The organism is Rhizobium sp. RHZ01, from assembly GCF_014851595.1.
Classification (GTDB): domain Bacteria; phylum Pseudomonadota; class Alphaproteobacteria; order Rhizobiales; family Rhizobiaceae; genus Rhizobium; species Rhizobium altiplani.
Genome location: NZ_JACUZZ010000003.1, coordinates 1 through 57,671 on the forward strand (window position 1 = coordinate 1; position 57,671 = coordinate 57,671).

General features: G+C 57.9%; 46 protein-coding genes, 4 pseudogenes and 1 riboswitch (1 of these 51 running past the window's edge). Of the genes and pseudogenes, 19 read left to right on the forward strand and 31 right to left on the reverse strand.

The genetic code is table 11. The features are described 5' to 3' along the window. From IB248_RS04670 to IB248_RS04720, 11 genes and pseudogenes are all read right to left on the reverse strand, one after another. Nucleotides 1–1,126: HlyD family secretion protein (locus IB248_RS04670; protein WP_192240399.1), on the reverse strand; the 1,126-nt coding region annotated here is incomplete at its 3' end. Nucleotides 1,127–1,311: 185 nt separating this feature from the next. Then, nucleotides 1,312–2,976: a SulP family inorganic anion transporter gene (locus IB248_RS04675; protein ID WP_348648517.1), complete on the reverse strand. Its 1,665-nt coding sequence runs from the start codon at nucleotides 2,974–2,976 to the stop codon at nucleotides 1,312–1,314. A gap of 309 nt (nucleotides 2,977–3,285) precedes the next feature. Beyond that, entirely contained in the window at nucleotides 3,286–3,480 is a 195-nt protein-coding gene (locus IB248_RS04680; RefSeq protein ID WP_192240400.1) for a hypothetical protein, read from the reverse strand. 280 nt (nucleotides 3,481–3,760) lie between these two features. Next, nucleotides 3,761–4,057: a hypothetical protein gene (locus IB248_RS04685; protein ID WP_192240401.1), complete on the reverse strand. Its 297-nt coding sequence runs from the start codon at nucleotides 4,055–4,057 to the stop codon at nucleotides 3,761–3,763. 38 nt (nucleotides 4,058–4,095) lie between these two features. Further along, a complete protein-coding gene (locus IB248_RS04690) occupies nucleotides 4,096–4,308 on the reverse strand; it encodes a hypothetical protein (RefSeq protein ID WP_192240402.1) in 213 nt (70 codons plus the stop codon). Further along, on the reverse strand, nucleotides 4,305–4,580 hold the full coding sequence (locus IB248_RS04695) for a hypothetical protein (protein WP_192240403.1): 276 nt from the start codon (nucleotides 4,578–4,580) through the stop codon (nucleotides 4,305–4,307). Before IB248_RS04695 ends, IB248_RS04690 begins: the two co-directional genes overlap by 4 nt. A gap of 214 nt (nucleotides 4,581–4,794) precedes the next feature. After that, the gene (locus IB248_RS04700) at nucleotides 4,795–5,127 is read right to left on the reverse strand and encodes a hypothetical protein (protein WP_192240404.1); all 333 of its coding nucleotides are present in this window, start codon (nucleotides 5,125–5,127) and stop codon (nucleotides 4,795–4,797) included. A 79-nt stretch (nucleotides 5,128–5,206) separates the two neighbouring features. Then, on the reverse strand, nucleotides 5,207–5,557 hold the full coding sequence (locus tag IB248_RS04705; protein ID WP_192240405.1) for a Rap1a/Tai family immunity protein: 351 nt from the start codon (nucleotides 5,555–5,557) through the stop codon (nucleotides 5,207–5,209). Nucleotides 5,558–5,917: 360 nt separating this feature from the next. Continuing rightward, nucleotides 5,918–6,124: pseudogene (locus tag IB248_RS04710) on the reverse strand (cold-shock protein); the annotation flags it as partial. 63 nt (nucleotides 6,125–6,187) lie between these two features. Beyond that, complete coding sequence (locus IB248_RS04715) at nucleotides 6,188–9,451, reverse strand: cellobiose phosphorylase (RefSeq protein ID WP_192240406.1); 3,264 nt, start codon at nucleotides 9,449–9,451, stop codon at nucleotides 6,188–6,190. Nucleotides 9,452–9,724: 273 nt separating this feature from the next. Continuing rightward, nucleotides 9,725–10,087, reverse strand: a complete 363-nt coding sequence (locus tag IB248_RS04720) for a helix-turn-helix transcriptional regulator (RefSeq protein ID WP_246779208.1) — start codon at nucleotides 10,085–10,087, stop codon at nucleotides 9,725–9,727. 783 nt (nucleotides 10,088–10,870) lie between these two features. Between IB248_RS04720 and IB248_RS04725 the strand changes: the two genes are divergently transcribed. Continuing rightward, nucleotides 10,871–11,179, forward strand: coding sequence for a DUF736 domain-containing protein (locus IB248_RS04725; RefSeq protein WP_018860148.1), 309 nt, complete (start codon nucleotides 10,871–10,873; stop codon nucleotides 11,177–11,179). 251 nt (nucleotides 11,180–11,430) lie between these two features. Continuing rightward, nucleotides 11,431–11,670 carry a hypothetical protein gene (locus IB248_RS04730; protein ID WP_192240544.1) on the forward strand — a complete coding sequence of 80 codons (240 nt, stop codon included), beginning with the start codon at nucleotides 11,431–11,433 and terminating at the stop codon, nucleotides 11,668–11,670. Between the two features lie 78 nt (nucleotides 11,671–11,748). Here IB248_RS04730 and IB248_RS04735 read toward each other — a convergent pair whose 3' ends face one another. From IB248_RS04735 to traC, 4 genes are all read right to left on the reverse strand, one after another. Further along, the gene (locus tag IB248_RS04735; RefSeq protein WP_025662679.1) at nucleotides 11,749–12,012 is read right to left on the reverse strand and encodes a WGR domain-containing protein; all 264 of its coding nucleotides are present in this window, start codon (nucleotides 12,010–12,012) and stop codon (nucleotides 11,749–11,751) included. 116 nt (nucleotides 12,013–12,128) lie between these two features. Beyond that, nucleotides 12,129–14,054 carry a Ti-type conjugative transfer system protein TraG gene (gene traG, locus IB248_RS04740; RefSeq protein WP_192240407.1) on the reverse strand — a complete coding sequence of 642 codons (1,926 nt, stop codon included), beginning with the start codon at nucleotides 14,052–14,054 and terminating at the stop codon, nucleotides 12,129–12,131. Continuing rightward, nucleotides 14,041–14,256, reverse strand: coding sequence for a type IV conjugative transfer system coupling protein TraD (locus IB248_RS04745; RefSeq protein WP_018860152.1), 216 nt, complete (start codon nucleotides 14,254–14,256; stop codon nucleotides 14,041–14,043). Before IB248_RS04745 ends, traG begins: the two co-directional genes overlap by 14 nt. Nucleotides 14,257–14,260: 4 nt before the next feature. Next, nucleotides 14,261–14,551, reverse strand: a complete 291-nt coding sequence (traC, locus tag IB248_RS04750; protein ID WP_192240408.1) for a conjugal transfer protein TraC — start codon at nucleotides 14,549–14,551, stop codon at nucleotides 14,261–14,263. Nucleotides 14,552–14,803: 252 nt separating this feature from the next. Between traC and traA the strand changes: the two genes are divergently transcribed. The 4 genes from traA to IB248_RS04770 are packed head-to-tail and all read left to right on the forward strand — an operon-like array spanning nucleotide 14,804 to nucleotide 20,452. Continuing rightward, the gene (gene traA / locus IB248_RS04755; protein WP_192240409.1) at nucleotides 14,804–18,106 is read left to right on the forward strand and encodes a Ti-type conjugative transfer relaxase TraA; all 3,303 of its coding nucleotides are present in this window, start codon (nucleotides 14,804–14,806) and stop codon (nucleotides 18,104–18,106) included. Next, nucleotides 18,103–18,666, forward strand: a complete 564-nt coding sequence (gene traF, locus IB248_RS04760) for a conjugative transfer signal peptidase TraF (protein ID WP_192240410.1) — start codon at nucleotides 18,103–18,105, stop codon at nucleotides 18,664–18,666. The genes traA and traF overlap by 4 nt, the downstream gene beginning before the upstream one ends. Then, complete coding sequence (locus IB248_RS04765) at nucleotides 18,656–19,822, forward strand: conjugal transfer protein TraB (RefSeq protein WP_192240411.1); 1,167 nt, start codon at nucleotides 18,656–18,658, stop codon at nucleotides 19,820–19,822. The genes traF and IB248_RS04765 overlap by 11 nt, the downstream gene beginning before the upstream one ends. 15 nt (nucleotides 19,823–19,837) lie before the next feature. Then, nucleotides 19,838–20,452: a TraH family protein gene (locus tag IB248_RS04770; RefSeq protein ID WP_192240412.1), complete on the forward strand. Its 615-nt coding sequence runs from the start codon at nucleotides 19,838–19,840 to the stop codon at nucleotides 20,450–20,452. A 497-nt stretch (nucleotides 20,453–20,949) separates the two neighbouring features. Here the strand turns inward: IB248_RS04770 and IB248_RS04775 are convergent, their stop codons facing one another. Further along, the gene (locus tag IB248_RS04775; protein WP_192240527.1) at nucleotides 20,950–22,254 is read right to left on the reverse strand and encodes an MFS transporter; all 1,305 of its coding nucleotides are present in this window, start codon (nucleotides 22,252–22,254) and stop codon (nucleotides 20,950–20,952) included. A gap of 745 nt (nucleotides 22,255–22,999) precedes the next feature. Here IB248_RS04775 and IB248_RS04780 point away from each other — a divergent pair. Continuing rightward, the gene (locus tag IB248_RS04780; RefSeq protein ID WP_192240413.1) at nucleotides 23,000–24,778 is read left to right on the forward strand and encodes an adenylate/guanylate cyclase domain-containing protein; all 1,779 of its coding nucleotides are present in this window, start codon (nucleotides 23,000–23,002) and stop codon (nucleotides 24,776–24,778) included. A 30-nt stretch (nucleotides 24,779–24,808) separates the two neighbouring features. On the opposite strand, the gene IB248_RS04785 is transcribed toward IB248_RS04780, so the two are convergent. The 3 genes and pseudogenes from IB248_RS04785 to IB248_RS04795 all read right to left on the reverse strand — a co-directional run bounded on the left by IB248_RS04785 (nucleotide 24,809) and on the right by IB248_RS04795 (nucleotide 30,227). Continuing rightward, a complete protein-coding gene (locus IB248_RS04785) occupies nucleotides 24,809–28,069 on the reverse strand; it encodes an error-prone DNA polymerase (protein WP_192240414.1) in 3,261 nt (1,086 codons plus the stop codon). Further along, nucleotides 28,066–29,577: a DNA polymerase Y family protein gene (locus IB248_RS04790; RefSeq protein ID WP_192240415.1), complete on the reverse strand. Its 1,512-nt coding sequence runs from the start codon at nucleotides 29,575–29,577 to the stop codon at nucleotides 28,066–28,068. The genes IB248_RS04785 and IB248_RS04790 overlap by 4 nt, the downstream gene beginning before the upstream one ends. Then, nucleotides 29,498–30,227: pseudogene (locus IB248_RS04795) on the reverse strand (ImuA family protein). Before IB248_RS04795 ends, IB248_RS04790 begins: the two are co-directional and overlap by 80 nt. Nucleotides 30,228–30,688: 461 nt before the next feature. On the opposite strand from IB248_RS04795, the gene dinB reads away from it, so the two are divergent. The 5 genes from dinB to IB248_RS04820 all read left to right on the forward strand — a co-directional run bounded on the left by dinB (nucleotide 30,689) and on the right by IB248_RS04820 (nucleotide 36,922). Continuing rightward, nucleotides 30,689–31,789 (forward strand): DNA polymerase IV, encoded by a 1,101-nt coding sequence (gene dinB, locus IB248_RS04800; RefSeq protein ID WP_192240416.1) that lies wholly within the window; start codon nucleotides 30,689–30,691, stop codon nucleotides 31,787–31,789. A 1,065-nt stretch (nucleotides 31,790–32,854) separates the two neighbouring features. After that, complete coding sequence (locus IB248_RS04805; protein ID WP_192240417.1) at nucleotides 32,855–33,628, forward strand: SOS response-associated peptidase; 774 nt, start codon at nucleotides 32,855–32,857, stop codon at nucleotides 33,626–33,628. Nucleotides 33,629–33,869: 241 nt separating this feature from the next. Further along, a complete protein-coding gene (locus tag IB248_RS04810; protein ID WP_192240418.1) occupies nucleotides 33,870–34,838 on the forward strand; it encodes a helix-turn-helix domain-containing protein in 969 nt (322 codons plus the stop codon). Nucleotides 34,839–34,975: 137 nt separating this feature from the next. Then, nucleotides 34,976–36,493 carry an aldehyde dehydrogenase gene (gene adh, locus IB248_RS04815; RefSeq protein WP_192240419.1) on the forward strand — a complete coding sequence of 506 codons (1,518 nt, stop codon included), beginning with the start codon at nucleotides 34,976–34,978 and terminating at the stop codon, nucleotides 36,491–36,493. Nucleotides 36,494–36,556: 63 nt separating this feature from the next. Then, nucleotides 36,557–36,922 (forward strand): DUF779 domain-containing protein, encoded by a 366-nt coding sequence (locus IB248_RS04820; RefSeq protein ID WP_169680866.1) that lies wholly within the window; start codon nucleotides 36,557–36,559, stop codon nucleotides 36,920–36,922. A 399-nt stretch (nucleotides 36,923–37,321) separates the two neighbouring features. Here the strand turns inward: IB248_RS04820 and IB248_RS04825 are convergent, their stop codons facing one another. From IB248_RS04825 to IB248_RS04835, 3 genes are read right to left on the reverse strand one after another with little or no spacing between them, the layout of a single operon-like run. Further along, on the reverse strand, nucleotides 37,322–40,018 hold the full coding sequence (locus IB248_RS04825) for an adenylate/guanylate cyclase domain-containing protein (protein WP_192240420.1): 2,697 nt from the start codon (nucleotides 40,016–40,018) through the stop codon (nucleotides 37,322–37,324). An 18-nt stretch (nucleotides 40,019–40,036) separates the two neighbouring features. After that, entirely contained in the window at nucleotides 40,037–41,764 is a 1,728-nt protein-coding gene (locus tag IB248_RS04830; protein ID WP_037089536.1) for a peptide ABC transporter substrate-binding protein, read from the reverse strand. Between the two features lie 17 nt (nucleotides 41,765–41,781). Further along, nucleotides 41,782–43,548, reverse strand: a complete 1,767-nt coding sequence (locus IB248_RS04835; protein WP_192240421.1) for a peptide ABC transporter substrate-binding protein — start codon at nucleotides 43,546–43,548, stop codon at nucleotides 41,782–41,784. 458 nt (nucleotides 43,549–44,006) lie between these two features. Here IB248_RS04835 and IB248_RS04840 point away from each other — a divergent pair, with 458 nt between their 5' ends. From IB248_RS04840 to IB248_RS04850, 3 genes are all read left to right on the forward strand, one after another. Then, entirely contained in the window at nucleotides 44,007–44,339 is a 333-nt protein-coding gene (locus IB248_RS04840; RefSeq protein WP_192240422.1) for a hypothetical protein, read from the forward strand. A 209-nt stretch (nucleotides 44,340–44,548) separates the two neighbouring features. Beyond that, nucleotides 44,549–44,609: riboswitch (Fluoride riboswitch) on the forward strand. 30 nt (nucleotides 44,610–44,639) lie between these two features. Further along, nucleotides 44,640–45,014 (forward strand): fluoride efflux transporter CrcB, encoded by a 375-nt coding sequence (gene crcB, locus IB248_RS04845; RefSeq protein ID WP_192240423.1) that lies wholly within the window; start codon nucleotides 44,640–44,642, stop codon nucleotides 45,012–45,014. 349 nt (nucleotides 45,015–45,363) lie between these two features. Next, nucleotides 45,364–46,035: a DUF938 domain-containing protein gene (locus IB248_RS04850; protein ID WP_192240424.1), complete on the forward strand. Its 672-nt coding sequence runs from the start codon at nucleotides 45,364–45,366 to the stop codon at nucleotides 46,033–46,035. Between the two features lie 404 nt (nucleotides 46,036–46,439). Here IB248_RS04850 and trbI read toward each other — a convergent pair whose 3' ends face one another. The 9 genes and pseudogenes from trbI to trbB form a co-directional block, all read right to left on the reverse strand. Next, nucleotides 46,440–47,741 carry an IncP-type conjugal transfer protein TrbI gene (trbI, locus tag IB248_RS04855; RefSeq protein WP_192240425.1) on the reverse strand — a complete coding sequence of 434 codons (1,302 nt, stop codon included), beginning with the start codon at nucleotides 47,739–47,741 and terminating at the stop codon, nucleotides 46,440–46,442. An 11-nt stretch (nucleotides 47,742–47,752) separates the two neighbouring features. Beyond that, nucleotides 47,753–48,196, reverse strand: a complete 444-nt coding sequence (trbH, locus tag IB248_RS04860) for a conjugal transfer protein TrbH (RefSeq protein ID WP_192240426.1) — start codon at nucleotides 48,194–48,196, stop codon at nucleotides 47,753–47,755. Between the two features lie 3 nt (nucleotides 48,197–48,199). Further along, a complete protein-coding gene (gene trbG / locus IB248_RS04865; RefSeq protein ID WP_192240427.1) occupies nucleotides 48,200–49,012 on the reverse strand; it encodes a P-type conjugative transfer protein TrbG in 813 nt (270 codons plus the stop codon). Between the two features lie 18 nt (nucleotides 49,013–49,030). After that, complete coding sequence (locus IB248_RS04870) at nucleotides 49,031–49,693, reverse strand: conjugal transfer protein TrbF (RefSeq protein ID WP_112824142.1); 663 nt, start codon at nucleotides 49,691–49,693, stop codon at nucleotides 49,031–49,033. Nucleotides 49,694–49,712: 19 nt separating this feature from the next. After that, a pseudogene (locus IB248_RS04875) lies at nucleotides 49,713–50,426 on the reverse strand (type IV secretion system protein); the annotation flags it as partial. Nucleotide 50,427: 1 nt separating this feature from the next. Continuing rightward, a pseudogene (locus tag IB248_RS04880) lies at nucleotides 50,428–51,831 on the reverse strand (conjugal transfer protein TrbE); the annotation flags it as partial. Between the two features lie 11 nt (nucleotides 51,832–51,842). Continuing rightward, the gene (locus IB248_RS04885; RefSeq protein WP_025659142.1) at nucleotides 51,843–52,142 is read right to left on the reverse strand and encodes a conjugal transfer protein TrbD; all 300 of its coding nucleotides are present in this window, start codon (nucleotides 52,140–52,142) and stop codon (nucleotides 51,843–51,845) included. Further along, nucleotides 52,135–52,503: a TrbC/VirB2 family protein gene (locus IB248_RS04890; RefSeq protein WP_156932682.1), complete on the reverse strand. Its 369-nt coding sequence runs from the start codon at nucleotides 52,501–52,503 to the stop codon at nucleotides 52,135–52,137. The genes IB248_RS04885 and IB248_RS04890 overlap by 8 nt, the downstream gene beginning before the upstream one ends. Nucleotides 52,504–52,507: 4 nt before the next feature. Beyond that, nucleotides 52,508–53,491, reverse strand: coding sequence for a P-type conjugative transfer ATPase TrbB (gene trbB / locus IB248_RS04895; RefSeq protein WP_192240428.1), 984 nt, complete (start codon nucleotides 53,489–53,491; stop codon nucleotides 52,508–52,510). A gap of 376 nt (nucleotides 53,492–53,867) precedes the next feature. Here trbB and IB248_RS04900 point away from each other — a divergent pair, with 376 nt between their 5' ends. The 4 genes in view from IB248_RS04900 to IB248_RS04915 are tightly spaced (at most 29 nt apart) and all read left to right on the forward strand, a layout consistent with a single transcriptional unit that may run on beyond the window. Then, nucleotides 53,868–54,914 carry an ABC transporter substrate-binding protein gene (locus tag IB248_RS04900; protein WP_169680837.1) on the forward strand — a complete coding sequence of 349 codons (1,047 nt, stop codon included), beginning with the start codon at nucleotides 53,868–53,870 and terminating at the stop codon, nucleotides 54,912–54,914. 29 nt (nucleotides 54,915–54,943) lie between these two features. After that, nucleotides 54,944–55,822, forward strand: coding sequence for an ABC transporter permease (locus IB248_RS04905; RefSeq protein WP_246779216.1), 879 nt, complete (start codon nucleotides 54,944–54,946; stop codon nucleotides 55,820–55,822). Beyond that, on the forward strand, nucleotides 55,819–56,622 hold the full coding sequence (locus tag IB248_RS04910; protein WP_169680835.1) for an ABC transporter permease: 804 nt from the start codon (nucleotides 55,819–55,821) through the stop codon (nucleotides 56,620–56,622). Before IB248_RS04905 ends, IB248_RS04910 begins: the two co-directional genes overlap by 4 nt. After that, on the forward strand, nucleotides 56,619–57,671 hold the 5' portion of the coding sequence (locus IB248_RS04915) for an ABC transporter ATP-binding protein (protein WP_169680834.1). The gene runs 27 nt beyond the window's last position; 1,053 of the gene's 1,080 nt are visible here — the first part of the coding sequence; the start codon lies at nucleotides 56,619–56,621; the stop codon falls past the right edge of the window. The genes IB248_RS04910 and IB248_RS04915 overlap by 4 nt, the downstream gene beginning before the upstream one ends.

Here is a 57,671-nt window from a genome sequence, read left to right on the forward strand (position 1 = left end):
CAACGACGACTTCCGATCCGCTGCGCCGCTCGCCGTAGTAGCGTCGCACCTGCCGACCATAAAATGCATGCCAGCGGTAATGGATCTCGACTTCTTCCCCGATATGGGCAGAATGTCCGGAAGATTGCAGTCCTTCGTCCAGGACCAGTTTTACCGGAAAACTCTGGGGCGTTCGGATCCAGCCGCTTTCCGTTGAAATCTTCGGCAGACCGGTGCTGGGATCGATCGAGCCTTGGGCGACGCCCAAGCCGACACTCTCGACCTTGGCCGGGAACAGCTTTCCGGGCAATACATCGAACAACACTTCGGCCCGATCGCCGGGGGTCACGTTCTCCAGGCTGTTTTCCTTGTACGCGGCGGTGATCCACACCGTATCGACGTCGATGAATGTCAGCGCTCCCTGGCCGACCGCCACCATGCCGCCCGCGGTCAGTTGAAGATTGGTCACGACACCTTTGCCCGGCGCTTCGATCGTGGTCCGACTGAGATCGAGTCTAGCCTTTTCCAATGCCGCAAGCGCCCCTCGCAGTTGGGGATTGTCGGCGCCCACCGGCCCCAGTTCCTGCTCGGCACGCTTTAGCTCGGCTTCGGCGGCGTCTACGGCTGCCTCTGCCTGATCGTAGCCCGACTGTGCCTGGTCGTATCTGGATTTGGGATAGACTCCCTGCTCAACCAGCAGCTTTGCCCGATTGGCCTGTTCGAGACTGAGGTCGCGAGAGGCCCGCGCCTCCACGAGCTTGGCCTGGGCAGTGTTGACGGCCTCCGTTGACGCACCGATGGACTGGCCTACGCTATCGAGCTGCGCCTCGGCCTCTGATACCGCAATCTGGTATTGATGGGGGTCGATGCGAAACAGCATTTGCTTGGGGGACACGCGCATGTTGTCGATCACGCCGACTTCAACGACCCGCCCGGCAACTTCCGGTGCGATGCTGATGACAAATGCCTGCACGGTGGCCTGCGACGACATTGGTGTTCGCCGCTCCATGAAGACGCCGAGCGTAAAGAGAAAAGCCGCCAGCAGCAGCACACTCAGCGCCACCCTTCGCAAAGGATTGCCGGGCTCCTTTTTTGGCTCAGGAACCTCGACCCCTTTGTTGGGCTCAAGGGCCGATTCCGCTGTCATTTGTTCCCTCCTTGTGCGCCAGGGGGCTCAGTCAGACTGGAATAATTGTCGGCTATTCTAATCCGTCGCACGACAACAAGCTATGGCTGTGGGCGGCGCAGGCAGGGGCGGCCTAAGTAGCCTCATCGAAACGGCGGCTAACCAGTTGAGCAGTGAGGACGACCGCCATAGGTTCCATACTTAGACTAGCTGCGGTCGACGCTGCCGCCTAAGTAGCGCTGCAGAGCGGCAGGCATGTTGAAGAAAAGCCGCTCGCGGCCGAGTTTGTCGGCGAGACCGGAGGCCCGAACGTAGTCGAGCACATCGGGATTCAATCCTGCCAGCCACACCGTGATGCCCTGTGCGGCAAGGCGCCGTTCGCTCTCAATCATCATCTGCATGGCGGAATACTCGATGTCAAAGACACCGCTCATGTCGAGCGCAAGCACATGCGGCTTATGCTTGGCGACCTGCGACTGGATCTGATCCGCAACCTGTTGAACGTTAGCGAAAAAGAGCCGGCCCTCCGGACGGAGGATCAGCAGGCCCTCGAACGTTTCATCGTCGGGATGGTCAGGTGACAGCGGCCGGAGCACATCAGTGCCCCGCTTGCGGCCAACAACGGAGACCTTCGGCTTGGCCGACTGACTGGCCAGGCCGACTAGCGAAAGGGCGATCGCGACCACGATGCCTTGAAGCGTGCCGAAGACAAGCACGCCCAGGAACGCCGCCAGCGCCCAGCGGAACTCCATCCGCCGAACCCTACGGATGGATGCAAATTCGGCGGGGGCGATTAGTCCGGCCGAGTAAATAATCACGATCGCGGCGAGCACGGCTTGCGGCAGCAAGCCCAACAGCGGGGCAAGAAACAGCATGGTGGCCGCCGCCGCCGCGGCGGTGACCAGAGAGGCCTTTTGCGATTGTCCACCAACGGCGCGAACCACCGCCGTCTGGGACGTGCCACCGCCCGCGGGCATGGAGCCAAAGAAAGCTCCGGCCAGATTGGCGGCTCCCGTTGCCAGAAGTTCCCGGTTGGGCTTGATGGACGGCTCTGTAGGGACCGCGAAGGCCCGTCCGGCGGCAATCGTTTCGGTAAAGCTCATTAGCGCGATGCCGAGCGCCCCGGGCAGAAGTTGCTCGATCAAGCCGGGACTAGGAAGAGTGATTGATGGGAGCGACCGCGGGATGAACCCCACAGTTGCAACGCCCAGGGCATTCAGGCCGGCGAGCCAGGAAACCAAGATGCCTGCGCCGACAATCACCAGCGGGGCCGGTGAATGGGGCCAGAGCCGCTCCATCGTCCACAATGCGATCAACGCCGCGGCTGCAATTGTCAGTGTGAGCAGCGACGTTGCCGGTACATGTTGCAGCACGCTGACGATATCGCGGAAAAAGCCTGCCTTAGCAATATGCACGCCGAGCAGTTTCGGCACCTGGTCCAGCACGATCACTAACCCTATGCCCGCTTTGAAGCCGGTCAACACAGGCGACGAAATGAAGTTAGCCACGAACCCCAGGCGAAGGACCGAGGCAGCGATCAGAAGGGCGCCGGTGAGTCCGGTGAGCGTTGCGACGGCGGTGATCAGCTTGCCGGGATCACCATCGGGAACGACGGTCCCAAGCTCGGTTCCAGCCAGGATTGCCAGCGTGGTCGTCGAGCTGACGCTCAGCACGCGTGACGTTCCGAGCAACGCATAGACGATCATCGGAACGAAAGCCGTATAGAGGCCGACGCTCACCGGCAGTCCGGCAACCGTGGCATAAGCCATCGCCTTGGGCAGGACAACCGCCGCTGCTGTAAGTCCGGCTACCACGTCGAGCCGAAGGCCCGCTGTCAATGAGGTACTGCCATGCGTTGTTTCGGGGGTCACTGGAATCTGCTCCGAGCAGGCAACTACCTCCTATCTATAGCATTTTACGCAGCAAGTTGACGATCCCAAAATCTCGTCGTTGCTTTTGGCGGCGCGGTAGTGGAGTAGAATCGCAAATTCAATATTCCCTGATCCATGCCCTACGCATTTCATCAGAAATTGCGACAGCGCCCAGGGCGCCGCTTTTGGCGTCTCATTGATGCTAAACAGCTCATGGTTTCCACCACACACATTTGGCTCTGCTTTGCGCTCCGAAATTTCAGGAAGGCAGCATGACGCCTGGCGAGGTCATGCGTCAGTGGGATTGGATCATTCTTTACTCTTTGAGAGGCCATCGAACACGTCACTATTCAGCCGTATCGCGAGCTCCTCGGCTTCGTTCTGTAACAGCTTGATCGACGTCGCACCAACATCCGCCGGGTAGCCGGTGTTGCGATCAATCACGGCAAACGTATCGTCTGGTCTGCGAGACACAAAAAATCGATCTTTGTAGGCGCTTGGCAAAGGGCACTCCATACCGAAAATCCTCGTACATTTAGGCACTCTGGCTAAATCTTGTTCTTGAGGTCCCGGACCGCTGATTGAAGGTCTTGGTGCTGCCGGGAACGCACAAAAACGCTCTTATGCAGGCGTTGGCTCCGCTTAAGCCACCGCGATGACCAGGCTCTTGTTCAGTCGAGTAGCACCCGTCAATGCCCGACGTGAGTTCTCGAACCCGCTCTTGCTCACTGAGAAGTTGATTTTGACGTCATGACTTCGCATTCCGCCACGGTTCACGCATGCTTTAGTAGCAAACGCCGCTCTTTGAGCAGCTCCAGAAATTGCCGTCAGAGTCGTAGCCCCGGGTGCGGCCCGTGTCGGCGTCGTAAGTTTGACGCCAGGTTGAGCCGGTGCCGAGGTTGGAACCTCTCATTGTCATGTCGCCATTGTCGTCGCGGTGGATACTGTAACGGTTGCCGCTTTGCCAGTCATAGCAGGTGGAGTCACCGTTGCCGTAGTCGGTGCACCCGGCATGGGCGAGGGAGGCCGCACCGAGGGCGAGGCCGAGCGAAATGGTTACCAGCTTTGTTCTGCGGTACATTAGAACTCTCTCTTGCAAGGTGATTACTTGGCTCCCTCTCAGGAGCCTTTTTGCTTGTGGGTAGCTCTTGCTTGATCGATTGCCGCCAAAGCGTCGGCAAGCGGCACTTTGCGGTCCGTTAATATACTTGCGGCCGCCCGGGGTTGGTTGGCCGAGCCAACAAACGCACCGTCGAAGTATACGTGAATGGTGTTGATGGTACGTCCGCTTCTGGCGAACTTGACCGGCACGATTTCGATTTTGTAGTTCATTGCAGGTTCTCCCGGGCGGCGGGGAACCAATCTCGCGACAGAACGAAGGCTTGATCCATGAAGGCGCAAAAGCTTTTCATGTCGGTGTGGTCGGGGGCGTGGCGATTCCAGAGTGCCGTCGCCGCTATCAGTGCTATCATTAGGGCATCGGCGGTGCCACGTTCGTTATACTCGCACATCTGATAGATCATCCTGATCACCGCAACCACGCCGCCGCGTGCATCATCGGCAGCAACGGAGAACTCCATTTCAAGGTCGGGTCTTTCGGTCATGACTGGAGCCACATTGTTTGAACGCGCCCCGAGGCGAAGCATGAGAGGAGCCAACCGGGGGCCTGGGGCCGCGGCGGAATGTGCGTGTGGGTGTTAGCCGTCCAGATATGGCAGCCGGTCACGCTGCTGCCTGACGCGTTGGGGCAATCCCGCTTCTCTTTGGCCACAGCGCGGACGGCGATCACGAGGATACCACGTTGAAGAGCGGCGGTTCTCATGCGTCCACCTCAAAGCCCAATTCTCTGGCAATACGGTCAAGGTAGTCCAGATAGCCAGGGAACAGCGGTTGCCATTCCTTCTCTGACCACACGATGCACTCGGCCGTCATGTCCAGCCGGTCGGCAAACAATGCGGTTGCAAAACCATCGTGCCGAGGCAAGCGAGTGGACATGCCGGTGGCAAGCAATTGTTCTACGGCTTTTGTGCCGCCCATGCTTTCACACATTTCGGCAAACCGGGTTGGATGACGCAGCCCCGCCGCTTTGTGTTCCTTGATGAACCGTAGCATGCGCTGGTGAAACTGAAGTTGGAGTCTCGTGTACGTCATCAATTCACTGCCGTGTCGCGGTTCGAGCAAAAGGCCGAGCTAATTGCGTTGGTAGCAATGGCAATGGAAATTGCGGTTTTCATGCTGCATCTCCCGAGCAAAACGCGTTGGCTACGGCAAATACCACGAGGGCGGCAGCGGCGTTGTGGCGGGTTTCTGGGTTCTTGCGTAGTGACTTCACCACGACATCCATGAGTTGGCCGCCCGTGACTTCATAACGGAGGCATTGACCCGCCCCTGTAATGTTCCCGGTTACTTCAAGGCCATCAATGACACCCTCAATGTAGCCGATGCAGAAGGCCTTCAGGGTGGATGCCTTGGAGGAGCAGTCCGCCAAGAGAGCGTTGCCGTTCTGATATGAACAGACACCGGCAAAGCAGGTGGACGCGGATAAAAGCGCGGCAGCAACCGCGAATGACAGCCTTATCATCTGTGGTGTTCCATACGAGCAGCCATCATCAAGACATGCAATGAAACCGGCAACCCGGTTTCGGCGTTCACGCTTTTCGTCTTGGCAAATAGGCGGTGTTTTGTTTCGTCGCTTGCGCTATCAAGCCAATTGTTTGTGGCAAACTGCCAAGGTCCTGAGTGGAGAGGGGCGCATGTCCTCACGGTCCCGCGAAAGCGAATGGGTCCGGCGCCAAGATTGGGGGGCTGTTAGCCGGGCGAGGGCGTGGCAAGGCGCCCCCACACGATGGCGCTCCGGAATCCTCCTGCGCACATCGCGACGCTGCTCATCGGCACTTATATCGGCATTTGGTCCACCCGGGTGAACGCGCTGACGCAGATCGATATTAATCGCCTTCGGCCCTTTTCCGGTCCGATCCGGCTCAGTGTCGAATGAGACTTTCTGCCCGTCACGCAGTGACTGAATACCGGAGGCCTGTAGCGCTGAGATGTGCACGAAAACATCCTTGGCCCCACCATCTGGAGTGATGAACCCAAAACCCTTGTCGCCGTTGAAGAATTCTACCCTACCCGTTGCCGTGCGCGTCAGAGGCGCAAGGCTTGTTCCTGGGGGCGGCCAGGCTACTGTCGTCCGTGTTCAAAAGTTTGATATTCAGCCGGGTTCGACGTCCCAACCGAATACCGCCGTTGCGTTAACCGCATCTGGCAGCAACGGGATGTGGACCCGCTTGCCGAACTCGCGCCTGACACCCAGGATTTTCTCAACGAGGATCCGAGTGTAAATGCCCGCGCCGCTTGAATATATTCGCCACCCTCCATCCACGGAAATATGACCGGTCCGGAGCTCCTCCCATTCAGCGGAAGCGAGGTAGCGGTCGGTGAAGGCGGGGTCACTACTGCTGAAATAAGTGTTTCGCTGGCGCAGCGACGCCTGTGGCAGGCGGTCGGCAAGCGAAATTGGATTGGCGAGTGCAAGGCCGTTCCACACGCCTTCGGCGTCCCCATTCAATGCCAGCGCTTCGCAATAACGAAGATGCGCATGCATATACATCAGCCCGATCTCGCGACCAAAGAATGCAGATGATTCCGCACGGCGAAAGAGCTTCTCGGTTCCCCCCGAGTATCGCACAGGCTTTTCTATGAGCCGGGCACCGTCGGGAAACAGCAATTTCTCCTTAATCACCGTCAAATGGCGTTCGCTCTGCTCGGGGGTAAACAGACCACCGAGGATCGACTGCGTCATCGAGATCAATGAGTAATGGAGACCTGTGCGCCGATCTTCTGGATGGAGCAGCAACTCGATGTCCCCACCTGGATCGAAGATACCGTAGCCAGCGACTACATTATCGCGGATCAAATGATCGTTGAAATCCTGGCGCATCGCAGCGGCCGTTCTCCGCAGGTCGGCCGCTCCCGCTGAACGTCCAACTCCGTCAAGGATGACTGCATACCGCGCCACCTGCTCGTACAATAGTGCGACCGTCCAGCTACTTACCATCCAGTCACGAAGGTGCGGATCGGCGGGCTGAAGGGAATCGTTCCAGTCCCCTTCGCCATAGCGAATTAAGTTCGTTCCAAGGATGAAGCGTTCTTGTACAGTCTGGAGCAGTTTTTCAACATGGCTGAAGATTGCTGCCTCTTCCTGGGTTTGCTCCAAGGTGTCGTCGGATCGCCAGGGCACGGCGACGTCCAGGATCGCAACGTCGCCTGTCGCCTCGATGAAATCGCAAAGAGCCTTTAGAGGCCAAACCACGATATCGCCATGGCTTTCCCCCGCGCGGATATTCGAATACGGCGGGAGCATGAACCATTGAGGCCAGTCGCCACGGTCCCGGAACTGCTCACTAAACAAAATCCGGAGGATCTCTCGAACCTCGTCGTCATGTTCAAAGGCTAAAAGCAGCTCTACTGGGCCTTGGCAAACATCGCGGGTTCCCCAGGCCGCGCCCGTAAATTGCTCAAGCCCATGCGGGACACTTGCATGAACGATTGCGTCATGGGCGAGCCAGGGAAGGAACGTCGCTTGGGCCAAAAGATCAGGCCCGTCTCCCTGTATCACAATATTCCGCGTCACGTGGTTCCAGAACGCAGAGGCGGGGGTAAGCATATCCGAAAGGTCGACACCGGCCTCGTAGCGCTCGGCGAGATCTTCGCCCTGTTCCTGACTAACGATTGATCCGGTCACTGCGAAACGGAAGACGTCTGTCTCCCGAACCACAAGGACCACAAATGGCCCTCCACGCGCAATGCGGTCGGTATACAGGAGTTCGTCCCCGCCAATATTCTCAAGAACGTCGGGCATCGACGTGACTAGATAGTAGGCGGCGTCTGGGTACTTTTGTGCCCATAGGCCATTAACGTCGGGGCGGAACGTCACGCGCTTACGTTTGAAGTTAATATCGATAAAACCTTCACTCTCAAATTCGCGATCGCCTAGTGTGAGATTTCCGACGACAAGAAAACGGCAGGGAGTGCCCTCGGTCGTTATTTCCCACTGCATTGCCGGTTCCTTTCCGGACACGGCTGCTGTGATGGTAACGGTGCGCCCTGATAGTTGATAGAGCCACCTGCAATAACTCAGTCCCATCTCGAAGGCAGACGGAACACCCAAGAGTTGCCAGCCATCACCTTTGTCAACGAGGATCCTTAGGCCATTTGCTATCGTCAGATTGTAGGGGTCGCGCGAAACCGAGAAGAGTTTGTGAAATGAGGTGTTTCCGATTGTTAGCTGTGCGGCAAAGATTCCTTGCATCCAACAGGTCGCGGCAAGAGTGCTATCATCCGGAAGCATATTCTGGCCACTCCGCATGATCTCGCCGTGGCGTCTGATGGAGATAAGCTCCTTGCCTCGTAGAACAACATGGCGGTTGTGCCGACCATCCTGCACGAAGAAGGAGAGAAGCTGCCCATCAATTCGCTCCTCAAGGTGTCGCTCAGGGTAGAGCGCCTCCACCATCTCATTGTCGAGTGCTAGCGATGCCGTTTCTGACACGTCCTGGAGCAAACTGCGCGAGACACCTGCTACAGCGACCTTGGTGTCCAAGGAACTGGCTCCCAAATGCTCAATGCCGTCCAGTTTTGCGAGGTCCTTTTCGCTTGAAGGTTCGGGGTGATCAGGAATGAACAGACCGAAGAATGTTGTTTCTGAGTTTGCTCCTGGTCCTATGGAAAGCAGCGTAGATTGGATGCTTGGACACGCTAATTCATGCTGTCGACGGAACGCGGGGAGGTTGTTGCCGAAATCCGGGACCATTGCGGTGTGGCAAGGTTGCCTTGGAAATACAAGTTGGATCGCGTCGGTCGCGTAAGCCGCAGCTCCGGTGATACAACCATGAGCAAGCCAGGGATTGCGGTCGCCCGGCTGTTTGAGGTTTTGGCGGTTCATTACCACGGGACCGAACACTGGATGATCGACAATCGTGTGGTCGATGTACTGGGAGGCGTAGGCTTCGCTTCCCATCAAGAAGCCATGGTCTCCAATCCCGATGTCCTGTAGAAGGACCAGGTCCGCCTCGACAGGGCTCCGAGAGAGATTTTCCAGCGTTACCCGCCAGAACCATTTCGCCTCGGTTGGGTGCAGCTCAAGCTGAACAGAATGTCGGATCTCGCTCGATTGCCCCTTCCAGAAGAAGGTATCTCCTTGGCCGAAGGAAACCTTTGCTCGCGACCCTACGATCTCGAATACTCCTCCGTTCGGACCACCGATCCTTAGATAGAGCCTGCCAATCCCTCCGTAGACCGGCGATCCCAACATCTGATTGACCATGATCGCCCCAAACTCATCATGATATTCGATCGCAAACAGCGTTCCATTCGGCAGGAATGAGATGGTGAGACCACTTTCGTTGCACAGGCTTAAGAGACCCAGTCGCTCGCGACGAGGGATCTGAAACCTACGGTGTATTGCAGAAGTCATGGCCAATAACCTCCTATTTCCACCCATTTAGAATCGAGTATTAAGAGGTTGTGCGCCGAGCCCATCATACGGCTAGCGAGAATCGGTTACTCCTGAACAAGTCCCTGCGTTGGGCTCTGCTCTTGATGTTGAGGGCAGCATGATGGCACGCTCGTTCCACTCCGGCAAGGTCACCGGGAGGCCGCTGATACCTCGAATTGCGTTTGTTGGCGGCAGTGCGAGAACGCAGCTGCGCCCGCGGTCGAGTCGATCTCCGGCACTACGCGGGGCCTACTATAGCAGCTCTAACACGGGGCTCACCATGCGTGCCCGCCGAAATTCTGATGGGCTCTTGCCAAGCCAACGGCGGCACGCATGGCTGAATGAGCTTGGTTGATGAAAGCCCAGCAACCACGCGATCTGCGAGGCTTGAAGATTTTCCTCAAGGTAGCGCAACGCTAGCTCGCGCCGGTGCTGGTCAAGGATCTCTCCGAAACTCAATCCCTCGGTCGCCAACCGCCTAGCAAAAGTTCGCTCACTAAGACCAAGCCGCTTTGCAACGGTCCTTGTTGTCGCTTCGGCATGGGGTGAAAGAGGGGCTATTGTGTTCTCCACGACGGTTCGAAACGGGCTGACATTGGTCGAGCGGACCGTCATGGCCTCATCTAACGATGTGTGGCGAATGGAGCACTCAGAGGCACCCGGCTTGGTTGCGCGTTGACCAAGAGGGCTTCAGCCAATCATTTATCAAGAACACTATCAGCTGCGGCCGATAGCCAGGCCGCGATCAACACTCGAGCGGCGCAGTAGAACCGACGCAAGCGAGAACTCAGTCCGGTTCCATAATGCATGTTATGCCACTTTCTGCTAAGTAGCTGAAATAAAAAGATAATATTACCTGACGCGAAGCGCAATCGAAGCGGAACCAAAATCGACCGACCGCTCGACAAAGCGGCGGCGCTTCCGAGTGCGCTGCTTATTCAGCGGTCTTGGGAAATGTCTCAGCACTATCTAACTGCTGGATCTGGCACGGTTGCTAGCCGTCCTTGCCGTGTTCTTTCATCTGCGACTTTTCCGGTGCACCGGTACGGCCGAACTGAGCGCGTTGGGTGATGTTTCGGCGATAAGTCGGCATTGGAACAGACCGTTTATTCGAGGCCGTCAGACCCAAGTTCCCTTCATGGATTGTTGGCGCTCCGTCTGCGACCGCGATGAGAGGTGTCTAACCTTAGTACGGCTTCGCCTCGGTCGATCCCCCCAACGGCAGTCGCGTGTTCTTACTCCTTCCCGTTTCGCCGTCATTCCTCGCCTACTAACAAACATGCGACTGCCGCCCTCCGTTTCATTTCGGCCAAATAGGTGCGGTCCGATCGTCCACGGACTCGTGACTGTCATCGAGGCCGCGATGGGCGCGGCCGGAAACAACGAAAGGAACTTAGAATGGCAACCATCGGCACCTTCACCTCCACCGAGAACGGATTTACGGGTTCGATCCGCACTCTCGCCCTCAATCTCAAGGCTCGCATCTCCCGGGTCGAGACCCCCTCCGAAAAGGGCCCTCACTTCCGCATCTATGCTGGAAATGTCGAGTTGGGCGCTGCTTGGCAAAAGACCTCCGAGCAGGGCCGCGATTACCTCTCCGTCAAACTTGACGACCCGAGCTTTGCTGCCCCGATTTACGCGACACTCGCCGAAGTCGAAGGCGGAGGAAGCCTCCAGCTTATCTGGTCCCGCCCGAACCGGGACTAGCGAGTGACCCGGCTCCGCCACAAGGCGGAGCCGGTTTCCAGCCTTTGCTGCGAACAGAGGGAGTATAGCTGCCCAATAAAGCTTGATCGGTTGTCAGCTCCCCGACAATGCGCGGTTTTCCCGATTGTGCGGAGCCTGTTGAAATAGGCTTCCCACTCGCCGGCGTCATCGGAATTGATGCGATCCCCTGCCCCATCTATCGTGTCACTGGCAGCGGTTGTCGTCCTTCACGAACTTCAGGAGACGAAACGATGGCCAATCTTATCGAACAGCAGATCGAAGAACTGCGCGCCGAACTCCGCAATGCAGGTTGGGCTGCTGGGCGTCGTCAAATCGTAGCCGAGCTCGAGATTGCCAGAGCAGAGCTTGCCGTCGCCATGGCCGAACAGTTAGATATCGTGCAAGTCGAGCCACCACCCTTAGGGCGCTCACTTTCGTCTCGAGCGCGACCCGGTGCACCTTTGCTGCGGATCTCGTTTCATCGCGATTAGGGATAATGCCTCCCGCGCGTCGTGCTTAAAGCTGGCAGTCAGAATTCTGACGCGAGGTCCTTTGCTCTTCAGTCGTCTTCAGGATGAGCGACGCCCACTGGCGACCGTGGCGTACCCTCTCTTTCGCTTAAGCCGGATCAGATCCAGAAAGAGCACCACCGCATCGTGCTCTCGCTCGAAATGGTGGGTCATTGTCTGTCCTTTGGCGCCTATACGTCCCCATCGACGGGTGAGGCAAACGTCACCAAACAGAGTCGCGTCAATCGACATGGCATAAAAGCGAGCCATGTTGCGGGTCGGATCGGTGCGCTCGATGTAGAGTTTGTAGGGTTGCGAGATCATGCACACAGAATCGCGCTTTGGAGATTCCGGGTCCAACGACAGTTTTGAATCGGTTCCGGCTCACCGATTCATTTCAGTGATGTCGCAATGCGACGCGGGCTAGTTCGAGCTCACATTCAGGGTCCGCCCGACGCGACTGAAAAGCGGCTCGTCCGAACGCATTGCCGCATGTCCTCACGTCGGAACCAGATGGCGCGGCCGCAGCGAAGCGGTGGCTTGCCGGTGGTAAAGATGATCTGCTCGTCGGCTCGCATGCAAAGAACTTCGTGCGGCTGAATCAGTGGCCGCGGCGCCAGTTGCTTCGACCGCGTGCGCGATGATCCGCGCGACTGGGAGGTCAAGCTGACTTGATCGATCTCTACCGTGGTCATGCCGCAGCGATGTGAGATGTAATCTGCCGTTTCAGGATCATTAATCGCCGCAAAGGAAAGCCAACTTGCGCTTTCAAACCACTTGCTTGATGCATCACGGCCACCGTAGGTTTCACGCATCTGACCAATCGATTGGTAGATCATCATCAGGGTGATGCCGTACTTGCGACCAGCGTCTCGCGCCGTCTCCAGAATTCGCATGTACCCAAGGCGTGCCACTTCATCAAGAAGGAAAAGCGCGCGCGTATTCATCCTGCCATCCCGATTGTAGATGGCGTTCAGGAACGTGCCGATGATGACGCGCGCCAGCCCGGAATGCATTTCGAGCGTCTTGAGATTGATGTTGATGAAAACGTCCGTGTCGCCGTCGGCAATCGCATCTGTCATAAAGCTCGATCCGGATACCAGCGCAGCGTAGTTTGGGTAGGAAAGCCAATGCGTCTCTTTGATTGCATTCGCATAGACACCGCTGAAGGTTTCCGGTGTCATGTTCACGAAAGAGGCCACGTTCTCCTTCACGAAATCGGATTTGGAGTTGTCGTGAATCTCCTTCAATCGCTGGCGCAGTTTCGGCTCCGGTTCCGCTAAGTTGCTGCGTACCTGGCGAAGGGTCTGTTCTTCGCTCTTCGTATGGCCGGACAGGCAGACATCGGCAATAATTGCGGTGAGGAGCTGAAGTGCCGAAGCACGAAAGAAGTCATCGCGCACTCCCTGTGCTCGCCCATTTTCGCTCATGATCCAAGATGCGACCGAGGCTACGTCTTCCTCTTTGGTGCCACCGAAACGTCCGATCCAGTCGAGGACATTGATCCCGATGTCTGGGTGCTTTGGATCGAGGACAAGAATGTCCCTGCCAGCCTTTCGACGATGTTCGATCACGATAGGCGCAACCTCGTTCGATGAATCAAGCACGACAAGCGCTCCGCCCCATTTGAGCGCGGTTGGAATGGTGATTGAAGTCGTCTTAAAACCACCGGACCCTGCAAAGGCGATGCCGTGGGAAGATCCGAACGATCCATCGAAGCAGAGCAGCGGCGACTTGCCGCCAACGCCCCAGGTCTCAGGATCGTCAACGCGAAATGGATGTGAAGCAACGTCGTCACGATCGACGCGGTAACACTCTCCAATCACGATGCCCCCGCTATTCGGGAAAAGCTGTGCCGCCTCCTGCATCGTCATCCAGTCGGCCTCCCCATGGAGGGCGCGTTTGCCCATAACACGCCTTGGCTCGGCGCGCGGGAATGCCGCATTTCCGAGAAGCGCAACCCGCAGCGCAAAACATCCAGTCATCAGTGCAGTCACCGCCCCAGCTACCGTCCCTGTCTCAAGATCGGCAACCATGCTGCTGCCCCTGGGCAATTGGTTTGCAAAAACAGAAAGCAGGATTACCTCGCGGGCAAATGCCATCAGGAATGTGGCGGCGGCTCCGGCAACGACGCCCCAGGCAGCAGAACGAATGTTGACCGAGCCGCCTGCGGCGAAGAGGACGATCACCCCGGCGCCTCCGCTTGCGACGAAGGGCGCGGCAATGCCTAGATGCTTGAGCGCGGCCTTGGCCGCATCGGTGTTGCCGAACGTTGCCAGCCATTGCTCGATGCCAGTGGTGCCAACGGTAACACCAATCATCAACATGATCGGTATGAAAAGGAGCACCACCCTATTTGCTGTCATGGCGGAATGCCTCGTTGCCGATGGCCATCAGTCGCGCTCGCTCGCCATCGTCGATCCCGAGACGGCGATTGAGATCGATCAGAGCGCCGAGAAGAAGTGCGCGCTTCTCGTAGCGAAGGCCCGCCTTGACAATCAGGCCCCCGAGTTCGATCTTGTCGCGTGTATCCTTCTTCCGCGCTTGCGAGTTTCTTGCGCGCTGCATCCGATCAATCCTCGCCAGTGCTGTCTTGATCTGCTCCAGGTCGGTTCGACGCGCTTTGCGGGGTTCTGCTTGCCCCGCTTTTGTCCTTTTCTGTCGACGCGGGTCTCGTCCCGCAAAATCGTTTGACGAGACCTTCGAATGCCGTCTGAAGGTCAGATTCCTCGATTTCCATGTCGCCTAGCCCAGCCTTGAGAGCGACGCGACCGATGCGCTCGGCCTCCCGCGTTTCGGCTTGCTTCAACTGCTCCTGGAGACGGACGATTTCTTCGCGAATTCTTGCAGACGGTTTCTTCATTCCCGATCGGCCCTTTCATGCGGTTTCGACTTCCTCAAGCAGGAAGGTCCCGCAGATTGGCGAGACGATCTACTGACAGAAATGCGAGTTGGCGCAGCCAACACCTTTGAGCATGATCCCGACCGTTCCGAAGGAGCGGATCCGAAGGGCGCAATTATACGTCGCTGACGCGACGCTCTGCGCTTGGCCTTTTCGGGCCGCCGCTCCTGACGAGCTTATTGAATTCGATTGCTCGAAGGAGCTGGTTTCACAGTGACCGTCCCGCATTTTTCAGTCACGATCGTTGCCCGCGGGTCCGGCCGCAGCGCAGTGCTGTCGGCTGCCTACCGCCATTGCACCAAGATGGAATATGAGCGGGAAGCCCGGACGATCGACTACAGCCGGAAGCAGGGTCTGCTTCATGAGGAGTTTGTCATTCCAGTCGACGCGCCGGGGTGGTTACGCGAAATCATTGCCGACCGCTCGGTTTCATCTGCGTCGGAAGCCTTCTGGAACAAGGTCGAGGATTTCGAGAAGCGCTCTGACGCACAGCTTGCCAAGGACGTGACGATCGCCTTGCCGATCGAACTCTCGGCTAAGCAGAATATCGAGCTTGTCCGCGATTTTGTGGAAAGGCATGTCATCTCCAAGGGCATGGTGGCCGATTGGGTCTTCCACGATGCGCCTGGCAATCCGCATGTCCATTTGATGACCACATTGCGGCCGCTGACGGAAGACGGTTTCGGTGCCAAGAAAGTGCCCGTGCTCGGAGCGGACGGCAATCCGCTCCGCAACGACAGCGGCAAGATCGTCTATGAGCTTTGGGCTGGAAGACTGGATGATTTCAATGTCTTTCGCGACGGCTGGTTTGCCTGCCAGAATCGGCATCTGGCAGTTGCCGGTCTCGACATCCGCATCGATGGCCGTTCCTTCGAAAAGCAGGGTATCGAGCTGACCCCGACTATCCATCTCGGTGTCGGCGCCAAGGCAATCGAACGGAAGGCGGAAGGCTCGGGCGAACAGGTCTCGCTCGAGCGGCTGGAATTGCAAGATGAGCGCCGGGCCGAGAATGCGCGACGAATTCAGCGCAATCCGGGGATCGTACTTGACCTGATTGCGCGGGAAAAGAGCGTCTTCGATGAGCGCGATGTCGCCAAGTTCCTGCATCGCTATATCGACGACGCAATCCTTTTCCAAAGCCTTCTTGCTCGCATCCTGCAGAGCCCCGCGACCCTGCGTCTCGATCGGGAGAGGATCGACTTCGCCACAGGTCAATGTACCCCGGACAAGTACACAACCCGCGAGTTGATCCGGCTGGAAGCCGAAATGGTCAATCGAGCAATCTGGTTGTCGAAGCGATCGTCGCACAAGGTTCAAAAGACAGTGCTCGGCGCGACCTTTGCGCGCAATGATCGCCTGTCCGATGAACAGACGAGCGCAATCGAACATGTCGCCGGTGGCGAAGGTATCGCGGCAGTGATCGGTCGGGCCGGTGCTGGCAAGACCACAATGATGAGGGCCGCTCGACAGGCATGGGAAACAGCCGGATATCGCGTCGTTGGCGGTGCCCTTGCCGGCAAGGCAGCGGAAGGTCTCGAGAAGGAAGCAGGCATCATCTCCCGCACTCTTTCGTCGTGGGGGCTCCGTTGGAGCCAAGGCCGCGATCAGCTCGACGACAAGACGATTTTCGTTCTCGATGAGGCGGGCATGGTCTCGTCGCGGCAGATGGCGCTGTTCGTTGAAACAGTCACCAAAGCCGGCGCAAAACTCGTTCTCGTCGGCGATCCGGAACAGTTGCAGCCGATCGAGGCGGGCGCGGCCTTCCGAGCGATTGCCAATCGTATCGGCTATGCCGAACTCGACACGATATATCGCCAGCGCAAACAATGGATGCGTGACGCCTCGCGCGATCTTGCGCATGGCAACATCGGCAAGGCGGTCGAAGCCTATCGGTCGAATGGAAGGATGATCAGCGCCGAGCTGAAGATTGAAGCGGTCTCAAACCTCATTGCGGATTGGAGCCGCGACTATGATCCAGCCAGGTCTTCCCTGATCCTTGCTCATTTGCGTCGTGATGTCCGGACGCTGAACGAGCTAGCGCGTGCCAAGCTCATTGAACGGGGCGTCATCGATGGTGGGTCTACCTTCAAGACAGCCGATGGAGATCGCAACTTCGCGGCCGGCGACCAGATCGTTTTCCTCAAGAACGAGGGATCACTTGGTGTCAAGAACGGCATGCTTGCCAAGGTCGTTGAAGCGGGGCCCGGCCGCATCGTTGCCGTCATCGGCGAAGGCGAGCGTCGCCGCCAGGTCGCGGTCGAGCAGCGCTTCTACAACAACGTCGACTACGGCTATGCCACTACGGTGCACAAAGCCCAGGGCGCTACTGTCGATCGAGTCAAGTTGCTGGCATCTCTTTCCCTCGACCGTCACCTCACCTATGTCGCCATGACCCGGCACCGCGAGGATCTCAGCGTCTATTATGGCCGCCGGTCCTTCACAAAGGCTGGAGGCCTCATCGAATTGCTTTCTCGCACGAACGTCAAGGAAACGACGCTCGACTATGCGCAAGGCAGCCCCTACCGACAGGCGCTCCGCTTTGCTGACGCACGCGGTCTTCATGCCGTCAATGTCGCCCGAACGCTTGTTCGTGACCGGCTCGCTTGGACAGTCAGGCAGAAGCACAACCTCATCACGCTCGCGTCGCGCCTGGCCGCTGTCGGATCCCGACTCGGCCTGGTCGGGCCGGCGATGAAATACCACGCAATCAAGGAGGCAGAGCCCATGGTTTCCGGGATCACCACTTTTTCGAGGTCGATCGGGCAGGTCGTCGAGGACAGGCTCGCGGCCGACCCGGGTTTAAAAAAGCTATGGGAAGATGTCTTCGTTCGGTTCCACCTCGTCTATGCCCAACCTGAGGCCGCATTCAAGGCCATCGATGTCGCTGCGATACTGGCTGACCGGACGAGGGCGTCAGCGACACTGCTCAAGATCGCCGAAGAGCCGAGTAGCTTCGGTGCCCTCAAAGGCAAGACGGGTTTGTTCGCCAGCAAATCCGACGAGCAAGATCGGGACACGGCGGTCGTCAATGTCACTGCGCTGGCGCGCAGTCTGGGCCGCTATCTTGAAATTCGCGCCAATGCAAAACGAGAGTATGAGACAGAGGAGTGCGCCGCCCGCCAGAAGAGCGCGATCAATATTCCCGCTCTTTCTCCGAACGCCAGATCGGCGCTCGAGCAGGTTCGCGATTCGATCGACCGCAGTGACTTGCACGCAGTCCTCGAGCACGGGCTCGCCGACGAGAGGGTGAGGCTGGAGCTTGAGGGGTTTGCAAAGGCTGTTGCGGAGCGCTTCGGGGAACGGACTTTCCTAGGGGTTTCGGCAAGGGACTCGAGCGGGCAAACCTATCGATCCCTCACGACCGGGATGAACTCTCTGCAGAAGGCAGAAATGAAGACGGCCTGGAATTTTCTGCGCGCGGCTCAGCAATTGTCCGCCCAAGAGCGATCGACATCCTCTCTGAAGCACTCCGAGGCCTTGCGGCAAACGATCAGGAAGGGGCTTTCACTGAAATGACCTTTTTGCACGATCAGCGCCGGCAAACATCGCGAATTTGGCGTCGCGTGAGTCTGCCTGTCGCACTTATTGCAGCTCTCTTCGCTCTCATCGTGACCGGAGGCGCGCTTGGGTATCGGATCAATCTAACGCCGAGCGAACCTCTCGGGATCTGGCGAATTCAAATGCCGGAAGGACCCTACAAGATTGGCGATCTGGTCTTTGTCTGTCCGCCGCCGACGCCCACCATGCGAGAAGCGTTTGACCGCGGTTACCTTCGATCGGGGATCTGTCCCGGTGGCTATGCGCCGCTCATCAAAACCATCGTTGCGATGTCATCACAAAGGATCGAAATTGACCGCTTGGTTAGGATCGACGGCCTTGCATTGCCGCATTCCGCACCGGCCCAGCTGGACGGCAAAGGTCGGAGCTTGAGGCGATTCAGCGGAGGAACGGTACCGACGGGCTACGTGTTTCTTCACTCTGGTTTCATAGGGTCCTTCGACTCTCGCTACTTTGGTCCAGTGCCTGCCTCCGGGGTGCTCGGCCTGGCAAAGGCGGTCCTCACCTATGCGCCGTGAACTGGTCCGCAACAGTGTCCTGTTGGGCGCGGCACTAGCGGCTGGCTGGATCGGTTGGTGCGGAAATCCCCTCGCCCTTCCTGTGTCTGCCGCCTTTCCGTTTATCTGGTCCGTGGCGCGCAACCGGCCAAGTGCCGCCATGGCATCGGCGACCTATTTTCTTGCGGCATCTCGAGGTTTGCCGCATGGCGCAGTCGCCTTCTATGGTTCAAATCTCTTGTCCGGTCTGTTGCTCTGGTTGATAGCGTCGGCGGCCTTCGTCAGCGTCCACGCCGTCCTGTGGACCGAGAGATCGGGATGGCGTCTTGCAATCCGTTATCTCTTGGTCATGTTTTTGATGGCAGTGCCGCCCTTTGGAATTTTGGGCTGGGCTCACCCGATCACCGCCGCCGGAGTTCTGTTTCCCGGCCGGGGGTGGGTCGGTCTTGGCACAATGGCAGCCGGCCTCTTGATCATGACGACCAGGCTTCGGCCGGCTGCAGCCATAGCCATTATTGGCTTGTGGCTCTGGTCCGCCGCACAGTGGACGACGCAGCACCTACCCTCTTCGTGGTATGGTGTCGAGCTTACACTTGGAGCGTCGCTCGGCCGAACCAGCAATCTCGAACGGCAGCGTGGCCTTGTTGCAACGGCGCGGGCGGCAAGGCGCGGCAAAGGCGCCGTGGTTGTGTTGCCAGAGAGTGCGATCGGCTTCTGGACACCAACGGTCGAACGGCTATGGCTGCGTGAATTGCGAGCAAGCGGGTTGACGGTCGTCGCAGGCGCATCCGTGGTCGACGAGATCGGTTACGACAATGTGCTCTTGGAACTTTCGGAGTTCGGGGCGCGAATTATCTACCGCGAGCGTATGCCGGTCCCCGGTTCGATGTGGCAGCCCTGGCAGTCACTGATTGATGGCGGCGGCGGCGCACGTGCGTATTTCTTCTCCAATCCCGTCGCCGAAATCGCAGGCAAACGGGTTGCGCCGGTGATTTGCTACGAGCAACTCATCGTCTGGCCGGTCGTTCAGTCCATGCTTTACGACCCTGATATCATCGTCGCCGTTGGGAACGGCTGGTGGACAGGCAGCACGTCTATCGTGCCCATCCAGCGTGCCAGTGTCGAGGCTTGGTCGCGTCTCTTCCACAAGCCGCTTGTCTTCTCTGTCAACACGTAGTTCCGGGAGCCCTTCATGCTTGATCCTGCCCTCATAACAAAATGTGCCGATCCCTCCTTGAAGCCGGCGATCGTCGAGCAGTTCGTCAAAGCCGCAGGCTCTTCCGATCCCCTTGCTGTCACCGTGAGAGCGGGAGGGCGATTGGTCCTCGTGCCGAAGGCTGGAACACCCGAGCAAGCAATGGAAATCGTCAAGCAGAATGTCGGACATTCAGTCGTGCGCGTCGGCCTCACGCAGTTTCCTGCAGGTGTTGGCGTAAAAGACATTTCGGAAGTGACGTCAGGTCTTGTCGATCCGTGCGTGAACCTGCGCCTGGGAACGAGAATGTTCGCAAAGATTCTTCGCATTGTCAGCAAATGGTACGGAAACCCCGAAAGCGCTGAAGTTTTCCCGCAAGTGTTCGAGGATGCCATCGATGCGTGGATAACGGGCGAGTTCGAGGCTCAAAGCGTATTTCAGGCCGAAGATCCCAGTGGATCGATCGCAGGTCAAGGCGAACTGGACGATCCAAATGGGAGGTATCCAGGAAAGCCCGAAAGCGCCTCATCGAGCTCGTCCGAACCACCCGGTGAAAACGAACTCGGCCGCGCAGGCATGCGGATCGATTTATCTCGAATCCTTCGCCAGTAGGTCACGTGCGAAAGTCTTGACGACCCAATCCGTACGGCGATTCACCTGCCCTTCGAACACAACCGTCGCAGGCGGCGCTAGTTTAGACGGGCGCTTCTAGCGGCAGGAATAGATGGAAAAATCATGTGGTCATTGACTGGAGAAAGGTTGATCACGTCCTGAATTCGAAAGCGATATCTGGCGCCGCAGGCGTCGGCATAGAGATACCTTCCTCTAAGGTGGAGGCTTGCCACCAGAAGATCACGTTGATCATCACGGTCAATTACCGACAATACAAACATTCGAGTCTTTATCCGCTTCAATGAAAATTAGTTTGAATAGAGTTTAGTTAAAGTATTGATAAAATAATGTAGCATATAAAATTCCATATGCGTCTGGCGTGCAGAAAAATAGCGTAAATAGTACTTACCTATGATTCTTCTGTCGGGCTCCTTCCTCCCGAACCCACCTCGTCGTCACCATGCCCGCTTTCCTTTGAACAGAGGTCCACGGGGCAACTACACGTTCACTTTGGCTTTTCCGCTTTCACTCGACGTCGGCGTGCGTCCGACCATACGGCTAACGACCAGTACCAGAATTGCTGCAGCAGCCAGGCAGGCCGCGAGGAAGAACATCGGGGCAATGGTGCTGCCGGTCGAATCCTTTATCCACGGTACGACGTTCTGCGCGATAAATCCGCCCAGGTTTCCGACAGAATTGATTGCCGCCAGACCTGCGGCTGCACCCGCCCCTCGAAGGAATCGTGACGGTAGGCTCCAAAAAACAGGTTGCCCGGCAAAGATGCCCGCTGCCGCAACACAGAGAAAGGCAAACTGAAGCAGATGGTTCGGAATCACGGCGGACAGAACCAGGCAAACGGCGCCAACAACCGCTGGTACCACGATATAGGGCGTCTTCGACGAGGCTCTGTCTGCGGCTGACGGGACCGCATAGAGCGCGATTGCAACCAGCACCCATGGGATGATGTTGAGAAAGCCGTTGGCCGTATTGCCGACCCCAAAGCTCTTGACGATGGTCGGAAGCCAATAGCTGAGACCGTATGCCGCTAGGGGAAACCCGATATAGCAGATCGCCATCAAGAGAACCCGCGGATTGACGAGCGCCTTGAAGCCATCGCTGGCGGTCGCCTCCATGCCAGCGTTCTCCAAAGCAAGGCGGTCCTTCAGCCAGGTCTTTTCCTCGGAATTCAGAAACGTCGCACTTTCAGGCCGATCTGAGAGGTAGATCAATGTAACGAAGCCCGCGACAACAGCGGGAATTCCCGTCACCAGGAAGACCCACTGCCAGCCTGCATGACCATAGAGACCATCCAGATCGAGCAACATACCGCCCAGTGGCGCGCCGACGGCATTCGCGAGAGCGCTGAAAATCATGAACAAGCCGACCATCCTTCCGCGATAGGCGGACGGATACCAGAGAGTCAGCAGATACAGGACACCGGGAAAGAAGCCCGCTTCGCATGCGCCCAGCAAAAAACGGAGGATGTAGAACATCGTCGCATTCTGCGTGTAGGCGAGCGCTATCGTAACCGCACCCCACGACACCAGGATTCGCGCGAACCATTTGCTGGCCCCAAACCGGTCCAATAGAAGATTGCTTGGTACTTCAAATATGAAATAGCCGATGAAAAACAGCGAGGCGCCAAGACCGTAGGTGTATTCACTCATGCCGAGGGCGTCGACCATGTCTAGCTTGGCGAAACTGACATTCTGGCGGTCGATGTATGCGATTAGGTAGAGGATGCCGAGAAACGGCATTAGTCGCCATGTAATTCTGGAAATGAGTTCTTTTTCGACGATCACGGTCATTGCCCTCCGTATGCAATCCAATGACTGAGATAGGGCGTTAGTGCACTAATCAACCTGCACGTGAGTTCGCGCGAACTGAACTGAAGTTCGCTTCGATGAACTCAAAGGAGGTAAACGACCCCGTCCCCGGTGCTACGGGCAGGTTCGGGGCGATCAACGTCGAGAGAGGGGTATGATGCCCTTAATCGAATATTCGACGCGATGGCGAAAGAAATTGGCCTGGTCTGTCGCTTCACGCCAAGCTGCATGACTGTATTGCCCCCCGAATGCGATCCGATCTATCGCCCACGAGCAAGCCAGGATACCGAACAGGAAGAGTAAGCCGCGCATGCGGATACATTAGTCGCCTTCTATTTAGAAATGCCTAACGCAGGCTCAGCCCAGCGTCTGGGATTGGTGAGCTTTGCAAATCCTGCATTGCACGACCGGCGGCCATAGCCGAAATCCCGATCGATCCTCCCGGTTGGATCTATAGAGAAATTCTGACGACAGCCTCCATGACCTTACCAGGCCGCGCGTAGCGTTGCGCCACTGATGGGGTCAACGCCATGACCCGACGCTGCTTCTTCGCGGAACGAAAAGCGCATTGTCGCAGCATTCGGCGTAATATGAGTCTCGTTAGCCACGAACGAGCGGCATCGGAATTCTCGCTTAACCCGGCCTTGGACCTGTGCTTTTCTATGCGGGTATCCGGCCGGGAGCTGACAGGGCCGACTGTCGGGGGAATGGAGGGGAAGCTTTGGAGCGAAGGCTAGCCGCAATCCTAGTTGCCGATGTCGTCGGTTTTTCACGACTTGTCGAAGCCGATGAACGCAATACGCTTGCGGTTCTGATAAATTTACAGACCTCGGTGTTTCGTCCACTGATTGCAAGACATGCCGGCCGGCTGGTCAAATTGATGGGCGATGGGCTGATCGCCGAGTTCAGCTCGGTGGTTGAGGCTGTCTCGTGTGCAATCGCGATCCAGAACACACTGGCGAATGAACAGGAGCCGGCCGGTTCCGCAAACAGGATCATCCTTCGCATAGGCATCAATCTCGGTGATGTCGTGGTGGACGGTGACGACCTGCTCGGGGATGGTGTCAACGTTGCGGCCCGACTGGAGCAGTTGTGCCAGCCGGGTGATCTTCTGATTTCGGGGGCAGCCTACGAACAGCTCGCTGGAAAGGTTGACGCGAATTTCGACTACGCTGGTGAGCAGCACCTCAAGAACATCGCGCGGCCGATCAAGGCATACCATTTGCCACTCAGCGGGTCTGCCTACGCTTCACCCGAAACTCCAAAATCGACCGGGCCTGCCATTGCCGTACTTCCATTTGAGAACATGTCCGGTGATCCGGAGCAGGCTTACTTCAGCGACGGAATAACTGAAGACATCATCACGGAATTGGCACGGTTCACCGAGCTTATGGTAATAGCGAGAACCTCGTCATTTGCGCTACGCGGCCGAATGCTCGATTTGCGCGAGGTCGGCAGGACGCTCAGCGCGGGCTATGTCGTAGAAGGGAGTGTAAGGCGCGCTGGTAACCGTGTTCGAATTACGGTTCAGCTCGTCGAGACAGCGAGCGGGACGCACCTATGGGCAGATCGATATGACCGATCCCTTGACGATATTTTTTCCACTCAGGAGGAGATTGCGCAGAGCATCGTCGCCATGGTCGCACAACGCGTCATAGACGACAACGAATTGACGTCACGACGCCGTCGCCCGGAAGACATGCGGGCATATGATCTCTTTCTGCAGGGCAACCGCCTCTCTGACGACTTCAGGCCAGGAGCGCAGGAACGCGCGGAGGCGCTTTTTGAGCGTGCCGCTAAAATTGATCCGACGTTTGCCAGAGCCCATACAGGCCTCGCCTACATATACCTCAACCGCGCGTCGGACGGTGCTATTGGCATTCCAAGACAAGAGGATGAGAACAGGATCAAAGCACTGCGTTCAGCCGAGATGGCTTTTGCCCTCGATCCGAGCGATCCACGGGTTCAGTCCACACTGGGATACATTTGCTTGACGTGGCGAGACTTTAAACGAGCTGAACATCATCTTGGCCTGGCGAAGTCGATGAACCCCAACGATGCCACCATCCTAATAATGTGGGCATGGATGCAAGGAGGCATTGGGCGGGCTGAGGAGGGCTTGGCCGGCGCGGAGATCGCGTATCGACTGAACCCGTTATATCCCAGTTGGTACAACTATTATAAATCCCGCCTCCTCTTCCAAACGGAGCGATACGGCGAGGCGGCCGTCCTTCTCGAACAGCGAACATTCGCCACGCCGGAAAGGGAGCCGCGAGACATGGCGTGGCGCGCGGCCGCCTACGCTCACCTCAACCGGATCGAGGATGCAGAGAAATGCGGCCGGGTCTTCCTCGATGCTGTCAGCAGGCGATGGTGCGGAGATGCGACCGCGGGTCCGGTTGATTATGTAAACTGGCTTGTAGATGTCTCATACCTCAGAGAAGAAAAGGACGTTGATCGGCTACGCCAAGGATTGAGGCTTGCGGGTCTACCCGCGTGAGGGGCGACACGCGAACCCGCTGCCATGCCATCAATGAAAGTTCCTCGCCTTCACCCTCAAGGTATCGATATGCAGGTCCGGGACGAAAATGTCCCTCGGCTTGGCCGCCGCCGTATCACGTGAGTCTGGGCTGCCTGGCGAACCATGCGCAAATTCATCGCCCCTACCTGTCGGCAACTTGAAGTCCAGATCGCGATCAGTCAGCTCGCCTAATTCACCGGACAGGTCGAAAAGCTGCTGTGCGACAAGATGTGCGACCTCTCCCTCGCGCTGAACGCGGCCGTTTATCGCCATCATCGACGATCCGAGGACGATCCGACGCCGGCGTTCGAACAGGCTTGGCCAGACGACGAGATTGGCCGGCCCAGTCTCATCCTCGATGGTGATGAACATCACGCCTTTCGCCGAGCCAGGCTTTTGTCTTACAAGGACGAGACCTGCCGTCATCAACCATCGACCGTCACGAGCGTTCATGGCTTCGGCACAAGTGACGATGCGGCGTGCCGCCAGCTCCTTTCTGAGGAAGGCAATCGGATGGTCGCGCAGTGTTAGTCCGACATGACTGTAATCTGCGACAACGTTATGACCCGCGGTCATCTGTCGGAGTGCGACCTCAGGCTCCTGCTGCTCGGTGATCGCACGTGCTTCACGTTCGGAAGCGGCGGCGAACAGAGGAAGAGGTTCGTCACGCAGGGCCTTGATGGCCCAGATCGCATCCCGGCGCTGGAGCTTCAGCGACGGCAGGAAGGCATCGGCTTCGGCAAGTTGTACAAGCGCTTCCGTTGGGACATGCGATCGCCGCCAAACATCGTCGACCGTTTCGAAGGATGCGTTCATCCTGGCAGCGACGATCCGGGCAGAATCGGCTACGGCCAGTCCCTTCACCAAGCGCATTCCGAGGCGGACCGCATGGCGATTGGATCTTTCGATACGCTCGAGCGTACAATCCCAGCGCGACTGGTTGATGCAGACGGGCCGGACTTCAATTCCATGGGCACGCGCATCCTGGACGATCTGGGCAGGCGCGTAGAAGCCCATCGGCTGCGAGTTCAGCAGAGCGGCGCAGAAGATGTCGGGGAAATGGCGCTTTACATAGTTCGAGGCATAGGCGATCAGCGCGAAGGAGGCAGCATGGCTTTCCGGGAAGCCGTATGAACCGAATCCTTCGAGCTGGCTGAACGTCTTCTCCGCAAACTCGGCCGAGTATCCATTCTTGATCATCCCCGAGACCAGCTTCTCCTTGAAGCGACTGACGCCGCCGGTGAACTTGAATGTGGCCATCGACTTGCGAAGCTGGTCGGCTTCGCCGCCGGTAAAGCCAGCGCAGACCATCGCCACCTTCATGGCTGACTCCTGGAAGAGTGGCACCCCCAGCGTCTTTCCAAGAACAGCTTCCAGTTCCGGTGTCGGGTACTCGACAGGCTCCTTGCCCTCCCGGCGTCGGAGGTAGGGGTGGACCATGTCGCCCTGAATCGGACCCGGGCGGACGATAGCCACTTGGATGACAAGATCGTAGAAGGTCCTCGGCTTCATGCGCGGAAGCATGGCCATCTGTGCACGTGACTCGATCTGGAATGTTCCGAGTGTGTCCGCCTTGCGGATCATCGCATAGGTGGCCTTGTCTTCCTGGGGGATTCCCGCGAGGTCGAGGTCCTCGCCTTTGTGCTCGCGAAGCAGATCGAAGGCCTTGGACATGCAGGTCAACATGCCGAGCGCCAGAACATCGACTTTCATGAACTTTAGAGCCTCGATGTCGTCCTTGTCCCATTCGATCACCTGACGGTCGGCCATGGATGCCGGCTCGATGGGAACGAGATCGTCGAGTCGGTCATGGGTCAGCACGAAGCCGCCCGGATGCTGACCGAGATGACGGGGCGCGCCCATCAGTTGCTGGGCGAGCTTGAGCGTCAAAGCAAGCCGCCGGTCCTCAGGATTAAGGCCCTGTTCCCGCAGGCTCCGGTCGCTTGCCAGTTCATCCGACCAAGACCACATGCCTGCCGATAGCGCCTTGATGATATCCTCCGGCAACCCGAGCGCCTTGCCGACGTCGCGGATTGCGCCCTTGGCTCGGTATCGCGTTACGGTCGAACAGAGGGCCGCCTTGTCGTGACCGTAGGTCGTGTAAATCCACTGGATGATCTCCTCGCGGCGCTCGTGTTCGAAGTCGACGTCGATATCTGGCGGTTCGTCACGCTCTTGGCTCACAAAACGCTCGAATAGGAGATCATTGGTCTCGGGATCGATCGAGGTGATCCCCAGAATGTAGCAGACGGCCGAATTTGCCGCCGATCCCCTGCCCTGGCAAAGAATACCCTTTGAGCGCGCGAAACGAACGATGCTGAACACTGTCAGAAAGTACGGCGCGTACTTCATCGTGCGGATCAGGTCCAGTTCGTGTTTTATGGTCCTGAGAACTTTCTGGGGCAAGCCTTCCGGATATCGGATTGGGATGCATTCGCGGACGTAATGCTCGAGCGACTGCTGCGCGTCCATGCCCATTACGACCGCTTCTTCGGGATATTGGTAGCTCAGCTCTTCAAGAGAAAACCCGCAGCGTTCGACAATCTCCATCGTCCGCGCCAGCGCCTCGCGGTAGCGTGGCAACAGGCGCTCCATCTCCTCGGGCGGCTTGAGGTACCTGTCGGCATGCCGTTCGCGCTCGAAGCCGACCTCATCGATCGTGGTGTTTTTGCGAATGCAAGTGACGACATCCTGCAACTGGCGGCGGCCGGGCTCGTGGAACAGGACATCATTGGTGACGACGGTTTTCACACGGTGACGCGCAGCCATCTTCGAAATCTCGTGAAGCCGCATCTGGTCGTTCGGTCGACGCCTCAGGCAGAGAGACACATAGGCCCGATTGCCGAATACCTCTGCCACCTTGCGAAGCTGGGCAGCGCAGTTCGCGTCCGGCAAATCGGGTAACAGGATGGCCAAAAGTCCTTCTGAATAAGCAACGACATCATCGAGCCCCAGGATGCACTTGCCCTTTCCGCCCCGGCTCTTGCCAAGTGTGAGCAGCCTGGTCAGCCGCGAATACGCGTTGCGATTGGTTGGATAGACAAGGATCGACATCCCGTCCTGCAGATCGAGCCGACATCCGACAACAAGGCGCAAGCCTGTCGCGCGCGATGCCTCGAGTGCCCGGACAATCCCGGCAAGGCTGTTGCGGTCAGCAACGCCGATCGCCTCGATGCCAAGTGCCTTTGCGGTGGCAAACAGCTCGTCGGCGCTGCTTGCGCCACGCAAGAAACTGAAATGGGTCGTGACTTGGAGCTCGGCGTATCTCATCCGAATATTCCGTGCATGAACCATCGATGGGATCCTGTCTCGGAGTCGACCCCGTCACCCGACCTGAATATCCAAAAACGCTCGCCGCCTTCGTCCTCGACGACAAAGTAGTCGCGCACTGCCTCTAGTTCACTGTCGCGCGTCCACCACTCGCCGAAAACGCGTTCAGGACCATCAGCGCGTTTGACCTTTCGTCGTTTGCCACGCCAAGTGATACTTGCAGGCGGATGATCAGGCAGGAGTGCGATCGCTTCGATCTGCTCTGGGCCGGCGAGCAATCGCACAGGCCGGGGCCAATGGTGCGCCCACGTTTCCGCGACATCTGGAGCGGCAGCCGCGATCCGCAGTACACTGCGCTCGGGAACATCTGAGGCGACCGGCGCGACCCGGTAGACCCGTTGCCCTCTATTGCCAAACACGTCGATCAGCGGCGTGATGTCATCGTCCTGCTCCTCTATCAGGTCAGAGGATCGCTGCTCCTGCTCAAGCGGCTGTGTCATAATCGCCGCCAATGTCATCTTCTCGATTCCGAACCCCGGTTCGATTTTTTCAGTACGATCTCGAAAGAGCTTCGACAGCCAGGCAACGTCGCGAGCAGGTTTGGCGGTTCCTGCACGGATTGCCTGGCGTGTACCGTCAACTTTCTCAACAATGAGATCGGTTCGCCGCACGCCAAGACCCTTGCGCTCCAGTTCGGCGACGAGCTGCACAACGAGGCGAGCAACATATTTGTTAATGGTTTCCGCGGCACCGATCGGCTCGGCAAAGACCCTGCTGACCTCTATAAGCTCAGGTACCCGGATCGGATCAATCGGCTCGGCGACCCGACCAAAAATCTGATCCAGGCGACGTCCAAGTTCCGGACCGAAGCGAAGGGTCAGCGGTGCTCGGGGTGTTGTTGATAACTCCCCAATCGACTTGAAACCGAGAATATTGAGATCGCTAACGATCTTGGCCGGAAGCCTGAGCAATGAAAGAGGAAGGTGTTCGACGGCCCCGACCGTCTGTCCAATCGGAACTATGACCGTCCCCGTTCGGATCGCGCGAGCACAAGCGTGTGCCGCTCCCCACGTGTCGGCCACAGCAACCCGCGCTGTCAGTCCTTTCCCATGGAACCGGTTGGCTATTCCGGTCAACATCGGCAGCTCCCCACCCTGAAGATGGTCAGCACCTTCCGTGTCCATAACAATGCCATCGGGCTCATCAACAGCGACGATTGGAGAATACTGGCTGAGTGCCCAAAGCGTGATCCTTGCGAGAGCTGCTGCGTCGGCCGCCGGATCGGCGTCGATCAGCATCAAGCCCCTGAATATGGCCTGGGCTTTTGCCGCCGCCATCCCAACACGGACTCCCGCTTTCTTTGCTGCAGCGTCGGCCGCCGAGACCCATCGCTTTGGGCCGCTCTTTGCGATTACGGCAACGGGTTGCTCAACGGGAATAGAAGGGTCGTTGCGACGTATTCGATCCGTCGCCAACTCCGGCAGATAGATGGATACGACCCTGGACATCACACGCTCCTACGAAAAACTCAGCGCACTCAGCCGCTTTCACCCGCATCAGTTCCAGAAACCATCTCGGCCTTCCCACACCCGGAACGGAAGCTCCTCCGACGGCACGACGCTCACACGCCACCTGGTCGTTGCCGCGGACGGTTGGCCGAAGTCGGAGGCCCCCGTCTGTCGCCGCCAGCGTCGAACGACCAGACCCATGGTTCCCGTTTTTTCGGCGGCAAGCTGCAGCCTGCGGGAGGCTGTCATCGGTAGTCGGACAAGTTCGGCGACGACCGCTCCGAGACCGCCGAACGATAGGGCCTCCTCCATGGAAGCAAGCACGTCTTCCTCCTTGTCGGCCCCGACGAAGACGACGCCGTCCGGCTGAAGGCCAGCCTGAGCCAAAGCCGGAAGGAAGAGGTCCGGCCCTTGGTACGCGCTGCTATCCCAGCGGCAAACAAAGCGGCTGCCGCGCCGTCGACGGTTCCCGATCCACCACCGGCGAACTCATGCACGGATCCGAAAGACAGCCCGCCTCCCGGCAGATGTTCATGGATCTCGCGAACATCGAAGGCCAGAAGCTGATTGCGGCGAACAAGGACACCTTCAAGGCGCGCGATAGGCTCTGTAAGCTCGGTGATGACAGGGTTTGCGCCTGGCTGCGCCATTCTGTGGCCTTCGTCAATTCAAGGGTTCCATCTCGTTCAAAAGCGAGTATGTTCTACATTTGTTCCTTTCTGGAATGTGAGTCAACGGGGCGCTTTTCGGGTGGATAGTGAACCAACAGTCCATCCACAGCGGCGCAGGGCTTCGATCTCTGAGGGAATTCAAGGTGCTAGCAAAGAGCGGTCCACAGGGCGTACGATATCTTTCGGATGAGAAAAAATTCCTGCTGTGAGCCGGCTCTGCGTGACTATCGAGGAGCCATCATCGTTATCGCATGCGATGTCTGTCAGCGGGCGACCGCTCTCGGCTGGAAGGCCCTTGTCAGACAGTGCGGGGCCAGCCTGTCCTTTCCGGCAACTTCGACGGCGGCTGACTGTTGGCTGTTTGCGACTGAACGGCGCGGATGGCGTCGACCGTTGTCAGGCTCGGTTTCCCTGTTTAGCTCCTGTTATGGAAACACTCGATGAATGATCCCGCCGCAAATCTATCAATCGAGCGCCACCGCAAGATCGTCCATATCGACATGGACGCCTTCTACGCGTCCGTCGAGCAGCGCGATAACCCGGAGCTTCGTGGACGACCGGTCGCAGTCGGCGGTTCGGAGGCGCGCGGCGTGGTGGCGGCCGCCAGTTACGAGGCGCGTAAGTTCGGCGTCCATTCGGCAATGCCTTCAGTGACGGCAAAGCGCAAATGCCCCAACCTGATCTTCGTGAAGCCGCGCTTTGACGTCTACAAGGCTGTTTCAGCTCAGATCAGGGAAATCTTTGCCGAATACACCCCAATGATCGAACCGCTGTCGCTCGACGAGGCCTATCTCGATGTTACGGAGAACCTGAAGGGAATGGAGATCGCGACGGAGATAGCGCTTGAAATCAGGGCCAAGATCAAGGCGACGACCAACCTCAACTCATCTGCAGGAATCTCCTACAACAAGTTCCTGGCCAAAATGGCGAGTGACCTCAACAAACCAAATGGCCAGGCCGTCATTACGCCGAAGAATGGACCAGCCTTTGTGGCTGCGCTCCCTGTCGAGAAGTTTCACGGCATCGGCCCAGCGACTGCGGAGAAGATGCATCGTTTCGGTATCGAAACTGGAGCCGATCTAAGAGAGAGGGATCTCGAGTTTCTGGTTCGGCATTTCGGCAAGTCCGGGCCGTATTTTTACGGCATCGCGCGTGGGATCGATGATCGTCAGGTAAAGCCAAACAGGGTCCGAAAATCTATCGGAGCGGAAGACACGTTCACTGTGGATATTCACACCTACGAGCCTGCCCTGGAAGGATTGAAGCCCCTGATTGCGAAGGTCTGGCAGTACTGCGAGGCAAATCGGATTACCGGCAAGACCGTGACGCTCAAGGTTAAGTACGCCGACTTCATGCAGATCACCCGCGCAAGGACGATTGGCCATGGTTTCCGATCGAAAGAGGAAATCGAGGAATCCATTTGCGTGCTGCTGGGAGCCGTCTTTCCTATCAGCAAGGGGATACGGCTGCTCGGCGTGACAATCTCCTCGCTCGAGCATCTGGCCGACACGTGCGTTGAACAACTGGCCCTGCGTCTATGATGGGCAGCGGCTTGAAAATCAGTTTCGCCCCCGCGTCGCTACCACGCGGTACGAGCCGTACCCAACGCGAACGAATTCATCGACTGTACGTGGGCGACGTGCGGTTTCACCGTCACAACGCAGTTCCCCGGGTAGCTAAGCTTATGCTGGGCAAGGTGTTTCAGCAATTCCACAACATTACGCTTCTCAGTAAGCGGAAACGAAAAAGTCATCCAAATTCCTCCATACGGCACGTTTCGGGCGCCATTTAGGACTTGGTTTCTTTCGCTCCGCAACATGAAATGTTTAGTAATAAAATTAAAATCGATTAGTTTTTTCGCTTAATTTTTTAAAATCGATTTAAAATCGTCTAGCTCATCGTCCACACCACGGTCGCGGCGTCTGTGGGCACTTCGCTTCACTACAGACGAAGGGTACAGCGAGCCCCTCGCCTAGTGCGATCTCGATGTCTCTTTTGAGGTTGGTTGCTGTTTCCATCGTTCACCAATGCCGATTGATGGAGTTTAGCCAGCTAAGGGATCGATCCTTTCAGCGGCAGATCGACTTATAGTCAGTCATGTGTAAAGCAGCGCGCATCCAACCACAATGCGGACGCTGAACGAATTTGGCCCCTCTCGCTACGCAGGCTGGAAAGGCCCTGACGTCTCCCTCGAGTGGAGTTTCATCGCGCTCATCAAATCGAAAAGAAAAAAAGGGGCCACGCAAAAATACCGTGGCCCATAAGTTGTGAAGGTCGAAAACCTCCAGAGGGGAACAGCTGCTGCGCGGAACTGGGAGGAGAAGCCGCTATATGCATCAGCTGTCACCGTTATGATCGTTTTTTGACCAATTGGAAAACATTTTTTGTGCAATGCAGCCATGCAAATGTGGATACTTGCAGCAAACCGCGCCGGTACCTCCGCGCTGTTCCTCCATTGGTCGTTCCGTTTCGCTGAGTTCAGCGCCTTAATGACCGGACCTTTGTCCGACACAACTTCGTTTCGACGCCTAGCCGCTTCGTGGTGCCTTGAAAGTCCGGGCCAAATGGCTGACCTTCGGTCCCCAGAAAAGGGAGGCGACTAGCGCATGTGTAATCTCTACCGCATGGATGATCGCGACTGGGTCAACAAATGGGCGCAGGACGTTGAGAGCCTGATCAACCTGATGCCCGCCTATCAGATCAACCCGGATCAATGGGCACCCGTCATCCGAAACACCTCCGACGGTAGGAAACAGCTCGCGAACTGCCGATGGGGCCTGCCCTCTCCGATCTACTTGCAGAGGAAGGCAGCCGAAACCCGCGCTGAAAAGCTTCGAAATAAGGGCCTTCCAGTGGACATGGACGAACTCTTACGGATGGAGCCGGACGGCGGCGTTACCAACATTCGCAACTTGACTTTACCCCATTGGAAACGATGGTTCGGCCTTGAACACCGATGTCTCGTGCCCGTGACGGCCTTTGCTGAGCCAGACCCGGCAAGCAAGGAAGAAGGCGGCAGGACACCAAACGCGTGGTTTTCTGCCAGACCCGACAAGGCGGTCATGTTCTTCGCTGGCCTCTGGGTGAGACAATGGAAGAGCGTCCGCAAGGTCAAGGATGGGCTGACGACGGATGATCTCTACGCAATTCTGACAACCGAGCCGAACGACATCGTTCGGAATGTGCACGAGAAGGCGATGCCGGTCCTTCTGCAGACTGCTGAGGAGATCGAAATCTGGATGCGCGCACACTGGGAGGAAGCCAGACACCTGGCCCGGCCGCTACCAAACGACCGCATCGCCATCACGTCACGGGAGCCCTACGGGTCCACGATTGTAAACAAGGCTGGCGAGCCGCTTCCCGAACCGATGGTGCTTTAGAAGAACTCCGATCTCGGGAGACAGTGACCACTTCATAATGTGTTGGAGCGCGTCTCATATGCAGGTGCTGCGCAAGTTAGATTCGGAAGTAGAACCAACGTCTAATTGTCCCGCGGCGAAAATGGAGCAGGAATACCAACCTGGTCCGTGCGCTAGGGAGCGGACACGCGGACATCGATCTCGATAAGTTGTCGTCGGCAACGCACTGCCGACGAGAATACTAACGCTCTGGGAGGAGCCGATGAGTGCATCAGCATTTGCGCGGCATGCCAACTTAATCCAAGAGGCGATCGGCTCGAACGCGGCGGCCAGGTCCGCACTTGTCGCATCCTGGTGCAGATCGGCAGACCTTCACCGGCTCGACCCCGCCGAAAGCAATCGAACGAAACGACTGACGGATTCGGAGTTGCGCTTTGCTCGCCAGAAAATCGAACCGCTGATCCGGGCCGCCTCCATTAGCCTTGATCGACTGTACCGCGCGGTTGGGGGCATTGGCTGCTGTGTTCTTCTCGCCGACCGCGACGGCATCCCGGTTGAGCGGCGTGGCGCCATCGCCGACGACGAGACATTCAGGGAATGGGGACTTTGGACGGGAACTGTCTGGAGCGAAGAAAGCGAGGGGACAAACGGAATCGGCACGTGCTTGGTAGAGCAGCGCGCTTTGACCATCCACCGAGATCAACATTTTTACTCCCGCAATACCCTTCTGTCCTGCACGACCGCGCCGATTTTCGATCACGAGGGCAAGCTCGCCGCCGCGTTGGACGTGTCCTCTTGCCGCGCGGATTTGACGGAGGGCTTCGTCAATTTAATCACAATGGCCGTTGGCGACGCGGCGCGAAGGATCGAGGCGGAGAACTTTCGTATCGCCTTTCCTGAAGCACGCATTATTGTCGCTTCGACAAACGAAAAGATGCCAAACCCTCTTCTCGCCGTCGACAGCAATGATTTGGTGATCGGCGCGACCCGATCTGCGCGCATCGCATTCGGAATCACGTCGGAATCGCTGATGAGGTCCCTTCCAGCCGCTGATCTTCTGGGAGATGAACCTGGCTATGCCGGAAATTTGCGGCAGGCCGAGCGCACCGTCCTGGAGCGCACGCTCGCCAGTACCGGCGGCAATGTAACGGCGGCGGCCGAAATCCTCGGGATTTCACGGGCCACGCTTTACCGAAAGCTCGGCAAATTTGGTCTGCGGGGCGCCCAATAGGAATTTTGCAGGGCACAGTGTCTCAACCTTGAGACACTGTGCCCTGCCGAACTGCCGCGCGCGGGCTGACATTCCGTCGAAAGCGAAAAACACTCCCACAAGGCGTCGCGCAGGGCGGCGCGTTTTGGGAGGAAAGCATGAACAAGGTCGAATTCCGTCGCACGGCCAAGGTGCCGTTTGCCAAGAAGTACGACAATTTCATCGGCGGCAAGTGGACGCCCGCGAAATCAGGCAGGTACTTCGACAACACCTCTCCGGTCAACGGCCGGGTCCTTTGCGAGATCGCCCGTTCGGAAGTTGTGGATGTCGAGGCCGCTCTTGACGCGGCCCATGGCGCCAAGGACGCCTGGGGCAAAACCAGCGCCGCAGAGCGGGCGCGGCTGCTCAACCGCATAGCCGACAAAATGGAAGAGAACCTCGGCACACTGGCGCTCGCGGAAACCTGGGACAACGGCAAGCCGATCCGTGAGTCAACCGCGGCCGACATTCCGCTCGCCATCGATCATTTCCGCTATTTCGCCGGAGCCATCCGCGCGCAGGAAGGTTCAATCGCCCAGATCGACGACGATACGGTCGCCTACCATTTCCACGAGCCTCTGGGGGTCGTCGGCCAGATCATTCCCTGGAACTTCCCGATCCTGATGGCCGTGTGGAAGCTGGCACCTGCACTGGCTGCCGGCAATTGCGTCGTGCTCAAACCTGCCGAACAGACGCCGGCATCGATCCATGTGCTGCTCGAACTGATCAGCGACATCCTGCCGCCAGGTGTTCTCAACGTCGTCAATGGATTTGGCCTCGAGGCAGGCAAGCCGCTCGCCTCGAACCCGAGGATCGCCAAGATTGCGTTTACCGGGGAGACGACCACCGGACGCTTGATCATGCAGTACGCCGCGCAGAACCTGATCCCCGTCACGCTGGAGCTCGGCGGGAAGAGCCCGAACATCTTCTTCTCGGATGTGGCAGACGAAGACGACGATTTCTTCGATAAGGCAATTGAAGGCTTCGTCATGTTCGCCCTTAATCAGGGCGAGGTCTGCACGTGCCCCAGCCGCGCCTTGGTTCACGAGAAGATTTATGACCGCTTCATGGAAAGGGCATTGAAAAGGGTCGAAGCGATTGTTCAAGGTGATCCGCTCGACCCTGCGACAATGATCGGAGCCCAGGCCTCCAGCGAGCAGTTGGAGAAAATTCTCGCCTACCTCGACATCGGAAAGAAGGAAGGCGCTGAGGTCCTGATCGGGGGTGAACGCAACGAACTCGCCGGAGACCTCGCCGGCGGTTTCTACGTCAAACCGACTGTCTTCAGGGGCACGAACAAAATGCGCGTCTTTCAGGAGGAGATATTCGGGCCCGTGGTTTCCGTCGCAACGTTCAAGGACGATACCGAGGCGCTTTCAATCGCAAACGACACCTTGTACGGCCTCGGTGCCGGCGTGTGGACCCGAGACGGCACGCGCGCCTATCGGTTTGGCCGCGCAATCCAGGCAGGCCGCGTCTGGACCAATTGCTATCATGCCTATCCCGCGCACGCGGCCTTCGGCGGCTACAAACAGTCCGGCATCGGGCGCGAGACCCATAAGATGATGCTCGACCACTACCAGCAGACGAAGAACATGTTGGTGAGCTACAGCCCGAAAAAGCTTGGCTTCTTCTGATAACCTCCCAAGCGCATGCGGTGTGGCCATCCCGGCCACACCGCCCCATCCCCGGAGGTCACCATGCAGGACAAAGTCTTTCTCGGAAGAGTAAGGGCGACGCCGGCGGCGATAACGCTTCTGGACGAAATCATCACCGACCATGGACCCGTCCTGTTTCACCAGTCAGGTGGCTGTTGCGACGGATCTTCGCCCATGTGTTATCCCCGTGATGATTTCATGGTCGGCGATCACGATGTCCTTCTCGGCACCGTTGGTGACACGCCGGTCTACATCAGCGCATCCCAATATGAGGCCTGGAAGCACACTGAATTGACCATCGACGTCGTCCCGGGCCGGGGCGGGATGTTCTCCCTCGACAATGGCCGCGAGCAGCGCTTCCTGATCCGCTCCGCGATTTGCGAGGTGTCATCCCAACCGCTTCCGTAGAGACTACGGGCTCCGAATTGCGATGCTTCAGCTGCTGAGCCGGATCAAAGGCATCACCGGACAAATGGCAGGTAGGCTTCTGCGGGGCGGCAACACAGTGGTGTGCAAGGGCCTTGCGATCACACGTGCAGGTTACGATTGAAGTCGTTCTTGAAGAAGGAGCTGGCCAATCGACGACGTCGATGTGGAACAATTGCCACACTGGCGCACGAACACGGTCTGCTGCAGGAAGAATGGCGAGCGTTTGCTTTTCCTTTTTTAGGAATGTCCCATAGCCTGCATGTGCCCAAATGGGCGGAAACGTCGCCAATGCCTGTCGAAGGCAATAGCAGAGCATTGGCGGCGTTTCGTTCGGTTGGCATTCTGTTCGCATTTGAGCGGTTTCGATCGGCGCGGATCCTATTTTCGCAGCGTCGCCAGATAGTGCTCCAATGCCTTGATCGCCTTGTCGCGGTCCGCGCCTTTCAGTGCCGAGCCGATATCCCACTGCAGATCGCCCTCGCTGTTCGAAATCACATCCTTCATCGAGTCTTGGGCGGTTCGAGCGCCGATCACACGGTAGGTCTTGATGGGATAGGCGAAGCCCTTGACGGTCAACGGAGGCAGTTCCTCGGCCTCGATTTCGTCCTTGACCAAAGCGTAGGTCTCGCCCGCCAGCAATATGCCGCCGAGGTCGGCATGGCTCTGCAGTCTCGAAGCGAGGTTCACCTCGCCGCCGATGATGGTATAGTCCATCCGATCCTCGCTGCCGAAATTGCCCACGGTGCAATAGCCTGTATTGATGCCGATGCGCAGATGGAACGGCAGGGCAAAGCCGGCTCCTGCCCATTCCCCGCGTAACTCCTGCATCCTGTTCTGCATGGCGATCGCCATTCTGACGCAGGCGACAGCGTCTTCCCTGGTGCCCCTGGTTTCGGGATCGCCGAAGAACACCAGGATTGCATCGCCGATGAACTTGTCGATTGTCGCGCCGTATGTCAGAGCCAGCTTCGCCATCTCGGTCAGATAGTGATTGAGCAGATCAGTCAGTTCTTCGGACTCGAGCTTGTCGGTCGTCGCCGTGAAGTCGGCGATGTCGGAGAAGAAGACTGTCAGCTTCTTGCGGGTGGACGAAATCTCGACGTTCTGCTTACCGGAGAAGATCGAGGCGAAGACCTGTGGCGAAAGATATTTCGACAGCTTGCTCGAGACCGCTTCCAGCGCCCGGTTCTGCTCACCGATCCGTCGGCTCGCCTCCTCCGCCTCGCTCTTGGCAGCTTCCGTGGCCGTGTGCAGCCGCGCGTTTTCCAGCGCAATCGAGGCAAGTTGCCCGAAACGCTTGAGAAGCTCTACCTCTTCGGCGCCGAACTCGAGGGCCGAGGCGTCGTCGTAGGCGATGCCGAGGACACCGACCACCCTGTTGTCGGATTTGAGTGGCACGGCCATGATCGCCCTGATTGTCACATCGAGCTGGGCGGCGGCGGCCGCCCTCCCCGGCCAGGTCGGGTATTCGTTGATGACAAGCGCCTCGCGCGTATGCCAGACCGTCCCCGCCACGCCCTCCTTGCTCTCCAGTTGCTGACCCGCGGCCTGTCCCGCATAGACACCGACGCCGACCATGCGCTGAAGCGTCTCTCCGGCTTCGTCGACAAGATAGACGTATCCATGTTGCGTGCCGAGCAGACCTGCGGCGCGCGTCGTCAAATCCGACAGAAGTCCGGTCAGGTCCAATCTCGCAATCAGGCCGAGCGACGTATCGTGAAGGGCGCCTAGATATTCGCTCTGCCGGCGAAACTGCAATGCCAGCTGCTCCTGTTCCCTGCGGCGGTTCTCGAGGTCGCCGAGATTGGAGCCCAACTGCGCCGTCATGTCGTTGAACGTTGTCGCCAGCGTGCCGATCTCATCGCCCGATTCCACCTTCGCGCGCGCGGCAAGATCGCCTTGGCGAACCCGGTCGGCAACGCCCGTCAAGCGCTGGATCGGCCCGGCGATGCTTTCCCGGAAGATCAGTCCCAGGATCAGGCCGAGAATGGCGGCGGCCACACCACCCAGGAGGATAATGCGCTGGGCCTTCTGGAGCTGGTCGCGGCCGCCACCGAGATCCGCCTGCAGCCGTTGCTGCTCCTCATTGGCGATCTCGTCCAGAATTCCAAGCATGCCTTCGGCAAGGGGGACGGCCTGCGTGCGGAAGATATAGAGATCCTCACGTGCGTGTTCGCCTTCGACTGCTGTAAACATCTGCGCGGGAAACTGCAGGAAGACTGCCCGAGTCTTCGACAGCTTGTCGATCAATATTTCCTGGTTCGGCGTCAGCGCGACGGTTGCGTCGGTGATGCTCTTCCAAGCTGCATCGTTGATGGTGAGGTTAGCCTCGTATTCGTATTTGAAGCCGTCTCGCCTGGTGGTCACATAGCCCCGCAGCCCTGCAACCATCGCATAGAAGGAGCTCTGGAAGGACGCGAGGTCGGCCAGATAGGCCATGTTCTCGGGCGTCGCGTCTCGCTTCTGCTGCGCCAGGATCAGCGCCGTTGCCGTCCCGACAATCGTGGCGATCATCGGGTTTGCATCCGTCACCAGCAGCTTGAGGGCGGGTTCGCGTCGAAGCTGGTCATTGCGTAACTCGAAGAGCTGATCCGTCAGCGGCTGCCAGGAGGCAAGCTTTTCGTGGAGCTCCCCCATCCGCTGTTCGACGTCTGCGGCCGGGTCTGGCCGCGGAGCTGTTCTCTCCTGGAGCAGACGTTCAAGCGACTGCATGTCCCCGAGAAATGCGGCTTTCGCCGAAGCGTAATTGTCGCGGTAGCTCTCCTCGCCGAGCGCAAGATAGCCGCGAACGGCGCTCAGCATCCGTAGCAAGTCGGCTTGTGCCCGCGCCGAGGCGACCGCGCTCGGGGCGCTCAGGTTGGTCGTTCTGTTGATGCTTCTGACTGCATCGAGGCTGCCCAGATAGTTCAAGCCGACAACGAGCAGCGTCAGCGCCGCCAGAATGCCAAATCCGACCGTGAGCTTGCCGCCGATGTTCAGGTTTCTGAGAACGGGTGAAGCTGCGCGGACGAGCGCATACAGTGGGGCGACATAGAATGGGCGATTTCTTGCGACCACAGGCTCCTCGTGCTCCATGCCTTCAGCTTCGGCCCCTCATGGCTTGCGCCGCCAGTCCGCGATGTTCCACGTCTCGGAATCCCATGGCGTGGGATTGAATCCGACGATGTCGTTGCGAAGGCCGGGGACGTTTGCCCACTCGACAATGGGAATGACCGCGGAGTGAGCAATCAGCAAGTCGTTCATCGCCACGAACAGGCCAATCCGCTTTTCCGGATCGATCTCCGTTTCCGATGCATGGAACAGCGCATCGTACTTGTCGCTGCAATAGCGGGACTCGTTCAGCCCCGACCAGTTGTTGCTTTTCTGAGCGGCCTGCGCGCAGGTCCACTTGACCATATAGCTTCCCGGATCGGGGCTCTTGTTGCCGGTCGCGAATTCCTCAAGATCCGCGTAAAAATGCTGGCTGGTATTAAGGATATCCGGCGAAGGCGAGAAGAAGACACTCGAATCGATCTGCTTGTCCTCGACCCTGATGCCGATCGCCGCCAGATCGGCGCCGATGATCGCCTGGGTCTTCTGGCGGACCGGGTTGACCGAGGTCTGGAAAAGAAGGGTCAAGGGAACGCCGTTCCTGTCGCGGATGCCGTCGCCGTTCGTGTCGCGCCAGCCTGCCTCGTCCAAAAGCGCGCGAGCCTTGTCGGGATCGAATTCCCAGGTGGTGTTGGGAGAATTATAGAGAACAGGGGCGACCAGGAGGTTTGCCGTTGGCCGGCCAGTCCTCCCGTAAAGCGCGGCGATCTTGTTGCGGTCGACAGCTTTCGCCAAGGCGAGCCTCACCTTGGCATCGGCAAGGATCGGGTTGGGGAACTGCAGGCTCGCGCGCTCGCCATCCGATGTCTCACGGTTCGGATCGGTGAAATTCAGCATGAGGCGCTCGACGTAGGAGCTAAAGTAGAGCGCCACCTTGCCTATCTGCTTCGCCTCAAGCTCCTGCAATTCGGCATCGCCGATCTGCAGGTTCCACGCGTAGTCGACGACGCCGGTGCCGAGCACGGCCTTGGCGGCCGTCTTCGCATCGCCGCCACCCTGCAAGGTCACTTCGTCAAATCCCAAACGCGCCCGGTCGCGGTATTCAGGATTGGGCTCGTAGATGATCTTGACGGTGTTGACGACATCGTCGCCGATCAGCAGGACGTCCTCCGTACGGAACTCCTTGAGGCGATACGGCCCGGTCCCGACGGGGGCCAGGTTGGGAGGCGCATCGACCGCGGCCTTGTTGTTGTAGGGAGCGAATATATGCTCTGGCAGGATTGTTCCCTGTATACCGACGAAGGGGAGCGCCCAGGCGGGATCGACATCCTTGAACGTTACCTTGACGGTCAGGTCGTCGAGTGCTTCGACCTTGTCGACCGACTTGTAGGTTCCGATACTTGAGGAGCCCACATCCGGATTGGTGATGTAGGCATAGGTGAACACAACGTCCTTGGCGGTGAAGGGGACGCCGTCCGACCATTTGACGTTCGGCTTCAGCTTCCAGGTGACCGACCGCCCGTCGCCCGCGACCTGGCCGTTCGTCAAGGAGGGGATTTCCTCAGCTAGAAACGGTACCAGATGTCCCTCGGCGTCGAAACTCGCCAGCGGTTCATAGACCACGCGGCTCGCAGTCTGATCCTTTACGCCGGGGGCAAGATGCGGGTTGAGGATGCTGGGTGCCTGCCAGAAGAGGAGCCTCAGTGTGCGATCAGCCGAATGGGCAGGGTGTGAGACAACCGCAAACAGCAGGGTTATCACCAGAACGAAAAAGCGTTGCGCTCTACCCATATTTGCACGTGCCTCCGTCATTTGCGATGCCAACCGGCGATGTTCCATGTTTCGGAATCCCAAGGCGTCGGGTCGAAGCCCTCAAGGGAGTTGCTTATTCCGCTGACATCGGCCCAGTGAACCAGAGGAATTGCCGCGAAATCCGAAACGAGCAGATCGTCCATCTTCACGAAGATCTGCCGGCGCTTGGCCGGATCGACCTCGACGGCCGACGCCCGATAAAGCGTGTCGTAATCCTTGTTGCAGTAGCGGGCCCAGTTTGACCCGGACCAGTTATTGGCCTTTTGCGCCGCTTCGCCGCAGGTCCAACCGATCATATAGCTGCCGGGATCGGGGCTCTTGTTGCCGTAGGCATATTCTTCCATGTCGGCGTAGAAATGCCGCCGAGAGTTGGTGCTGTCGGGCCCGGAGCCCAGAAAGATGCTGGAGTCGATCATCTTGTTTTCGACCTTGACCCCGATCGCCTCCAGGTCTGCCTTGACGATCTCCTGGGTCTGCTGGCGAACGGAATTGACGGTTGTCTGAAACAGGAAACGCAGCGGCACGCCGTTCTTGTCGCGCACACCGTCGCCGTCGCTGTCTTTCCACCCTGCCGACTCGAGGATCGACTTGGCCTTGTCGGGATCGAACGCCCATTCGCTATTCGGCGAATTGAAGATTGCCGGGGCGACCAGAATGTTGCTGGTCGCACGGCCCGTGCGGCCATAGAGCGTCGCGATCTTCTGTCGGTCGATAGCAAGTGCGAGTGCGGCGCGTACATTGCTGTCGGACAATGTGGGATGCGGATATTGCAGACTCGACCGTTCCCCGTCGGCGGTTTCTCGGTTGGGGTCGGTGAAGTTCAGCATGATGCGCTCGACATAGGAGCCCCAGGAGACCGTCGCCTTGCCGACGCCGTCCTTTTCGAGCTCCTTGAGCACGACATCGTCGACCTGGAGGTTCCAGGCATAGTCGACCACGCCTTCCTTCAGCACCGCCTTGGCCGCGACCGAAGCGTCGCCGCCGCCCTGGAGCGTCACCGCATCGAAGGTCAGCTCATCCGCGTTGCGATAATACGGATTGCGCTCGAAGATGGCCTTCACGGTGTTGACGACATCCTCACCTATGACAAGCACATCCTCAGTTTGAAACGCCTTCAGGCGGTACGGGCCTGTGCCTATGGGGGCCAGATTCACGGCTGCCGTCACCGCATCCTTGTTGTTGTAAGGGGCAAACACATGCTCGGGCAGGATCATACCCTGCACGCCGACAAACGGCAGCGCCCAGGCCGGATTGACGTCCTTGAACGTGATCCGCACGGTGTCGTCGTCGACCGCAACGACCTTGTCGATTGTCTTGTAAGAGCCGACACTCGCCGAGCCGACATCCGGGTTTGTGATATAATTGTAGGTGAAGAGCACATCTTTGGCTGTGAAGGGCTGGCCGTCGGACCATTTGAGACCGTGCTTGAGCTTCCAGACGACTGAACGGCCGTCGGCACTCACGCCGCCATTCTCGAGCGTCGGAATGTCCGCGGCGAGGAAGGGAACGAGATGTCCCTCGCGGTCGAAGCTGGCGAGAGGCTCATAGACGATCCGGCTGGCTGTCTGGTCCTTGATGCCCGGAGCCAAGTGAGGATTGAGCGTGCTTGGAGCCTGCCATAACAGCAATTTCAACGTCTTGTCGGCCGACATGGCGTGTCGTGGGACAATCACGATCGACAGGAAGAGAATAGTCAGCAAAAGGAAGCGCGCTGTCTCCAGGAACGCTCCGCGTTGCAACCGGCACCGAGCTTCTCTCCGCATCGCACTCCCCCACGATGGTATTGCCCGACGGCGGCAGGACCCGCTGCGCGTCAGTATCCTAGAAGTCCATCAAATTCCTTGCATGCGTCTCGGCAAATCCATGTTGATCTCATCATGAACAGTTGGCAATACCCAGGGTGGTAGAGCGAGAAAGCCTAAAGCCTGTCGAAATTGGACGCTTTTCGACATTACTCGACGAACAGGATTGCCAGGCTGACAGAGGCTTCGCCTTATCCTAGCTGAGGCAGGCAAAGACTTCTGCGAACCGCGCGGCCCTGGGCGCAGTGTCTGCAACGGGCCTGAGAGCGGTCAATGCGTGACGTGTCGTTCCGGCGCTCCAACCGCCATGCCCAGGTCGCGCCAGACACCACGTCGCCAATACCGCGCATTTTAGCAATCTGACATACGAACAGATAAACCCTAGCGTGTTAAACGCTGGAAGACTTTAGGAGTGAGACATGAAGTTTCCAATGGTGGTAGCTTTGAGTTCGGCAGCGGCATTCTTGGGAACCGGCGGCTACGCCGTGTTGCCCAATTTTGTGACCGCTCCGATCCAGCGTTCGTTTGCTGCACCGACGCAGCCGATGATCATAGACAACGGAGTGATCGTGCAACGAGGCACGGCCTGCAACATCAAGGGCAACGTCAGCATCGAATCTGGCGACCGCATCTATCACGTACCGGGCCAGCACTATTACGAGGCCACAAAGATATCGCCGCAATATGGCGAGCGCTGGTTCTGTTCCGAGCAAGAAGCGCGTGAAGCTGGTTGGCGAAAGGCCAAATACTAATCCCGCCGAGTGAAAATTCGTTGCGACTTGGAAATTGACCTCGACCCCCGCGTCTTCGCCGATGGTGCGTTTCCCTCACTCGCAAGCGGAGCGATGGATCCTATAGCTATGAACGTCAGCGCTGTCACTGTTAAATCATTGTTCCAGTCGTGACGGCTTTTGCGCCACGTGTAGACCATGTTGATCTGGAAGCATGTTGCTGGCATAGAAGCCGATACGGGAATGGTGTCTCCCTATAACCGCGCTGTTGCTGATGACGCCTGCTGATCAACGCCCCATTTGGGCGAGCAGGAGGCGTGCGTGGGATATCTCATTGTATTTATCGGATCAGGGCTCGGCGGCATGCTTCGCTACGCAGTGGGCATGCTTTCAATTCGTGTCTTCGGGACGAATTTTCCGTACGGAACGCTCGGCATAAATGTTTTGGGTTCTGCCCTCATGGGCATTGTCGTAGGTGTTTTCACAACGTCCAACTTAACGTCGCAGGACACCAAGTTGTTTTTGACCACTGGCGTCATTGGTGGTTTCACCACGTTTTCGACGTTCTCACTTGATGCAGCGGTCCTGTGGGAGCGCGGCCAGCATTTGGCTGCTGCGGGGTATGTCGTGGCAAGTGTCATTGTATCGCTTATGGCTCTGATACTGACCATGATGGTCGTCCGGCGACATCTATGAAGGTCGGCCTTTGGGGCCGATGAACGAACCCGCTGCGCGGGATGGCGCGTGGGTTGAGGTAGAGGGCACGAGGCGGGCGTCGGCAGCCCGATGTCGGGAAATACTTTGAGGAAATTCGGCACTTTGCCAAGGACCATTCTATGTCCTGATGAGTGTTGGCCAACGCGTCGGGTCGCCTCGCTTCACCTTGAGCCGGGCGGGCGGGTAATCCGACGCATGCTGGACGTTCGGCCGCACTCGGCCGAACGCACGCGCCGACGCCTCCCTTCGGAAGTTCGAAATCTTTGGTTTCAGTCCCATCATTTCAGCTATAAAATGGGAGATATCGCTCAAAGGGGATTCAAGACCCATGCCCACAGAGAAGGAGGGCCGTGCGCCTGTTGCGCTGGAACAGCGCGACGTAGGCGCCGACCAGCGGATGTTCTCGCCTTCCGTTGCGCGAAATTCGGCGCCGATCCTCGCGGTCCTAAGACGTGTCCTTCCAACACATGGCACCGTGCTGGAGATTGGTTGCGGGACCGGCGAGCACGCTGTGTGTTTTGCGGGAGCAATGCCCAACCTCACCTGGCAGCCGAGCGATCCGGATGCCGACGCCCGCGCCAGCACGTCCAGCTGGATCAAATTCGCAGGGCTGAAGAATGTGCTGGCACCGCGGGATATTGATGTGTGCTCAGGACAATGGGGCGTCGAACAAACGGGGCATTTTGACGCCATCGTGTCGATCAATATGATCCATATCGCGCCATGGGCGGCAAGCTTAGGATTGTTCGCAGGAGCTGGCCGCTTGCTTCGCGCTGGTGGGCTTCTTGTTCTCTACGGCCCATTCATGCGCGACGGCGCACACAACGCCCCCTCCAATGCTGCTTTCGACGTGGCTCTAAAGGAGCGAAACCCATCCTGGGGTGTGCGTGATATCGCTGATCTTCAACACGTGGGTGAGGCCGCCGGACTTAATCTCCGCGAGACGATCGAGATGCCGACCAACAATATGTTGCTGGTTTTCTCCACCGGCAGTGCCTGAACGACAATCGTCACAGACCCGGAGATGGCCGGACCACAAAGGTGCCAACGGTGCTGCCCCTGCGACAAAATGGGAGGACGCGCCATGTCCACGCTCCTCTTCAGCAAGAATAGTGTGCTGCGTTCATCCCTTGAGCCCACTTCCGATAGCGGTTATCTACAGGCTCACAGGAGGCTGCATCCTCCAAGCGGCAATCGCAGAGTTTATTCAACGTCACCACTGAAGCGGTAACAGTTTCCGGGATTTGCTGCCACGCTCGAGGCACTGCAGCTAGAAATCACAACGTCGGATACAACTCGCTGCTGCTCGATGCTCAATATTGTCAGTGGGCGTCCAACTGCCCAAAACGTCGCCACACGTCTCCATTCTCCACACTCAAAAAACGTCGGTTGCCGAGGCAAAGGCTAGTTTTCAACGTACTGCGAGGGAAAGATAATGTCCTGATCGACCAGAACATTGAATTTGTAGCCAGGCCTGATCCGAACTGTCGGCTGAACGTTCAGATTCTTGGAAATGGTTTGCTCGGCCACCCGACCGAAGGTTTCCGCAAAGTTTCGTCGCACAGCATCTGAGGCAGTGTCCTGTGTCGCAAGCGTTGAACTCTCGGGTATCGCCATATCGATCCCGGTCCCTAGCAGAGCGATAAGAACCGCCGACCCAAAGGTAGGCCATAGGTGACGATCGGTTTTGTCTTTGAACCCGCCGTATCCCTCCGCGTCCGTGCCCGCCATGCCGCCGAGCTGCAGCGTTGACCCATTCGGAAAACTGATGTCGGTCCACACAACGAGGACGCGTTGCTGGCCGAACGAGACCTTGGAATCGTAGCGTCCGAACAGCTTGGCGCCTTGCGGGATGAGAAGGCGGTAACCGGTTGCGCTGTCGTAGACATTTGCGCTGACCTGAGCAATTGCCCTCCCGGGCAGGTCGGAATTGAGACCGGTGATGAGAGTTGCCGGTATCACAGAACCGCGCTTTAGCTCATATGGCGAGAGCTGCGGCACGACCTGCTTTGAGAGGTAACCAAGGTCCTTGATGTCCTGATTGAAAAAAGCCTCCTTCGAGACCTGACCGCTCGGATCAAAATTCTGGCTGATCAGGCCCGACTTCATCGCCGCCGCGTAAAGATCGGATGCGCCACTTGTGCCGTCGTTAAGGCTCTGCGGATCACCGGTTTTGGTGCCTGTGGAAGTTTGCCTAGCATCGGAAATATCCACTTTCAACGGAGAGTCATAGGCGGTCACGCGAGCCTGGAGGCGTGCCATGCGCTGTCTTTGTGCCTCGCGCAAGAACTGTTCGTCCTGTTCGCGCTTTAGCCGCGTCCTCCACTCCTCCTCAGATTCAAGTCGAAGTCGCCGCTCTTGTCGGTCAATCGGTTCGTGTTCGGCAACCGGCTGCTTGACGGGCTCCTTCTCGATTGCCCGCGGCGTTGGCTGGAATATTTCCTGCCTTTCCGGCTCGCCGATGATGCCGTCGGAAATACCTTTCTTCAGCTGGTCTCCGAAATTCGTTGCCGGCGTGTTCGACGTGGTGTCGAAATCACTCCCACCATTGAATGTTGCCCCACGCCAGGAAAGTCCGACCACCACGACACCGAGGAACAGCACGGTGATGACAATGGCAATGACGATCGGCAGGCGATTGAGGCGGCGCATAGCTCGCTGATCGACCGCGTGGCTCGTGGCGCCAAGCTGAAGCGACTGGACCATTGTTGTCTCTCTTACTGTCGTTGCATGATGGAGAGCGGACTTGCGGGCGTGGCGCCCGCGGGTGTCGTCGCGTAAGCGCGGCCAAGCGCGATCGACGGTGTCATCAGGCGTGCAAGGACCTCACCATTGAGGCTATCGATCGAGTAGGTGAGTTGGATTGGCTTTTGGTTCTTGCCGACTCTCCCGTCCGTGATGACGACAAAACCCCATCCCCTCAGTGCTGCCTCAAGCGCGCTTGCATAGTCCGAGCCGTCCGCATCCATCTTGATGGGTGTCCTCACCGGTCTGTCGATCTGCTCGGCAAACTGGCTTGCCATATCGCCTGCGATGGCATTCGCGGCGACTGGCCCGACGGCGGCTCCCGATGCCGAATGGGTGTCAATCGGTCCGCCAGCCGCCTGGCATCCAGAAAAGAGGCTGCACGTGATAAGCAAGCAGGGGGCCAATTTGTGCATTGATCAGCCTCCGCGCCGAATAGTAATTCTCTGCTGGTGCCAACCGACGCCCGATACAAGGATTGCTTCGTCGAGCGCATAATCGACGACCATGATGTCGTTCTTCATGCGATAGTTGACGATCCGGTTCTGTCCACCGGAAACGACAAAGAGTACAGGGGCGTCTTGACCCGCGATCGACTTTGGAAACTGGATGTAGGTCTTGGCCCCGTCGGAATAAACGCGCATTGGTTTCCACGCCGCCGAACCGCTGAGCGAATAGGAAAAACTCAGCCTCTCAGGGGCTGCGCCAAGGTTGCTTCCAGTTTCCAGTCGCGCATTGATGTCGGCGAGCTTGGTCGGAACGTCTTCCGGATACTCGAAACCGACGCGCGCCATATACTGGCTTGGGTGCGATTTGAGCTGGATATGATAGGTCCGGCGGGACGTCGTGACGACCATCGACGTCAACAGGCCAGGCTCCGACGGCTTGACGACAAGATGGATCGCCTGCCCACTGGTTGCACCTGATGTCGCAGGCTCGACTTTCCATCGGACAGTATCGCCGACGAGGACGTCGCGTACGATTTCGCCCCCCTGAAGCTCGATGTCGCAAACCTGCAGTGGAGAACAGACGACCGAGGGCTGGGCTTCGCCAAAGAGAAACATGACCTTCCCGTCCGGACCCGTTGCAACAAGGGCCGGCGTTCCTCGCCACTTCCTCGAGACGTCCGTCGCCTTGACCTCATTTGGCGTCATGCCTTGCGCAAGCGAAGCGCCTGCGAAGACGAGTCCGATCATGCAGCCGAAGGCTGCCATCAGTTCTGTTTTGTACATTCGGAAACTCCCCTGCCCTTAAAGCTGTGCGGTCCAGTCGAAATCCCGAACGTAAAGGCCGATCGGGTTAACGCGGATGATTGCCTCATCCTGTGGTGCGGTCAGTGCAACCGTTGCGATCCCGCGAAAACGGCGCGTGCCGGTTTCTTTGCCCTTGCGGTCCCTCTCGTACTCCGTCCAGTCGATCTGATAGGTTTGCTGCGAGAGTGCCACGATGTTGTTCACCTCGATGGCAACCGTCGATGTCTTGGCCTTCTCGAACGGCGAATTGCCGCGAAACCAACCGTTTACCTTCTGCGTCGAGGGGTCGGAAGTCCGTAGAAGGGCATAGGTGCGATCGATATACTGCTTCTGCACCACGGCATCCGGCGTAATCGACCGGAAGCTGGTTACAAAATTGCCAAGTGCCGCCCTGACCACGCGTGCGTCGGCATACTCGATCTGCTCCGGGAAACCTGCCGTGACCGAGGTGCCAAGTTTATCCACCTCGACGATGTAAGGGACCAGCCTGACCTGGGTGCTGAGGTACAAAGCATACCCAAAGCCCGTCACTGCCATGGCGAGAGCGAGGATCCCGACGGTCCGCCATGCAGCAGCGGCCTTGACGTAAGAGCCGTAGCGCTCGGACCATTCCTGCCTGGCGACAAGGTACGGGTTTTCGGAAGGCCGGTTTGCTGCCATTCGATTTCTCTCCTAAGGATCACGGTTTATCGCTGCGTTCGGGAGGTGGCTTAAGGCCAGCGCGACCGCTCAAGCTGGCATCGAGTTTGGCATTGGCAAGGCCGAGGATCGAGCCGGCATAGGCACCGGGCGAGCCGATCGCCTTTTCCTTCGCTGCCGATGCGACTGCTTTGCCGGCGGAGCTGATGCCAGCACCGATGCCGCGCGCGGCAGCCCCGGCAAGCGAGGACCCGGCGGCGCGAGCTTCCTTTGCAGCAGCAAAGCCTGCGATGATAGCGCCCGTACCTAGAAAGAAGCCTGCCAAGGCGACCGAAGCAGCCTGACCGCCGTGTCGAATGACCTCCATACCGCCCGTAACCGAGGCTCCCTGCACGACACCCTGTATGATGTTCGGCACGTACATTGCGATAATGAAGACAACGACAGCTATGCCGGCGATCGCGAGCGCAGTTTGGAAGTGATTGCCATAGTCCGGGTCATCGGCCAGTCCGATCAAGACCTCGGACCCGATGTGCGAGATCATGACAAGTGCCATGAGTTTCATCCCGACAGAGAACGCGTATACGAGATATCGTATGGCGAAGTCTTTGGTGAAGGATGACCCTCCAAGACCGAGCATGATCATGCCTGCGAGCAAGCCGAGGTACATCTCAACCATCACGGACACAAATATCGCAGCGACCAAAGAGAAAGCAATGACGCTCACCACCATCGCAAAAGCCGCTGAGATGGATGCCTGAGCCTGTTGGACCGAAGATCAGCGTGTGACCGACGTCGTCGACATGAAGGTTCAGCCGAAAGGACGTCGAGCCGCTGGCGACTTGCATCAGCGGTGGAGAGTTTTGTGCGTAGAACGGGCACGGTGCCGTCGGGTTGCCAGACCACACGGAGTTAAGAGGAATGAGATCTGCGAGATTACTGGTGTTGATAAGCGGTTCACGGATGTTGCAGTACCAGTTGCCGGGTAGGCTGCCGAGATAGGCGTCCGTTGCATTCAGCGTTTCGATCCTCGCTCCAAAGCCCTCTGCCTGCACCAGCCGGCGGATTGCCTCGGCCTTTTCTTGCAACGCCTCGCTGTTTCCGTCGAAGAGGACGACAACCGGCGTGTAGTATCCGTAGGCGACAAGCCGGGATGAGGCATGTGCGATCGCGTCCTCCGTTTCGGCCACCATGGCCATAGCGTCCTGATCTATGGAGCGGCTTTGCGTCTGAAACAGCTGATCGAAAAAGGGTCGTACCTTCTGTTGCCATTTCTTCCGCGTGCGCTCGAGCTTCTGGCGTGCTTCTTCCGCGTCCAGGACAATGAAGCGCGATGACCACCTGTAGGTCAGCGGCATCAGATCGAGGGAGTTCAAGATCCCCGGCCAGCTTTCGGCGGGCAAACCGTCGATCGCAACCACACCGAGAAATCGGTTTTCAACCTTCGGCGTCAGTCCATGTTCAAGCTGTGCCGTTACAAGCCAGTCAAGATACATGGGCACATCCGGCAAGCGGACGGGATAATTGTCACCCGTGATGCAGAAGCGGATGAATTGCAGAAGTTCGTCGTATCGGGCAACCGTCGTCCCACCCCGGTCGCTTGTCTCACGTGTTTCCATGCGTCGGATAGAGAGCGTGTTGGCAAGATACTGTTCGACCTCTCGCACCGCATTCTTGAAAATGGCAAGCACTGTATCCGCGTAAGACCTCTTGCGGCTTTCTTCGTCAGAGTAGATGTACCTGCTGAGCGCAGACTTCTTAGCCTCAAGTGGCCGATGGGTCAGGATCACTGCGTGCTTGCTTTCAAAATGCCCCTGTTCCCGTACGAAATGCGCTCGGCGCTCGGCATCGATTGCTCGCGTGACAGCGTCGGGAAAATGGCAGCGGTCCTCGGAGGGGTAGTCGACGGTCGGAACACGGATCGCTTCGACCTGGATCATCCACCCACTGCCAAGTCGCGACAGAACTGCGTTGATCTGTCGCGAAAGCTCATTGCGCTCGAGATCGGTCGCACTTTCTGAATCAGGTCCGGCAAAGTACCAGCCAGCCATAAGGCTCCCGTCCTTGAGGAGTAGCACGCCGTTGTCGACAAGGCCTGCATAGGGAACAAGATCTGCAAAAGAGGGATCCGTGATCCTGAATGCTCTCAAAGCAACCATGGCCCACCTCCTCAGTATTTGCGCCACGGCGAGGTGGTTGGTTTGTAGAAAGGCTTGTATGAAATGTGCCTGATATAGACCTGACGCATGAGCGGATCCGACTTCGCCAACATGCGTAGCAGGCCGATGACGACAATCCACACCGCGACGCCGAACACTACGGAGTACACAGTCAAGACCACGAAGATGAGAATGGCTGCTGCCAAGCCAGTAATCAGCACCAGTTCGCGGTCAGCGCCCATCAGAAAATTTGGGCGAGACAATGCCCGATGGATGCGGTTTCGTTGCAAGCCGGACAGGGATTCAGCCATTTGCTTTCTCCTCTCGTTCCAACACCTTCGATGATGAGCGTTGATCATCGATCCATCCGATCGATGCGCCTGTTGCGTCGAATAGAGCGACAATCCGGGTAGCGCCAAGGAGGATACCGGCCACAAGGACCACGTACACCATACGTCGCGCGAAATCGTTGAGTTCGCCGCCGAAAATCAGCATCCCCCCTGCGATCGCGACGGCAGCCAGCGCAATGTAACCGGCGACGGGGCCCGTGATCGATTGTTGGATCCGTTCGAGCGGGCCCTCCCAGGGAAGCCCGCCGCCGGTACTGGCGAGCGCGGGCATCACTGTCACGAAAAGGAGTGCTGCGCTGAAAAAAGCGGTAGCAAGCGGAATTTTCCTATGTGGCACGGCGACGCTCCTGTTCTTCGGTTGGTTGGTCGGATTGGATTTCGTATTGGCCATTGACGAAACGTCTGACCCGAATGACGTCGCGCACACGACGGCCCCGCGGAGTGCGTTCAATAGAGACAATCAGATCGACTGCCTCCCCGATGACTGCCTCCATTGGCTGCATGCTTGCCTCAGCGGTAAGCTGCTCCAGGCGGCGTAGCGCCGAGACTGCGGTATTCGAGTGGATCGTGGCCACCCCCCCAGGATGACCGGTGTTCCATGCCTTCAGCAATGTGAGCGCAGCACCGTCTCTGACTTCACCAACAACGATACGGTCGGGGCGCAGGCGCATCGTGCTCTTCAACAGCCGGGCCATGTCAACAGCGTCGCTGGTGTGCAGCAGAACCGCATTGTCGGCTACGCACTGGATCTCGGCGGTGTCTTCGAGCACAACGAGGCGATCCTCAGGAGCGCACTTGACGATCTCGTCGATGACAGCGTTCGCAAGTGTCGTCTTTCCCGAACCAGTTCCGCCCGAAATGATGATATTCAAACGCGAGCTGACCGCATTTCGGATGGTCGCGGCCTGCACTTCTGTCATGGTTCCCGAGCTGACGTACTCGTCCAACGGGATCAGAGAGGACGCCCTTCGGCGTATCGTGAATGTCGGCTTTGCGACCACCGGAGGCAGCAACCCCTCAAAGCGGTGGCCGCCAATCGGGAGCTCACCCGAGATGATGGGGTGGTCGGTGTCGACAGCGCACTGCAGCGCGTGTGCGACCGTACCAATGACGATTTCCGCTGCCGCTGAGGCCACTTGGCCGTGCGGTGAAAACCCTTGGCCTAGCCGTTCGACAAAGACCTTGCCATCAGGGTTCAAGACGATTTCAACGACACTCGGGTCATCAATTGCGGCACACAGGCGGTCGCCCAGGGCATGACGCAATTTGCTGATCAAACGAACTTGAGCAGGATGTTGCATTGTCACCATGCGACCTTCGGTTGGAGTGCAATTTCGTTCTGCTGGTTCGCACCGGGAAAGTGCGGTTGGAGGTGAAATTGCCCACTTGCGATCCGATGATCCACTCGCAAACTTGTTAGTGATTTCTCGTCGTCGACGACATTTCGTTAACCCGCGGTCCGTGGGCGGAACTTGGCCGAAGTCGGAGCGCGACGCTGGCGACCAAACGACTGGTTCCAATCCATTTCAGAAGCAAATGACGGCAGAAGCGCTCGACCCGTTCGGGGTCCTATGGAAGGCCAATTCATCTCCGCAGCACATGAATCGTTGAAATCCGATATTGGACCACTGGCGGTCCGCTGAAGACCATTCCCATGGGAACAACGCCAAGAAGCGAGATCATGTCATGGGAAGAACAAGACTAATTTTCACTGTGTCGGCCTTCGCGGTCGCAGCTCTTGCCACGCCGCTGCGCGCGGAAACGCTTGTCGTCAACAGCTATGGAGGACCTTACGAAGCCATCATCCGCAAGGCCATCATCGAGCCATTCGAGCAGCGAACTGGGATAGATGTCGTCTATGACCCCGTCGGCTCAGCCTCGCAGGATTATGCGAAGATCAAGGCGACCACGGGCCGGCCCGGCTTTGACGTGGTCGTCATGACCGCCTCTCAATCGCTGCAGGGCTGTAAGGACGGCGTTCTGGAAAAGCTTGACGCAAATAGCATCCCGAACCTTGCGAAACTCTCGCGAAGACTGACGGAAACGGCCGGTCCCTGCGGTGCTGTGCACGAGGTCCAGTACATGTCGTTGCTTTACCGCACGGACAAGTTGGCAACGCCGCCGGTATCTTGGTCAGCACTTGCCTCAAGCGACCTCGAGGGTCGGGTCGTCCTGCCGACATTTCAAAACACCATGGCCATCTACCTTGTCGAAATGTTCTCACTGATGAATGGCGGCGACCTCGTCGACAATCTCGCTCCTGGGTTCAGGGCAGTGGCCGCAATCGCCAAGCAATCGATCGGCTTCGAACAGAGTTCGGCAATTCTCGAGAGCTACATTAAGGATGGAACCGTCTGGGCGATGCCTTTCTGGAGCGGCCGGGCGCAATTGCTTGTCGATAGCGGCTTGCCTGTGGATTACATCAAGCCAAAGGAGGGCAGCATCCCGCTTGTCGCCACGCTGAACATTCCAATCGGCGCCGAGCATAAGGATGCTGCGAGAAAGTTCATTGACTTCTTCCTGGAGAAAACCAGTCAGGAAGCGTGGGTGGGCGGTTACAAGGTGGGGAGCGCCCGCACCGACATCGATGTTCCGGCCGCGATAAAAGCACGCCAGATCACCTCAGATGCAGACTTGAATTCCCTTCATTTGCCGAACCTGACTACCGTCGCAGAACGCCTGCCCAAATGGGCGGAACAGTGGGAACGCGACGTTGTCGCGCACGCAAATTGAGGGGTCCCATGACTATTATTGCCTTAGAGATGCCTGGCAAACGGCGAGTGTTTGCCAGGGGTTGGATCAGGTTTCTGGGATTGTCACCAGCGACCTGTCTGCTGGTATTTTTCTTCGCTCTGCCGATGGGAATGATGATCGGAATGAGCTTTCACAATCCGTCATCGCAGAAAATGAGCCTTCTTAGCTATTCGCGTTTTTTTACCGACGGCCTGTCACTCCTCGGCTTTTGGAGGACAACTCTCATGTCGAGTCTGGTTGCGATTTCGGCAACCTTGCTCGCCTATCCAGTTGCCTACTATCTGGCGCGTTCGAGAGGGCGGTGGCGTTCAATCGTGTTTGCCATCGCGCTCGCGCCCGAGCTCGCCGGTGTCGTTCTGCGAACCTATGGCTGGCTCATCATCCTGGAAGACAGGGGTTTCATCAACGATGTCCTACTTCACGCGGGGCTGATTTCGTCCCCGCTTCCCTTGTCGAAGAACTTGTTTGCGGTTGTCATCGGTCTCACCCATGTCGTGTTGCCTTTCGCAATCCTGTCCTTGACGACAAGTATCCAAGGCATAGATGACAACCTCGAACGCGCAGCCCAGATATTGGGAGCGCCGCGTCATGCCGTTGTCTGGCACATCCTGCTTCCTCTGTCGGTTCCGGGTCTCATAAGCTCATTCCTTCTTTCCTTTACAATGTCTGCTAGCGCCTATGCGACGCCCGCGCTGCTCGGCGGAGCCAGCTTCAAGGTCCTGGCGACCATGATTTCCGAGCAGGTCCTCTTCTATATCGATTGGTCCTTCGCAGCTGTCATGGCGAATGCGCTGCTGATCCTCATGCTCGTGATCTCGTACGCCGGGGTGCGTTTCGAGGCGGGTTATCGCCAAAAGTATCAGAGCGTCGCAGGAGGTATGGAATGAACAGAGTGATATCCGCGCTGTTTTGGTGTGCTCTTGCACTGGTAATCGCCTTCATCGCGCTGCCAATTGTGGTGGTCTTTGCAGCTTCTCTCAGTCCAACCGGCGACGTGACATTTCGACCGTGGGAGTGGACGGTCAAATGGTACTTCGATCTTGCGTCGCAGCGGTGGCTTGGACCGTTTTGGCTAAGTGTCAAAATTGCCATTGTCGTTTCTGTCGTAAGTGGCGCGATCGGAACCGTTGCTGCTTATGTCGTCGCTTACGAGAAGTTCGCAGGAAGCGCGGTCGTCATGGCCGCACTCCTTTCGCCGCTTTCCGTGCCGCAGATCGTAAAGGGTGTGGCAGTGGTTCTGTTTTTGTCCGTGATCGGACTACAGCCGTTGCTCGGAACGCCGGCTCTCATTGCCGGTCACTGCGTGCTTGCGCTTCCCTTTGTGGTTCGCATGGTTGCCACGTCGATTGCAAACTTTGACTGCAACCTCTTCCGAGCAGGACAGATTCTCGGGGCCAATCAATGGCAGCGGATCAGGTTCATCCTCCTGCCTGCGATCAAGCCGGGTATTCTGTCAGGGGTGACATTCGCATTCATCATCTCGTTCAACAATATTCCGCTCTCGGTGTTTCTGGTGCGACCGGGAGAAACCACGCTGCCGATCACCGTCATAAACTATCTCGAATACAGCCTCGACCCCGTCATGGCTGCGGTCAACGTCGCATCCATGGCCTTCATTCTGATCGTGATTTTCAGCTTCGAAAAACTCGGCGGTTTTTCCGCCCAACTGCATGGTGGTAGCAAATGAGTGCAATCGACGTGGAACTGATCTCCGTCAGCAAATCCTTCGGTCCGATATCGGTCGTCACAAACATTGATCTTAAGATTCCGAAGGGAGAATTCGTCAGTATTCTCGGACCGTCCGGGTGCGGGAAGACCACAACCCTCAACATGATCGCGGGGTTTAGCGCGCCGTCCGGCGGCGACATCCGTATTCGCGGCCGCAGCCAGGTTGATGTTCCTCCCGAACGCCGAAACATCGGCCTCGTTTTTCAGAACTATGCACTTTTTCCACACATGACCGTCGCCGAAAATGTTGGGTTCGGCCTGCGTATGAAGGGCACGCCAAAGAACGAAATCGGATCAATCGTTCAGTCCTCGCTTCGCAGGGTTCATCTCGACACACTGGCAGACCGCTATCCCAGAGCGCTGTCGGGCGGACAACAGCAACGCGTCGCCCTGGCGCGGGCGCTTGCGCCACGACCCTCGGTTCTTTTGCTCGACGAGCCGTTATCCAATCTTGACCTGAAACTGCGCGAAGCAATGCGTGCGGAATTGAAGGAGATGCAGCAGGAACTGGGTATGACCTTCATCTACGTCACCCATGACCAGGAAGAAGCGATGGCAATGTCCGATCGTATCGTCGTCATGTGGAAGGGGGTCGTCGCGCAGCAAGGGGATCCCGGTTCCATCTATGGCGATCCACAATCGACCTTTGTCGCCGATTTCATCGGGAAGTCCAATATTCTGACATTGAGGGAGGTAACGTCGACTGGAACCGCATGGGATGCTGCAATCGACAGGTGCGACATAAGACTTCGCGCGACGCGCGGAAAGGGAGATGCTCGCTATTGTGTCATTCGACCCCAAGACATCCAGCCGCTTGTCGACGACGCTCCGGTTCCGGAGGATTTCAACGTGCTTAGAGGTATGTTGCGAAGAGTGATAAATCTTGGGGCATCGCTCGAGATGAGCGTTGAACTCGCGCCCGAAATTCACGTCAGCGTTCTGGTTCCTTCCGCAGGGTCGGACGCAATGCCGGCCCCTGGGCAACAGCTGAAGCTCGGCATTCCTGCC

Excerpts from the sequence above, each read along its gene's own strand:
- IB248_RS04905 (WP_246779216.1), top strand. The coding sequence starts at position 54,944 with ATGCCTGGCAAACGGCGAGTGTTTGCCAGGGGTTGGATCAGGTTTCTG.
- trbH (WP_192240426.1), bottom strand. The coding sequence starts at position 48,196 with ATGCACAAATTGGCCCCCTGCTTGCTTATCACGTGCAGCCTCTTTTCT.
- IB248_RS04885 (WP_025659142.1), bottom strand. The coding sequence starts at position 52,142 with ATGGCTGAATCCCTGTCCGGCTTGCAACGAAACCGCATCCATCGGGCA.
- IB248_RS04715 (WP_192240406.1), bottom strand. The coding sequence starts at position 9,451 with ATGACTTCTGCAATACACCGTAGGTTTCAGATCCCTCGTCGCGAGCGA.
- adh (WP_192240419.1), top strand. The coding sequence starts at position 34,976 with ATGAACAAGGTCGAATTCCGTCGCACGGCCAAGGTGCCGTTTGCCAAG.
- IB248_RS04790 (WP_192240415.1), bottom strand. The coding sequence starts at position 29,577 with ATGTCCAGGGTCGTATCCATCTATCTGCCGGAGTTGGCGACGGATCGA.
- IB248_RS04830 (WP_037089536.1), bottom strand. The coding sequence starts at position 41,764 with ATGGGTAGAGCGCAACGCTTTTTCGTTCTGGTGATAACCCTGCTGTTT.
- IB248_RS04705 (WP_192240405.1), bottom strand. The coding sequence starts at position 5,557 with ATGATAAGGCTGTCATTCGCGGTTGCTGCCGCGCTTTTATCCGCGTCC.
- IB248_RS04785 (WP_192240414.1), bottom strand. The coding sequence starts at position 28,069 with ATGAGATACGCCGAGCTCCAAGTCACGACCCATTTCAGTTTCTTGCGT.
- traG (WP_192240407.1), bottom strand. The coding sequence starts at position 14,054 with ATGACAGCAAATAGGGTGGTGCTCCTTTTCATACCGATCATGTTGATG.
- IB248_RS04735 (WP_025662679.1), bottom strand. The coding sequence starts at position 12,012 with ATGATCTCGCAACCCTACAAACTCTACATCGAGCGCACCGATCCGACC.
- IB248_RS04910 (WP_169680835.1), top strand. The coding sequence starts at position 55,819 with ATGAACAGAGTGATATCCGCGCTGTTTTGGTGTGCTCTTGCACTGGTA.
- IB248_RS04825 (WP_192240420.1), bottom strand. The coding sequence starts at position 40,018 with ATGGAGCACGAGGAGCCTGTGGTCGCAAGAAATCGCCCATTCTATGTC.
- IB248_RS04805 (WP_192240417.1), top strand. The coding sequence starts at position 32,855 with ATGTGTAATCTCTACCGCATGGATGATCGCGACTGGGTCAACAAATGG.
- traC (WP_192240408.1), bottom strand. The coding sequence starts at position 14,551 with ATGAAGAAACCGTCTGCAAGAATTCGCGAAGAAATCGTCCGTCTCCAG.
- IB248_RS04840 (WP_192240422.1), top strand. The coding sequence starts at position 44,007 with ATGAAGTTTCCAATGGTGGTAGCTTTGAGTTCGGCAGCGGCATTCTTG.
- IB248_RS04695 (WP_192240403.1), bottom strand. The coding sequence starts at position 4,580 with ATGACCGAAAGACCCGACCTTGAAATGGAGTTCTCCGTTGCTGCCGAT.
- trbI (WP_192240425.1), bottom strand. The coding sequence starts at position 47,741 with ATGGTCCAGTCGCTTCAGCTTGGCGCCACGAGCCACGCGGTCGATCAG.
- IB248_RS04810 (WP_192240418.1), top strand. The coding sequence starts at position 33,870 with ATGAGTGCATCAGCATTTGCGCGGCATGCCAACTTAATCCAAGAGGCG.
- IB248_RS04900 (WP_169680837.1), top strand. The coding sequence starts at position 53,868 with ATGGGAAGAACAAGACTAATTTTCACTGTGTCGGCCTTCGCGGTCGCA.
- trbG (WP_192240427.1), bottom strand. The coding sequence starts at position 49,012 with ATGTACAAAACAGAACTGATGGCAGCCTTCGGCTGCATGATCGGACTC.
- IB248_RS04685 (WP_192240401.1), bottom strand. The coding sequence starts at position 4,057 with ATGTACCGCAGAACAAAGCTGGTAACCATTTCGCTCGGCCTCGCCCTC.
- IB248_RS04765 (WP_192240411.1), top strand. The coding sequence starts at position 18,656 with ATGCGCCGTGAACTGGTCCGCAACAGTGTCCTGTTGGGCGCGGCACTA.
- IB248_RS04835 (WP_192240421.1), bottom strand. The coding sequence starts at position 43,548 with ATGCGGAGAGAAGCTCGGTGCCGGTTGCAACGCGGAGCGTTCCTGGAG.
- IB248_RS04720 (WP_246779208.1), bottom strand. The coding sequence starts at position 10,087 with ATGACGGTCCGCTCGACCAATGTCAGCCCGTTTCGAACCGTCGTGGAG.
- IB248_RS04770 (WP_192240412.1), top strand. The coding sequence starts at position 19,838 with ATGCTTGATCCTGCCCTCATAACAAAATGTGCCGATCCCTCCTTGAAG.
- IB248_RS04870 (WP_112824142.1), bottom strand. The coding sequence starts at position 49,693 with ATGGCAGCAAACCGGCCTTCCGAAAACCCGTACCTTGTCGCCAGGCAG.
- traF (WP_192240410.1), top strand. The coding sequence starts at position 18,103 with ATGACCTTTTTGCACGATCAGCGCCGGCAAACATCGCGAATTTGGCGT.
- IB248_RS04725 (WP_018860148.1), top strand. The coding sequence starts at position 10,871 with ATGGCAACCATCGGCACCTTCACCTCCACCGAGAACGGATTTACGGGT.
- dinB (WP_192240416.1), top strand. The coding sequence starts at position 30,689 with ATGAATGATCCCGCCGCAAATCTATCAATCGAGCGCCACCGCAAGATC.
- IB248_RS04745 (WP_018860152.1), bottom strand. The coding sequence starts at position 14,256 with ATGCAGCGCGCAAGAAACTCGCAAGCGCGGAAGAAGGATACACGCGAC.
- IB248_RS04730 (WP_192240544.1), top strand. The coding sequence starts at position 11,431 with ATGGCCAATCTTATCGAACAGCAGATCGAAGAACTGCGCGCCGAACTC.
- trbB (WP_192240428.1), bottom strand. The coding sequence starts at position 53,491 with ATGGTGACAATGCAACATCCTGCTCAAGTTCGTTTGATCAGCAAATTG.
- IB248_RS04690 (WP_192240402.1), bottom strand. The coding sequence starts at position 4,308 with ATGAACTACAAAATCGAAATCGTGCCGGTCAAGTTCGCCAGAAGCGGA.
- IB248_RS04850 (WP_192240424.1), top strand. The coding sequence starts at position 45,364 with ATGCCCACAGAGAAGGAGGGCCGTGCGCCTGTTGCGCTGGAACAGCGC.
- IB248_RS04820 (WP_169680866.1), top strand. The coding sequence starts at position 36,557 with ATGCAGGACAAAGTCTTTCTCGGAAGAGTAAGGGCGACGCCGGCGGCG.
- IB248_RS04700 (WP_192240404.1), bottom strand. The coding sequence starts at position 5,127 with ATGACGTACACGAGACTCCAACTTCAGTTTCACCAGCGCATGCTACGG.